The sequence below is a fragment of the Arcicella aquatica genome (genome assembly GCF_034928825.1).
Classification (GTDB): domain Bacteria; phylum Bacteroidota; class Bacteroidia; order Cytophagales; family Spirosomataceae; genus Arcicella; species Arcicella aquatica.
In genome coordinates, this window is record NZ_JAYFUL010000022.1 from 1 (window position 1) to 57,671 (window position 57,671).

51 protein-coding genes (1 of these 51 running past the window's edge) are annotated in these 57,671 nt (G+C 35.3%); 22 read left to right on the forward strand and 29 right to left on the reverse strand.

The window, feature by feature from the left end:
* Positions 1-181 precede the first annotated feature (181 nt).
* The gene (locus VB264_RS13825; protein ID WP_323250281.1) at positions 182-1,555 is read right to left on the reverse strand and encodes an OmpA family protein; all 1,374 of its coding nucleotides are present in this window, start codon (positions 1,553-1,555) and stop codon (positions 182-184) included.
* Between the two features lie 297 nt (positions 1,556-1,852).
* On the opposite strand from VB264_RS13825, the gene hisB reads away from it, so the two are divergent.
* On the forward strand, positions 1,853-2,974 hold the full coding sequence (hisB, locus tag VB264_RS13830; protein WP_323250284.1) for a bifunctional histidinol-phosphatase/imidazoleglycerol-phosphate dehydratase HisB: 1,122 nt from the start codon (positions 1,853-1,855) through the stop codon (positions 2,972-2,974).
* A gap of 318 nt (positions 2,975-3,292) precedes the next feature.
* On the opposite strand, the gene hslU is transcribed toward hisB, so the two are convergent.
* Both hslU and porQ read right to left on the reverse strand, forming a co-directional pair.
* Positions 3,293-4,684, reverse strand: coding sequence for an ATP-dependent protease ATPase subunit HslU (gene hslU / locus VB264_RS13835; protein ID WP_323250286.1), 1,392 nt, complete (start codon positions 4,682-4,684; stop codon positions 3,293-3,295).
* Positions 4,685-4,738: 54 nt separating this feature from the next.
* A complete protein-coding gene (gene porQ, locus VB264_RS13840) occupies positions 4,739-5,773 on the reverse strand; it encodes a type IX secretion system protein PorQ (protein WP_323250288.1) in 1,035 nt (344 codons plus the stop codon).
* 470 nt (positions 5,774-6,243) lie between these two features.
* Here porQ and VB264_RS13845 point away from each other — a divergent pair, with 470 nt between their 5' ends.
* The 3 genes from VB264_RS13845 to VB264_RS13855 all read left to right on the forward strand — a co-directional run bounded on the left by VB264_RS13845 (position 6,244) and on the right by VB264_RS13855 (position 10,488).
* On the forward strand, positions 6,244-7,800 hold the full coding sequence (locus VB264_RS13845) for an acyl-CoA carboxylase subunit beta (RefSeq protein ID WP_323250291.1): 1,557 nt from the start codon (positions 6,244-6,246) through the stop codon (positions 7,798-7,800).
* Positions 7,801-7,932: 132 nt separating this feature from the next.
* Positions 7,933-9,018: a M42 family metallopeptidase gene (locus VB264_RS13850; protein WP_323250293.1), complete on the forward strand. Its 1,086-nt coding sequence runs from the start codon at positions 7,933-7,935 to the stop codon at positions 9,016-9,018.
* 450 nt (positions 9,019-9,468) lie between these two features.
* Positions 9,469-10,488 (forward strand): AraC family transcriptional regulator, encoded by a 1,020-nt coding sequence (locus VB264_RS13855; protein WP_323250295.1) that lies wholly within the window; start codon positions 9,469-9,471, stop codon positions 10,486-10,488.
* A 159-nt stretch (positions 10,489-10,647) separates the two neighbouring features.
* On the opposite strand, the gene VB264_RS13860 is transcribed toward VB264_RS13855, so the two are convergent.
* The 3 genes from VB264_RS13860 to VB264_RS13870 all read right to left on the reverse strand — a co-directional run bounded on the left by VB264_RS13860 (position 10,648) and on the right by VB264_RS13870 (position 13,339).
* The gene (locus tag VB264_RS13860; RefSeq protein ID WP_323250297.1) at positions 10,648-10,998 is read right to left on the reverse strand and encodes a DUF4260 domain-containing protein; all 351 of its coding nucleotides are present in this window, start codon (positions 10,996-10,998) and stop codon (positions 10,648-10,650) included.
* Positions 10,999-11,086: 88 nt separating this feature from the next.
* Positions 11,087-12,043, reverse strand: coding sequence for an NmrA family NAD(P)-binding protein (locus VB264_RS13865; protein ID WP_323250299.1), 957 nt, complete (start codon positions 12,041-12,043; stop codon positions 11,087-11,089).
* A gap of 174 nt (positions 12,044-12,217) precedes the next feature.
* Positions 12,218-13,339 carry a redoxin domain-containing protein gene (locus tag VB264_RS13870; protein ID WP_323250300.1) on the reverse strand — a complete coding sequence of 374 codons (1,122 nt, stop codon included), beginning with the start codon at positions 13,337-13,339 and terminating at the stop codon, positions 12,218-12,220.
* A gap of 148 nt (positions 13,340-13,487) precedes the next feature.
* Between VB264_RS13870 and VB264_RS13875 the strand changes: the two genes are divergently transcribed.
* On the forward strand, positions 13,488-14,270 hold the full coding sequence (locus VB264_RS13875; RefSeq protein WP_323250302.1) for an amidohydrolase: 783 nt from the start codon (positions 13,488-13,490) through the stop codon (positions 14,268-14,270).
* Positions 14,271-14,272: 2 nt separating this feature from the next.
* Complete coding sequence (locus tag VB264_RS13880) at positions 14,273-14,911, forward strand: SGNH/GDSL hydrolase family protein (protein WP_323250304.1); 639 nt, start codon at positions 14,273-14,275, stop codon at positions 14,909-14,911.
* Positions 14,912-15,126: 215 nt separating this feature from the next.
* Here the strand turns inward: VB264_RS13880 and VB264_RS13885 are convergent, their stop codons facing one another.
* The 3 genes from VB264_RS13885 to lysS form a co-directional block, all read right to left on the reverse strand.
* Positions 15,127-16,614 (reverse strand): Do family serine endopeptidase, encoded by a 1,488-nt coding sequence (locus VB264_RS13885; RefSeq protein ID WP_323250306.1) that lies wholly within the window; start codon positions 16,612-16,614, stop codon positions 15,127-15,129.
* A gap of 302 nt (positions 16,615-16,916) precedes the next feature.
* Entirely contained in the window at positions 16,917-17,363 is a 447-nt protein-coding gene (locus VB264_RS13890; protein WP_407654656.1) for an Hsp20/alpha crystallin family protein, read from the reverse strand.
* Positions 17,364-17,798: 435 nt separating this feature from the next.
* Positions 17,799-19,511: a lysine--tRNA ligase gene (lysS, locus tag VB264_RS13895; RefSeq protein WP_323250308.1), complete on the reverse strand. Its 1,713-nt coding sequence runs from the start codon at positions 19,509-19,511 to the stop codon at positions 17,799-17,801.
* A gap of 282 nt (positions 19,512-19,793) precedes the next feature.
* Here lysS and VB264_RS13900 point away from each other — a divergent pair, with 282 nt between their 5' ends.
* Both VB264_RS13900 and VB264_RS13905 read left to right on the forward strand, forming a co-directional pair.
* On the forward strand, positions 19,794-20,192 hold the full coding sequence (locus VB264_RS13900) for a LytR/AlgR family response regulator transcription factor (RefSeq protein ID WP_323250310.1): 399 nt from the start codon (positions 19,794-19,796) through the stop codon (positions 20,190-20,192).
* A 441-nt stretch (positions 20,193-20,633) separates the two neighbouring features.
* Positions 20,634-21,671 carry an aldo/keto reductase gene (locus VB264_RS13905; protein WP_323250313.1) on the forward strand — a complete coding sequence of 346 codons (1,038 nt, stop codon included), beginning with the start codon at positions 20,634-20,636 and terminating at the stop codon, positions 21,669-21,671.
* Between the two features lie 120 nt (positions 21,672-21,791).
* Here the strand turns inward: VB264_RS13905 and VB264_RS13910 are convergent, their stop codons facing one another.
* Genes VB264_RS13910 through VB264_RS13925 form a run of 4 tightly spaced genes read right to left on the reverse strand, consistent with a single transcriptional unit; the run spans position 21,792 to position 24,872 of the window.
* Positions 21,792-22,613 carry a DUF4097 family beta strand repeat-containing protein gene (locus tag VB264_RS13910; RefSeq protein WP_323250315.1) on the reverse strand — a complete coding sequence of 274 codons (822 nt, stop codon included), beginning with the start codon at positions 22,611-22,613 and terminating at the stop codon, positions 21,792-21,794.
* A gap of 30 nt (positions 22,614-22,643) precedes the next feature.
* Positions 22,644-23,504 carry a DUF4097 family beta strand repeat-containing protein gene (locus VB264_RS13915; RefSeq protein WP_323250316.1) on the reverse strand — a complete coding sequence of 287 codons (861 nt, stop codon included), beginning with the start codon at positions 23,502-23,504 and terminating at the stop codon, positions 22,644-22,646.
* 15 nt (positions 23,505-23,519) lie between these two features.
* Positions 23,520-24,335, reverse strand: coding sequence for a HEAT repeat domain-containing protein (locus tag VB264_RS13920; RefSeq protein WP_323250318.1), 816 nt, complete (start codon positions 24,333-24,335; stop codon positions 23,520-23,522).
* Between the two features lie 12 nt (positions 24,336-24,347).
* Entirely contained in the window at positions 24,348-24,872 is a 525-nt protein-coding gene (locus VB264_RS13925) for an RNA polymerase sigma factor (RefSeq protein ID WP_309919630.1), read from the reverse strand.
* Positions 24,873-25,191: 319 nt separating this feature from the next.
* Here VB264_RS13925 and VB264_RS13930 point away from each other — a divergent pair, with 319 nt between their 5' ends.
* From VB264_RS13930 to VB264_RS13940, 3 genes are all read left to right on the forward strand, one after another.
* Positions 25,192-25,746, forward strand: coding sequence for a carboxymuconolactone decarboxylase family protein (locus VB264_RS13930; protein ID WP_323250319.1), 555 nt, complete (start codon positions 25,192-25,194; stop codon positions 25,744-25,746).
* A gap of 61 nt (positions 25,747-25,807) precedes the next feature.
* The gene (locus VB264_RS13935) at positions 25,808-26,227 is read left to right on the forward strand and encodes a nuclear transport factor 2 family protein (protein ID WP_323250321.1); all 420 of its coding nucleotides are present in this window, start codon (positions 25,808-25,810) and stop codon (positions 26,225-26,227) included.
* Positions 26,228-26,296: 69 nt separating this feature from the next.
* The gene (locus tag VB264_RS13940; protein ID WP_323250323.1) at positions 26,297-27,175 is read left to right on the forward strand and encodes a helix-turn-helix domain-containing protein; all 879 of its coding nucleotides are present in this window, start codon (positions 26,297-26,299) and stop codon (positions 27,173-27,175) included.
* Between the two features lie 140 nt (positions 27,176-27,315).
* Here the strand turns inward: VB264_RS13940 and VB264_RS13945 are convergent, their stop codons facing one another.
* The 10 genes from VB264_RS13945 to VB264_RS13990 all read right to left on the reverse strand — a co-directional run bounded on the left by VB264_RS13945 (position 27,316) and on the right by VB264_RS13990 (position 35,341).
* Positions 27,316-28,170: an Rpn family recombination-promoting nuclease/putative transposase gene (locus tag VB264_RS13945; protein WP_323250325.1), complete on the reverse strand. Its 855-nt coding sequence runs from the start codon at positions 28,168-28,170 to the stop codon at positions 27,316-27,318.
* Between the two features lie 362 nt (positions 28,171-28,532).
* Positions 28,533-28,982, reverse strand: a complete 450-nt coding sequence (locus VB264_RS13950; RefSeq protein ID WP_323250327.1) for a nuclear transport factor 2 family protein — start codon at positions 28,980-28,982, stop codon at positions 28,533-28,535.
* 47 nt (positions 28,983-29,029) lie between these two features.
* The gene (locus VB264_RS13955) at positions 29,030-29,467 is read right to left on the reverse strand and encodes a hypothetical protein (protein WP_323250329.1); all 438 of its coding nucleotides are present in this window, start codon (positions 29,465-29,467) and stop codon (positions 29,030-29,032) included.
* 244 nt (positions 29,468-29,711) lie between these two features.
* The gene (locus VB264_RS13960; RefSeq protein ID WP_323250330.1) at positions 29,712-30,830 is read right to left on the reverse strand and encodes a transglutaminase domain-containing protein; all 1,119 of its coding nucleotides are present in this window, start codon (positions 30,828-30,830) and stop codon (positions 29,712-29,714) included.
* 213 nt (positions 30,831-31,043) lie between these two features.
* Entirely contained in the window at positions 31,044-31,592 is a 549-nt protein-coding gene (locus VB264_RS13965; RefSeq protein WP_323250332.1) for a hypothetical protein, read from the reverse strand.
* Between the two features lie 234 nt (positions 31,593-31,826).
* Positions 31,827-32,540 carry a CPCC family cysteine-rich protein gene (locus VB264_RS13970; RefSeq protein WP_323250334.1) on the reverse strand — a complete coding sequence of 238 codons (714 nt, stop codon included), beginning with the start codon at positions 32,538-32,540 and terminating at the stop codon, positions 31,827-31,829.
* 81 nt (positions 32,541-32,621) lie between these two features.
* Positions 32,622-32,936: a DUF3630 family protein gene (locus VB264_RS13975; RefSeq protein ID WP_323250335.1), complete on the reverse strand. Its 315-nt coding sequence runs from the start codon at positions 32,934-32,936 to the stop codon at positions 32,622-32,624.
* A gap of 148 nt (positions 32,937-33,084) precedes the next feature.
* Positions 33,085-34,257 carry a tetratricopeptide repeat protein gene (locus VB264_RS13980; RefSeq protein ID WP_323250337.1) on the reverse strand — a complete coding sequence of 391 codons (1,173 nt, stop codon included), beginning with the start codon at positions 34,255-34,257 and terminating at the stop codon, positions 33,085-33,087.
* 193 nt (positions 34,258-34,450) lie between these two features.
* On the reverse strand, positions 34,451-34,639 hold the full coding sequence (locus VB264_RS13985) for a hypothetical protein (protein WP_309919583.1): 189 nt from the start codon (positions 34,637-34,639) through the stop codon (positions 34,451-34,453).
* Between the two features lie 57 nt (positions 34,640-34,696).
* Complete coding sequence (locus VB264_RS13990) at positions 34,697-35,341, reverse strand: hypothetical protein (protein WP_309919580.1); 645 nt, start codon at positions 35,339-35,341, stop codon at positions 34,697-34,699.
* Positions 35,342-35,671: 330 nt separating this feature from the next.
* Between VB264_RS13990 and VB264_RS13995 the strand changes: the two genes are divergently transcribed.
* Positions 35,672-36,859: a lycopene cyclase family protein gene (locus VB264_RS13995; RefSeq protein WP_323250339.1), complete on the forward strand. Its 1,188-nt coding sequence runs from the start codon at positions 35,672-35,674 to the stop codon at positions 36,857-36,859.
* A gap of 185 nt (positions 36,860-37,044) precedes the next feature.
* Positions 37,045-38,325 (forward strand): methionine adenosyltransferase, encoded by a 1,281-nt coding sequence (metK, locus tag VB264_RS14000; protein ID WP_323250341.1) that lies wholly within the window; start codon positions 37,045-37,047, stop codon positions 38,323-38,325.
* A 191-nt stretch (positions 38,326-38,516) separates the two neighbouring features.
* Here the strand turns inward: metK and hpf are convergent, their stop codons facing one another.
* Positions 38,517-38,867, reverse strand: coding sequence for a ribosome hibernation-promoting factor, HPF/YfiA family (hpf, locus tag VB264_RS14005; RefSeq protein ID WP_309919573.1), 351 nt, complete (start codon positions 38,865-38,867; stop codon positions 38,517-38,519).
* Positions 38,868-39,292: 425 nt separating this feature from the next.
* The gene (locus VB264_RS14010) at positions 39,293-41,026 is read right to left on the reverse strand and encodes a VRR-NUC domain-containing protein (RefSeq protein ID WP_323250344.1); all 1,734 of its coding nucleotides are present in this window, start codon (positions 41,024-41,026) and stop codon (positions 39,293-39,295) included.
* A 47-nt stretch (positions 41,027-41,073) separates the two neighbouring features.
* Here VB264_RS14010 and VB264_RS14015 point away from each other — a divergent pair, with 47 nt between their 5' ends.
* The 5 genes from VB264_RS14015 (at position 41,074) to VB264_RS14035 (ending at position 48,266) form a co-directional block, all read left to right on the forward strand.
* Positions 41,074-42,045, forward strand: coding sequence for a DUF2157 domain-containing protein (locus tag VB264_RS14015; RefSeq protein ID WP_323250346.1), 972 nt, complete (start codon positions 41,074-41,076; stop codon positions 42,043-42,045).
* Positions 42,046-42,050: 5 nt separating this feature from the next.
* Entirely contained in the window at positions 42,051-43,223 is a 1,173-nt protein-coding gene (locus tag VB264_RS14020; protein WP_323250347.1) for a hypothetical protein, read from the forward strand.
* Positions 43,224-43,479: 256 nt separating this feature from the next.
* A complete protein-coding gene (locus tag VB264_RS14025) occupies positions 43,480-44,667 on the forward strand; it encodes a phosphoglycerate kinase (protein ID WP_323250349.1) in 1,188 nt (395 codons plus the stop codon).
* Positions 44,668-44,755: 88 nt separating this feature from the next.
* Entirely contained in the window at positions 44,756-47,251 is a 2,496-nt protein-coding gene (locus VB264_RS14030; protein ID WP_323250351.1) for a bifunctional UDP-N-acetylmuramoyl-tripeptide:D-alanyl-D-alanine ligase/alanine racemase, read from the forward strand.
* Positions 47,252-47,516: 265 nt separating this feature from the next.
* Positions 47,517-48,266, forward strand: coding sequence for a DeoR/GlpR family DNA-binding transcription regulator (locus VB264_RS14035; RefSeq protein ID WP_323250353.1), 750 nt, complete (start codon positions 47,517-47,519; stop codon positions 48,264-48,266).
* Between the two features lie 554 nt (positions 48,267-48,820).
* Here VB264_RS14035 and VB264_RS14040 read toward each other — a convergent pair.
* Positions 48,821-49,285 carry a DUF3592 domain-containing protein gene (locus tag VB264_RS14040; RefSeq protein ID WP_323250355.1) on the reverse strand — a complete coding sequence of 155 codons (465 nt, stop codon included), beginning with the start codon at positions 49,283-49,285 and terminating at the stop codon, positions 48,821-48,823.
* Positions 49,286-49,737: 452 nt separating this feature from the next.
* A complete protein-coding gene (gene corA / locus VB264_RS14045) occupies positions 49,738-50,808 on the reverse strand; it encodes a magnesium/cobalt transporter CorA (RefSeq protein WP_323250357.1) in 1,071 nt (356 codons plus the stop codon).
* Between the two features lie 138 nt (positions 50,809-50,946).
* On the opposite strand from corA, the gene VB264_RS14050 reads away from it, so the two are divergent.
* From VB264_RS14050 to truA, 4 genes are all read left to right on the forward strand, one after another.
* Positions 50,947-52,170, forward strand: a complete 1,224-nt coding sequence (locus VB264_RS14050) for a serine hydrolase domain-containing protein (RefSeq protein ID WP_323250359.1) — start codon at positions 50,947-50,949, stop codon at positions 52,168-52,170.
* Positions 52,171-52,274: 104 nt separating this feature from the next.
* Positions 52,275-52,820 (forward strand): nuclear transport factor 2 family protein, encoded by a 546-nt coding sequence (locus VB264_RS14055; protein WP_323250360.1) that lies wholly within the window; start codon positions 52,275-52,277, stop codon positions 52,818-52,820.
* A gap of 158 nt (positions 52,821-52,978) precedes the next feature.
* Positions 52,979-53,695 (forward strand): YebC/PmpR family DNA-binding transcriptional regulator, encoded by a 717-nt coding sequence (locus VB264_RS14060; RefSeq protein ID WP_323250362.1) that lies wholly within the window; start codon positions 52,979-52,981, stop codon positions 53,693-53,695.
* Positions 53,696-53,773: 78 nt separating this feature from the next.
* Positions 53,774-54,505 (forward strand): tRNA pseudouridine(38-40) synthase TruA, encoded by a 732-nt coding sequence (gene truA, locus VB264_RS14065; RefSeq protein WP_323250364.1) that lies wholly within the window; start codon positions 53,774-53,776, stop codon positions 54,503-54,505.
* Between the two features lie 59 nt (positions 54,506-54,564).
* Here truA and VB264_RS14070 read toward each other — a convergent pair whose 3' ends face one another.
* Entirely contained in the window at positions 54,565-57,069 is a 2,505-nt protein-coding gene (locus VB264_RS14070) for a T9SS type A sorting domain-containing protein (protein ID WP_323250365.1), read from the reverse strand.
* Positions 57,070-57,293: 224 nt separating this feature from the next.
* Positions 57,294-57,671, reverse strand: partial view of a DNA mismatch repair protein MutS gene (gene mutS / locus VB264_RS14075; RefSeq protein WP_323250367.1) — the end only. The gene runs 2,313 nt beyond the window's last position; 378 of the gene's 2,691 nt are visible here — the last part of the coding sequence; its start codon lies beyond the right edge, outside the window; its stop codon occupies positions 57,294-57,296.

Consider the following 57,671-nt stretch of genomic DNA (forward strand, 5'->3'; position numbering starts at 1 on the left):
TTTTTAGCAGAAACAAAATACAGAAAAACCCTGAAAATTGCCAATATTGACACTTTTTCGGGGTTATTTTATTTATAATGTATTGATAATCAAATAATTATATTACTAAAGGGAAGCCAATGATAACCAAAGGGAAATTAAAAAGGCTAACATTTTACAATAATGTTAGCCTTTTTAATGATTATTTCTTTACAACTTTCAATTCTATTCTTCTATTTTTAGCTTTACCCTCTTCGGTAGCATTGCTTGCAATAGGGTTTCTTGAGCCTCTTCCTGCAAAATCAATTCTAGTATCCTTAATACCATTACCAATCAAGATATTTCTAATAGCTACTGCACGTCTGGCTGTTAATCTTATGTTCTGGAGAGAATCACCCGTATTATCCGTAAAAGCTGTTAGCTTAATTTGTACACGTGGATAAGCCAAGATAATTTTGGCTAAATCACTAACAGTTTTGTCAGAACCTGCTGCTAGGGCTGCGGTATTACCTTCAAATCCGATATGATCAAAAGTGAAAATTCTATTGGGAGCAGCAACTGAATCAGATAAGTATCTAGCAAAATTGTAGGTAAAAGAACCATCTGTCAAATCTACTTTTTGACCATTTGGCAAATTCACTCCTATTGTTTTTGTTTCGTTAATGGTATTAGCCGTATCTACTTTAGCAACGGTAGTATCTTTTGATAGGCTATTTGTATCAATGACAGCCCCTGTTACTTCTTCCATATCAGAAGAATCGGTCATCGCAGTAGATGAATTACTAAGGCTTTTCCAGTCGTAAGTGAACGCAAAATATCCTAGTCCAGCGATTACTGCCACGATTAATATAGAAGGCAAAAACCATTTCGGGATTTTCATTGATTCTGAATCCTCACTTTCATAGTTTTTCCCTGAGTAGGTTACTTTCTGTTCTGCCATTGGTTTGGCAGCCACAGGATTATTCACAGAAACAGATTTAATAGGCGCTGCCGGAGCAAACTGTATTGGTTTTATCTCCTGACTCATGAAAACGGCAATACCCAAAGTATCAATCATTTTAGGTTGAAGAGCCTCTGGTGTTTCATCAATCAAATAAGCCTTTTGTTCTAATAAATAATTAGCTAAATGTATTTTATCTAGCCCTTGGCTAATGACCAGCTTCCCTAATTTACCCACAATAATCGGCGCAACGCCAGCCATTATCAACGTAGCAGATGAATTTCTGATACTAGCGTATTGTGAAATCAAGGTAGCGACCGAGCTTTTTTTATCAGGCAAAAGCAAGCTAATTACGCTACTACCCTGTTCAAAAAGTGGGGCAAAACTTTCTTTATCTTTTAAATAGTCACCTAATCTATCATTAATACTTCCATCGTGTTTGCCACGTTGAATAACGTTCATCAAAGTAGTAGCACCTGCTTCATTAGAGACTCTCTTCATCAAACCTCCAATCAATGTAGGGATTAGTCCATCAATAGCCACTTTTACTTTCGCCTCTGTTTCCCCTGTTATATTAGCAATTTTTAATGGAATATCTCCTGCAAACAGCTCTTTAAGTTCTCCAAATAAATTCATACTCTTATTTTTATAATTCTTTTAATGTCGATTCAAAATTACAACCTTATTATTTAAAAAACACTCAAAATATTTTCAATGGCAAATCTTTCCTAAGAATTTCCACTCAATTTTTACAATTTATTCCCTCCCTAAATCTTACTACTTTTGCTTAAAAATAGATTTTTATACAAAAATCAGGCATCCAAAACAATAAACATCAAGCAAATTTGAAAAAAGTGATAAAACTCTAGGATTGTCGTACTAATTTTGTGATTCCCATTTCAAATTCATGATTTTGGAATCATATTATATTTTATGAAAAAAATATTGTTTATTGACCGTGATGGTACTATTATCGTTGAACCTCCAACAGATTTCCAAGTAGATTCTCTAGAAAAATTAGCGTTTCTTCCCAAAGCAATTTCTAATCTTCGCAAAATAGCCGAAGAGGCAGATTTTGAATTGGTAATGGTAACAAATCAGGACGGTTTAGGAACAGACTCTTTTCCAGAAAATACCTTTTGGCCTGCTCACAACAAAATGATGGAAACATTGACTAATGAAAATATTCATTTCGTTGATGTTCACATTGACCATACCTTTGAACACGAAAATGCGCCAACACGTAAGCCAAGAACGGGAATGTTGCAAAAATATTTTGATGAAACCGTTTATGATTTAAAAAATTCTTTCGTTTTAGGAGACAGACTCACTGATGTTCAATTAGCCATCAATTTAGGAGCTAAGGCAATTTATTTAGGCGATGCCCAACCAGAAGATAAAACATTGGAAGAGGCTATCGCTATTACGTCAAAAGATTGGGACGAAATTTATCAGTTTATACGTTTACCAGAGCGTATTGGTAGCATAGAACGTATTACGAAAGAAACACAAATTTGGGTAACTGTCAATTTAGATGGAAAAGGTAAATCAAATATTGATACTGGTTTAGGCTTTTTCGACCACATGTTAGACCAATTAGCGAGACATTCGGGTGCAGATTTGACCATCAAAGTAAATGGCGATTTACATATCGATGAACACCATACGATTGAAGACACAGCTTTAGCTTTGGGCGAGGCTTATTTAAAAGCATTGGGTGATAAAAAAGGAATTACCCGCTACGGATTTTACTTATTGCCGATGGACGAAGCCTTGGTACATGCAGCGATTGACTTCTCAGGAAGAAACTGGATGGTTTGGGATGCTAAATTCTCGCGTGAGAAAATCGGGGAAATGCCTACAGAAATGTTCTTCCATTTCTTCAAATCGTTTACAGATACTGCCAAATGTAATTTGAACATCAAAGCCGAAGCTGATAATGAGCATCATAAAATAGAAGCTATTTTTAAAGCTTTTGCAAAGGCTATCAAAATGGCAACGAAGCGTGAAATCAAAGATTTAGATATTCTCCCTTCAACAAAAGGCGTATTGTAAACCTTATTTTACGTGTTTAGTAGCTAAATTAAACAAAGAATTAATCCCGAATAATCTATATTTGGTAATTCTTAGTTACCTTTGTAAGCAAGAAAAAATCGAATATTTGAACCTTCAAAATCATATAAAAATGTCTGGAACATTATTAACTTGGGCTTTCTTTATCGCACTCATGGGTGCTTCTACTGTTGTAGCTATCAAATTACAAAAAGTTTATAACGAAAGAGGTAAGTAATTAGCCCCAATTTTCTAAAGGTATTGTACCAAAAAGAGCTTCTTGAAATTTTCAAGAAGCTCTTTTTTATGGACATTGATATTTTATAAAATATATTGACTCAAATCTCTGTTTTTTACCATTCCTCCCAAGCGTTCTATTACTAGGTCTTTCCCAATCACTATTTTTTCATTAGGAACTATCACATCGGGTATATCAAACATAATATCGTTTAATAAATGTGACATTACCGTTTGTAAACGCCTTGCTCCGATATTTTCAACTTCTGAATTTACGGCAAAAGCTATTCTCGCAATCTCTGCTAAGGCTTCATCATCAAACGATAATTCTACTCCCTCTGATTGTAATAAAGAAATGTACTGCTTCGTCAAAGCACTTTTAGGTTCTTTTAAAATTCTATAAAAGTCTTCTTCCTTCAAACTCTGTAATTCTACTCTGATAGGGAATCTACCTTGTAACTCAGGAATCAAATCACTCGGCTTTGAAACATGAAAAGCCCCAGCTGCAATAAACAGCACGTGGTCAGTATTAATGACACCATACTTAGTATTCACCGTAGAACCTTCCACAATAGGTAACATATCTCTTTGTACGCCTTCGCGACTTACGTCGGGACCACCTCCGCCACTTCTCGACGAGGCTATTTTATCTATTTCATCAATGAAGATAATCCCTAAGTTCTCAGCTTTTCTGATAGCCTCCTCCTTTACTTCATCCATATCAATCAGTTTTGCGGATTCTTCTTCCAAAAGTACCTTTCGCGCATCAGCGATAGTCATCTTACGCTTTTTCTCTTTTTTGGGTAACATTCCTCCAATCATTTCAGAAATATTCATCATCGACATTTCATCAATTGGTCCACCCATCACTCCAATGTTGGGCGTATTTACACTGCGAACAGCAATATCAATCTTTCGGTTTTCAAGTTCTCCTCTTCTTAATTTTTCACGGAATAACTCTCTGGTTCTTTGGTTCAACTCTTCATCACTTTCAGGTACTTCATTATCAAACCCAACCCTGTCTTGCTTTTTCTTTTTACCTGTTTTGCCCATTGATGGCACCAATGCTTCTACAATAATCTCTTCTACAATTTCAGAGGCTTTATCTTTTACTTCTTCTTTTTTGGCGGTTTGTACTAGGTGAATAGACGATTCAACTAAATCTCTGACCATTGATTCTACATCACGCCCTACATACCCTACTTCTGTAAACTTTGACGCCTCTACTTTTGTGAACGGAGCGTCAGCCAACTTGGCTAATCTACGTGCTATCTCAGTTTTTCCGACACCAGTAGAGCCAATCATTAGGATATTATTGGGTGTAATTTCTTTTTGCATATCTTCTGGAGCATTCATCCGTCTCCAGCGATTTCGAAGTGCAATTGCTACATTTTTCTTGGCATCTTTTTGCCCAATGATGTATTTGTCGAGTTCTGCGACAATTTGTTTAGGAGTTAATGATTCTAAATTTGCCATCTTTTAAACGTTCCACGAATTGGGGATTTAACCAACGTGTAGAACGGTGAATTTTTATTTTATTATTCTGTTTAAGTCACAAACTAAACCAAAACTATTCAAATTTCCTGCGGTATTATAGCCTGAATACCCATAGGAAAAATCCAAGAGTTTGGTGTGTATTAAGAAACCCAAGGAGAACCCAGAAAAGCCACTGATATTCTGTTGACTCAACTCGGCAGCCCTTAAATGATTATACCCTATTAAAGCATGAAAATTTTTATTTAGCAAAATTTCTGTGCCAATGACAAAATGCCTTGCAATTTTATCTGCTATACCTACTTTATTCTCAATGACATTACCATTAAAGTCTTTTTTAATAATAGTTTTATCTAAATATGCAATATCGTATTGATATAAGTGATGAGCCGTAAATGAAAAACGGACTGGCATATATTTAGGTTTAAAACTAATACCTGCTTGTACATCAAAAGGTATATTGCTATTATCAAACGGAGTATAGGCTTTTAATAATGCTCCTATATTTTTTGCACTTATCCCAAGCGTCAATGCTTGGGTAGGATGCTTAAATATAGCACCAAAATCTAACAATAAAGCTACCGCTGAATAACTTTCTATGACAGATGATACATATTTTATACTTCCCCCGAAGGTAATATTGCCTTGAGTCCTAGCACTGGATAATGTAAGTGCTACATCATTAGCGGTAAATTGTCCAAGAATATTTCCAGCAGCATCTGTTAATTGAAAATTGCCATAATTAACCGACTGAACACCTAAAGCAACAATGTTTTTCTTGAAACTTCGACCATAAGCAGCCGTGGTATAATTGATGCCTGCAAAATAAGGAATATAATTTACAGCTAAAAGATTATGCAAAGTAGTATCTAAAAGAGCAGGATTTTGGAAAAGTACATTTATATCTTTATTGGTATAAGAAACATTCATCCCACCCAAAGCTAACGTGACAGGATTGCTGGGAATATTCAAAAAACTGAAGCTTTGATTACCTCCAATCTGAGAAAAACCTTGTCGGGCAATTTGTAGAAAAAATAGTATGAAAAATTTCCAAATGTAATTTTTATTCATGCTTCATTTAATATTTTTTGTCTTTTAATCATAATATTGAAGCTGTTTAAACTTTCCCTTTCGGGTTAAACTAAGTCTTTTAGCATAGCTTGTTCCAAAATTTTCTCAACGTAGCGATGCTATGCTTCCCAAATTTTAAAAAAATCAATTCAAAAATACAATACTTTCACCTCAGAAACGGAACGTTTAAACAGCTTCATTGTTTAACCAAACTACAACCTTATATTGAGTGATATAAAACAATTTTGATAAAAACGAACCAAGATAAGCATTCAATCTAGTATAAGACTATTTATTTATATTTATTATTGTGTAATTTATCAGAATATCGCTAGAGTTTTCATTAAAATACACAAAAAAAATAAAATTATACAAAATCAAGAAACTATATTGTTTTTGCAGGCAATTGCTATTTGAAAGTATATCTTTGATAAGAATTCTAATAAAACAATAGAACAAAATCATTCAAAATGAATACAGGGGGCAATCAAGTAAAATTTGATGAATTAGCAAAGAAAAATACTGAAGCTTTATTGGGTGGAGGTGAAAAACGAATTGAGGTTCAACACAAAAAAGGAAAGCTGACAGCACGCGAAAGGGTAATGTTGCTATTGGATGAAGGTAGTTTTGAAGAGATTGGCAAATTCGTAATGCATCGCTGTAAAGATTTTGGGTTAGATAAAGAATATTACTTGGGAGATGGCGTAATTACGGGCTATGGCACCGTAAATGGGCGTTTGGTCTATGTATTTGCTCAAGATTTTACCATCTTTGGCGGAGCGTTATCCGAAACACATGCGGAAAAAATCTGCAAGATTATGGATTTAGCCATGAAAAATGGTGCTCCTATTATTGGTCTGAATGATTCTGGTGGTGCTAGGATTCAGGAAGGGGTTACTTCTTTGGCAGGGTATGCGGATATTTTTTATAAAAATACCTTGGCTTCGGGCGTAATTCCACAGATTTCAGCCATTATGGGACCATGTGCAGGTGGAGCCGTGTATTCGCCAGCGATAACCGACTTTATTTTAATGGTTGAAAACACCTCTTATATGTTTGTAACAGGCCCAAATGTGGTAAGGACTGTTACCCATGAAGTAATTACTTCTGAAGAATTGGGCGGCGCTTCTACGCATTCTACCAAATCGGGCGTCACACATTTTTCTTGTGCCAACGAAGTGGTCTGTATCAATAACATCAAAAAAATATTATCGTATGTTCCTCAGAACTGCGAAGATAAAGCGCCTTCCCTACCCTATGAAATAGGCAATGAAGAACGAAAAGGCTTGGACGCTATCATTCCAGAAAACCCACATCAGCCTTATGATATCAAGGAAGTAATTGAGCATATTACTGATACCGACTCATTCTTTGAAGTACATAAAAACTATGCTGAAAATATTGTCGTAGGCTTTGCTCGTTTGGCAGGCAGAAGCATTGGTATCGTAGCCAACCAGCCTATCGTAATGGCAGGAGTACTAGACATTCAGGCAAGTCAGAAAGCTGCCAGATTTGTTCGTTTTTGCGATTGTTTCAATATTCCATTATTGGTGTTAGAAGATGTACCCGGGTTTATGCCTGGCACTAACCAAGAATGGGGCGGCATCATCTCTCATGGAGCAAAACTATTGTATGCTTTCTGTGAAGCTACCGTACCAAGAATTACGGTAATTACGCGCAAAGCCTATGGAGGGGCTTATGATGTAATGAATTCCAAACACATTGGTGCTGATATGAACTATGCTTGGCCAACAGCCGAAATTGCGGTGATGGGTGCAAAAGGTGCGGCGGAGATTATTTTTAAAAGAGAAATATCAGAAGCAGAAAACCCAGTTGAGAAATTACAAGAAAAAGTAGAGGATTATACCGAGAAATTTGCTAATCCTTATCGAGCGGCACATCGTGGCTATATTGATGAAGTAATTCAGCCTTCAGAAACGCGTCAGAAATTAATACGTGCTTTTAAAATGTTGGAAAATAAAGTAGCTAATTTACCAAGGAAGAAACATGGGAATATTCCTTTGTAGCTGTGAGCTTTGAGCTTCTTTTTTGCAGGATATTTAACTAAAAATTGATTTTTATCCCCAAAGGCTTTAAAAACCTTTGGGGTTTTGTATTTTTGTAAAAATGACATTTCGAAATATATCAATACTTTAATTATGACTGAAAACGCAAAAACATTTCTCTACGAATACCTTAACAATGCTTCACCAACTGGTTTTGAAGCATCGGGACAACAAATTTGGTTAGACTATATCAAACCTTATATCGACGAAACTATTATTGATGTGTATGGTACAGCTGTTGGCGTGATTAAACCAAACAATGCATCGTTGGCAAAATCTTATAAAGTAGTTATCGAAGCACATGCTGACGAAATTTCTTGGTTTGTAAACTATATCGACGATAATGGTTATATTTTTGTAAGAAGAAATGGTGGTTCTGATGCCGTGATTGCTCCGTCTATGCGTTGTAATTTACACACGAAGAAAGGTATTGTAAAAGGCGTATTTGGCTATCCTGCTATTCACGTGCGTGATTTATCAAAAGACAAAGCACCAACTGTTAATGATATTTTTATTGATTTGGGTGCTGCCAACAAAAAGGAAGTGGAAGAAATGGGTGTTCATGTTGGAACGGTGGTAACTTTTGAAGATGGTTTAACTGAATTGAACAATCGTTATTTCGTAGGGCGTGCATTAGATAACCGCATGGGTGGCTTTATGATTGCGGAGGTAGCGCGTATGCTCAAGGAAAACAAGGTTGAATTACCTTTTACCCTGTATGTAGTCAATGCTGTACAAGAAGAAATCGGTTTACGTGGTGCTGAAATGATTGTAAGACGTTTGAAGCCAGACGTAGCAATTGTTACAGACGTTACCCATGACACACAGTCGCCGATGTATAATAAAAAAGAACAAGGTGATTTAAAATGTGGTGCTGGCCCAGTAATTTGTTATGGTCCTGCTGTACAAAATAACCTACGTGATTTTATTATTGACGTAGCTGAATCTAAAGAAATCAAAATCCAGCGTCAGGCGGTTTCTCGTTCTACTGGTACGGATACCGATTCATTTGCTTATGCAACTGAGGGAGTAGCTTCTGCGTTGATTTCTTTACCATTGAAATACATGCACACGACTGTTGAAACCGTTGCGAAAGACGATGTACAAGCAGTAATTAATTTGATTTACGAATCTTTATTGGCTTTGACTGGCAACGAAGATTGGCGTTATTTGAAGTAGTTTATTAGCTGTAAGCTTTGAGCATTGAGCTGTGAGCTTTTTTTAGGCTAAAAAATAAATCTCATTGCTCATATTAGCTGTCAGCTATGAGCTGTGAGCTGTGAGCTTTTTTTAGGCTAAAAATAAATCTCATTGCTCATATTAGCTGTCAGTTATGAGCAGTGAGCTATGAGCTTTTTTAGGCTAAAAAATAAATCTCATTGCTCATATTAGCTGTCAGCTATGAGCATTGAGCTGTGAGCTTTTTTTTAGGCTAAAAAATTAAATCTCATAGCTCATATTAGCTGTAGGCTATGAGCTTTTTTTAGGCTAAAAAATTAAATCTCATTGCTCATATTAGCTGTCAGCTATGAGCTTTTTTAGGCTAAAAAATTAAATCTCATAGCTCATTGCTCACAGCTCATAGCTCACTACTCATAGCTCATAGCTCACTAATCACAGCTTAACAATATGTCCAACACACTTTCTGTTTCTTCTTTTAACCTAATTCTCTATTCAGCCCAACAAAGAGGTGCTGAATATAATGTGCTGTGCGAAAAAGTAGGATTGACAGCCGATATGCTTCAAGACCCTGACGCTCGTTTACCTATCAGAAAAGTGCAAGAATTATGGAAAGAAGCCGTGGAAATGACGGGTGATGAACATTTAGCATTGCATATTGGGGAATCAATCAATACTGTTGCCGTAGGGATTTTAGCTTACGTAATGATGCACTGCCCTACTCTAGGCAAAGCCTTAGAAAAACTTTGCCAATATCAAGACATCGTTTGTGATGGTTCAAAAACTGAGTTTTATATAAAAGACGATTTGGCTTATGTAACTTTAACACAGTTAAGCGAGGATATGCTTTATCCGCAATATGCTTTTGAATCTGAATTATCTATTTATAATGAAGCCGTAAAAGGTATGCTTGGTAGAGCATTACCCCTTCATGCAGTGCATTTTAATTATCCTGCTTATTCACCACATTTAAGTGAGTACCAACGCATTTTTAAGACTGAGCAGGTACTCTTTGAAAGTGATATTACAGGAATCGTTTTTGATAAAAAGTACTTAGACTATCCTATTCTGAATGCCAATCCAAATCTTTTCCCCTTGTTTGATAAACACGCACAAAGTATTCTGAGTAGCCTTAAACAAGATAATTCTATCAAAGAAAAGGTTAAGAAAGAGATTTTGGACGGACTAAAAGGGGAAGAGCCATCGTTATTTAATATTTCTAGGAATCTGGGCATTGGGTTACGTTCACTACAAATGAAACTCAAAGAAGAAGGAGTCACTTTTCAGCAACTCCTTGATGACATTCGTAAGAACTTGGCTGTTCAACATCTACAAGAAACACATTTAAGCACGACAGACATTGCTTATTTACTAGGATATTCTGAACCAAGTGTGTTCTTTCGTTCCTTCAAAAAGTGGACAGGATATACTCCAAACGTGTATCGCAAAAACCCTAAAATGGTAGCGTGAGTAATTGAGTGAGTGAGTGAGTTAGTGATTTCATTTAAAACCGTGGCGGTAAACCGCTCACAAACCTATTCTATTACTTTTGACTCATTCCTTGGAGTTTTAGTAAGTGTTCCCTCTTTAAAAGCTCATTACTCATCACTCATAGCTCACTGCTAACAGCTACTTCCCTATCTTTCCCAAATGCGTATTCCCAAAACTATCTTCATATTTTAAGCCATAGCCCATCATTCTATCAAAGGCTGAGTGTGCAAATAGAATTGTTCCCACTAATAAAATGATTTGGTTTTGTAGATAGAAACCTAGCACTAACATACTAATGCCTAAGGCTTTATGATGAACAAAATTATATAGCCAAGCACCCACTTTAGTATTAACTAAATAACCTAACATCCCTAAATCTGGTGTAAGTAGCAATGCTGGAAAGTACCACCAAGCAAACTCCAATCGACTGAAAATTAGTATTCCCAACACAAATTCAGCCATTTCTTCAAGTCTTAATATCGTTTTCATAATGTTTTATGTATTTAATATCTGTTTGTTTAAAAGGTAAAATGTTAAACTAAAAAAAATCTCACTATTCAAGGCTTTCCGCTCACAGCTACTTCCCAAGCTCATTCTCCTTAAACCAATCCAACGTTTCAGTAATGGCTTCTTGCAAAGGGGTTTCTTTAAAAGTTGGAAAAATACTTCTCACTTTACTGTCGTCCAGTATTACAGTTCCCTCAAAAAGGTAAAGCATCTCTTTTACTTCTTTCATTACTGGCATAAAAATTCCTAATACTGTAAATAACCATTTGGGATAAACCGTTATCTTTTCTGGAGCATCAGCTGACCTTGAAATTTGGTTTAGAAAACCTTTCATGGTTGGATGTACTTGTCCGCCATAATTATAATTTTCATAAGGTTGCTTAACACCTCTTTGCATCAATCTTACTATCATTTCGGCAGCATCTTTGGTGAAAACCATCTGATGTGGAATATCAACACGAACAGAATAAGGAAGAGCGTTACCATTAATGGCATTTATAAAAATAGGCTTTATACCCGCATTCAATACATTAGGTCCCCAAAAATCTGGCAAACACACATCTAATACTTTACATTTCCCAGTATGGGCGGCATCTTTCAACATCTTCTTTAACTCAACACGCAAAGCTCCTTTTCGGGTGCAAGGATGCTCGGGAGAATCTTCTTTAATTAATGGGGTTTTACCATAATTGTAAACATTCCCAGGAAAAACTATCATTGCTTGATTGAGACTGGCAGCTTCAATAATCTTTGCAGTCACCACATCCATGTTGCCAAACCATTGGTCATAAGGATAATTAATCCCGTGAAAAATATACTTTTTGTCGGCGGCAACTTGTTTTAAAAGGTTCAAATCTTGTGCATCACCTTTGATAATTTCTACATTGTCAAAGTCTTTAAAAAGATTTTTTGCCTTGGCTACATCACGAACAATGATGCTTACTGGAATATTTTTGCGAAGTAAATTTTCGGTAAAAGCATAACCAATACTTCCTGTTGACCCTAGAACTAAGATTTCTGATTGCATGTTTTCTGGTTGTTTAATGATGATACAAAGTTGTCTCAATCCATCGAAATCGTCCTTGACCAATCGTGCAAATAACATGACATTTCACGAAAACCTATTAATAAAATAGCGACTAACCTCATGTTTATTAACATCAGATTAGTCGCCATGTATAATACTTAAATAAAAATAAGCCTAATAATATCTTCCTACCGAAGGGTTATCTACAATGATTCTCTTCATTTCCTGAGGATTAATCGTGCCTTGTTTCTGATACACTACCTTTCCATTCGGTTCAATCAGCAAAGTATATGGCAAAGCTCCTTGCCATTTTGGGTCAATAAGTTCTATCAGTTTGTAGGCATCATCTGAATTAAAAATATAATTTTTGTTAGAAGCCTGTAGTCTTTTCAGCGTTGCCAAAGCTTTATCTTTTTTGTCTGGTTTATCTGCCGAGACAGTCACTAATTCAAAATCTCGTTGTCTAAACATTCTATTGATGGTCATAAAATCAGGCAATTCTGCCACACATGGCCCACACCAAGTAGCCCAAACGTTGATTAATCGTAATTTCCCCGAATCATTTTTCAATAAACTCTTGATACCTGCTTCATCGATTGATTCCAACGCTACGGGTTCTTTTGCCCAATCTACTTTTTCTTGCGCCGCCAATTCTCTTTTACCTCCCCATTTTATCGAGCATCCAAAGGTTTTGGTTCTACTCACCGTTACGGGCTTGTCTGCCAATAATTCATCAAGGGCTTTTCTGGTATCGTGATTTTTAGGCATACCCGTTGGCTTTTCAACATCATCAATTCTGCCTGAGTACCTTAATATTCTTTTTTGATCAAAAATAAAGGCATGAGGCGTAGCCACAGGGCCATATTTTTTAGAAGCTACTTCTGTATCACCATCATACAAATACGGAAAATTGAAATAGTGTTCTTTAGCCCTGATTTTCATATCATTGTAGCTATCGCCCAAATCAGTATAACCCATTTCATCCAAACGCACACTTACGGGGTCGTTTGGTGAAATAGCAATTACTTGCACTCCTTTGGCTTGATAATCGGTCACAAGTTTTTTGATGCGCTCTTCATAAGATTGTGCCGTCGGACAGTGATTACAGGTAAATACCACTACTAAAAGTTTGGCTTTGGCAAAAGAATTGAGTGTATACATTTTGCCATCAGTTCCTTTTAAATTAAAATTAGGAGCAGCAGCGCCAATTGCTAAAGTAGGATGTTCTTCGATATTTTTGAAGCCCAATAATGCTATGCAAATCGTTAATAATGAGAGGGAAAGTATTCTTTTCATAGTTTTTATCAATTGTTTTTTTCTATACAAAAGAAAACACTTTTTCGGACTAATGTATCTTGCTTTGGTTGCTTTATTTGATTGAGCCATAGAAAATCACTATTTTTGATAATAGTCACCCACTATTTCCATTTATAAAGATATATTTATGCAAGACCTTTCAGTAACCCTTATTCAAACGAATTTGTATTGGGAAAACACCACTGCTAATTTGGCGATGTTGGAAGAAAAAATTGCGTTGATTGATACGCCTACTGACCTTATTATTTTGCCAGAAATGTTTAATTCTGGCTTTACGATGAATGTGAAAGAGGTTGGGCAGCCCATGAATTTTTTCGTGCAAAAATGGATGAAACAACAAGCAGCACAAAGCAATGCCGTAGTCACGGGTAGTTTTATTGTAAAAGATGGTAATCAGTTTTTCAATAGATTACTTTGGATGCGACCAGATGGTAGTTTTGAGCAATATGACAAACGTCATTTGTTCAGAATGGGGGGCGAACATCATTATTTTACTGGTGGTACAAAAAAGCTGATTGTGGAATTGAAAGGCTGGAAAATCTGTCCGCTTATTTGTTATGATTTACGGTTCCCTGTATGGTCTAGGAATGTAAATCAAGCATATGACTTATTAATCTATGTAGCCAATTGGCCAGCAGTTCGTTCAAAAGTGTGGGATACCCTCCTACAAGCCCGTGCTATTGAAAACCAAGCTTATGTAGTAGGGCTAAACCGTGTAGGCAAAGACGGGATGGAATTAATCTATTCTGGTAATTCGGCAGTGATTGACTTCAAAGGCAACCAGCTTTTTTATGAAGAAAATATTGAAATTGTAACTACACAGGTACTTCATAAAAAGAGTTTAGCTGAATTCAGAGAGCAATTCCCTGCTTATTTAGATGCGGATAGTTTTGACATTAAAACCAATTGATTATGCAGAAAAAATTACTAACTTTTTCATTGTTGTTAAATTTCTTATTTATCATTACGGGTGGCATCTTGGCATACCAATTTAGGCTAAAACTCTATCGATATTTATTCCCCGTGAAATCAAAAAATATTTTATTAATTGGTGATTCTTTGATTGCACAAGAAAACTGGTCGTTGCTCTTAGGTAGAAATGACGTTTACAGCATAGCTTATGGTGGGGCAATCACTTTGCATATTTTAAAAAACTTAACATTGCAAGTACCCCAAATTAAACCAAAAATTTGTGTGATTGAAGGTGGTATAAATGATTTGCTAGCTGGCGTACCCGAACAACGAATTTTTGAGAACTACCAAAAAATGATTAAAATCCTTCAAGAACAGCAAATTAAAATAGTTGTTCAAGCGGTAGTTTATACGTCGATGTCTGATATTAACAAAGAAATCACACTGCTGAATAATAAATTAACGAGGTTTTGCCAAGAAAATCAATTAGTATTTGTAGATGCTAATTCGTATTTAGCTGAAAACAACCAACTAAAAACACAATATTCATTAGATGGCATTCATTTACAATACGACGCTTACCCTATTTGGGCAAAAGAATTAGCAGGGGCATTGGAAACTCTAGAAGACAAACCATAAAAAAAAGAGGCTGTCCAAAAAGTTTTTACGACCAAATATTATTCTGCGAAAGACCTCATCCCCAACCCCTTCTCCTTCAGAGAAGGGGCTTTTTGAGCTCAAAAGCTCCCCTCTCTGAAGGAGAGGGGTTGGGGGTGAGGTTTCAAACCAAAGAATATTTGGTAATGGTTTTCTTTTTGGACAGCCTCTTTTTACTTCTACTATATAAAGAAATATTAAAGTATCATTAGTACGCGTGTACCGTCAACATCAATACCTTCAAGTCTAACTTTACCTTTGCGATTAGCTAAAACATCTGCTACTTCTTTTGCATCTGTAACAGCTTTGTCATCAATTTTAGTGATAATAAAGCCTTTATCTAATCCTTGATAACCTAATCTACCTTCTGGATCAACGTCTGTGATTTTTGCACCGCCACTCACTTTGAATTTAGTCTTTTCGCTATCAGTTAAGTTTGCAAGCTTAGCACCTAGAAAATCGCTTTTTACAATGTTTCCAGCAATTTCACCTTTCACAATGTTTGTATTACCATCTTTGTTTTTCAATACAACATTGAAATCTTTAAGGTCTCCATCACGGTTTACAGTAACTACTACAGTTTCTCCTGGGCGTTTGCGACCTACCAATTCCATCAATTTAGACATTGATTTGGTTTCGATACCGTCTATTTTTACAATTACATCGTTTACTTTTAATCCAGCAGCTTGTGCAGAACTTCCGCCTGCTGTTGGGAAACCACCAACATACACACCATCGCCTACTTTCAAATCTTTTTCCTCAACCAATTTGGCATTCACTTCAGTAATGTTGATACCTAAGTAACCACGTTGCACATTGCCATATTTAATCAAATCAGCCGCTACTTTTTTAACAATCCCTACTGGTACTGCAAAAGAATATCCTGCAAATTGACCTGTACGGCTATAAATAGCAGTGTTGATACCAATCAGCTCACCTTTTAAGTTTACCAAAGCACCACCAGAGTTACCCGGATTTACGGCTGCATCTGTTTGAATAAATGATTCTAATGGATTAACATCTCCGCCACGGTCGATAATGTTTTGGCGTCCTTTTGCTGAAACAATACCCGCTGTAACGGTCGACTCTAAATTGAACGGATTACCTACAGCCAATACCCACTCTCCTACTCTGATAGCATCTGAATCACCAAAAGTCAAGAATGGTAAATTAGTGCTTTTCACTTGAATTACCGCAATATCCGTAGCGGGGTCAGTACTAATAACTTTTGCTTTTAACTCGCGTTTATCATTCAAAATTACCGATACTTCGTCTGCATCTTGTACTACGTGGTTGTTAGTAACAATATAACCGTCTGAACTAATAATTACCCCCGATCCTGACGCTTCTTGAGGTTCTGCTTGCTGACGACGACCGCCTCCGCCAAAGCCTCCGAAGAATTCTTCAAACGGGTCCATCATTTGACGGCTAACGTTACGTGTCATTTTCGTTTTAATGTGTACTACCGCAGGTGTTGCTTTTTCAGCAGCATAAGTAAATTCACCCGGAGCCCCCGCTGGAACAGCTCCAGCATTTGAAACCATTCGTGTGAAAGCAGAAGGCGTATTGGTAAATAAGGCGTCTGATGATGATTTTTCTAAAAAAAGCTTATAGGCTCCAAGCGTAGTAGCACTACTCAATACTCCGGCTATAGCTAGGTTTTTTACATTACTTTTAATTTCCATGGTTTGTGATATTTTGTTAAATTTTACAAAACAATACAAGAATGAATAAATTTTTAATCTTTAATTCACATCTGCTAATTTAACGCTAAAACTTTTTTTAAGGTGCATTCTTTTAAAGCTTTTTAACATATTTTAAGAAAAATACTTATCCGTAAGTAATCAGCGTTGACCGATGAGTTTTTGCCGAACAATAATATAACATTTTGAGCAAAAAGATTCCTTCTCTAACATTTTTTCTCAGAGAAGGAATCAAAAAAATAATCATGAAGCGAATGGCTAAAATCTTAGCGCAAGCTAGTCTATTAAGCTACCGCAATTTCTTTAACCGCAGGTTTTACTTCTTCTTTTTTAGGAAGTGAAATATTCAATATTCCGTCTGCATAAGTAGCTTCTATTTTTTCTCCGTCTACCGACTTAGGCAAATTGAATGTTCTTTGGAACGAAGTGTAATTAAATTCTTGGCGAGTGTATTGCTCAGTTTTTTCTTCATTTGATTGCTCTTTCTTAGTTGAGATAGTCAAACGATTTTCGTGAAGACTTAATTTAAAATCTTCTTTTTTCAAACCCGGAGCAGCTACTTCAATATGAAATACGCCTTCTGCTTCTTTAACATTGACAGCAGGAATGTTATTATAAGCTAAACTATGTTGATGTTTTGAAGGATACATGGTGTCTATGTTTTTTAAAATGTTATTGAAATCTTCATTAAAAAATTGGAATGCTGGGTTATTGAATCTAACAAGTTTCATGGTTTTATGACGTTTAATGTTTTTTGATTAAATGTTAAAAATGTTTTGTCCTTCTTTATAATAGCTGGACATCCCTTTTATCTCAAATCCCATACCACCCATATTTTAATGACATTTTGTCTTGTATTTTTTATTTTAAATAATTTATATATGACGAAATGACCGATTTGTATAAATTAAGGTTGATAAATTGTCATTTATTAGATTATCTGCGTAAAAGATTTTACCCGCAGATTTTGGAGATTTTAAACCGCAGATTTGGAGAGATTTTAAATTATTAAAATCAGCGATATTTTTCTGCGAGAATCAGCAGGAAAATATTACCCGCTGATTTCAGAGATTTTAAACCGCAGATTTTCGGAGATTATTTAATAAATCCGCGGGTAAAAAAAATGGCTACCTCGATGAAGTAGCCGTTTTCTATTTTTCATTTTTCTATTCAAACCATTTAAGCACATCGTCCTTAGTAGGAATTGAAATATCTAGTTTTAACTTTTTACGCATTCCGCCTAAATCGTTAAATACTTTGTTCGGATTAGCCTCTTTCAGTCCTGCGATGGTCATAAAGCCCATTTTTTGAAGTACAGGAATCCATGCTGTTGGTACACCGATTGCTTCGTATTCTGCATCAGTAGAAAGTTCAGCTTTCTTCTCTGGACGCATCTGAGGGAAGAACAATACCTCTTGAATAGTCGTTTGATTAGTCATCAACATCGTCAGACGGTCGATACCAATACCAATACCTGCTGTTGGTGGCATACCATATTCTAATGAACGAAGGAAATCTTCATCCATCGCCATTGCTTCGTCGTCGCCTCTTTCAGCTAGTTTCAATTGTTCCTCAAAACGTTCACGCTGATCAATCGGGTCATTTAATTCTGAATAAGCATTGGCAATTTCTTTACCATTGACAAATAATTCAAAACGCTCTACCAACCCCGGTTTACTACGGTGTTTTTTAGTCAATGGAGACATTTCAACTGGATAGTCGATAATAAACGTTGGCTGAATCAAATTGCCTTCCACTTTCTCTCCGAAAATTTCGTCAATCAATTTACCCGTTCCCATCGAAGCATCCACTTCTATTCCCCAAGAAGTACAGTGATTACGAAGCGTTACTTCGTCCATGCCTTCTACATTAACACCTGTATATTTTTCAATCGCTTCAGCAATCGTCAAACGTGTGAATGGTCCAGCAAATTCTATTTCGTTTTCACCAACTTTTACTTTCGTTTGTCCGTTGGTAGCAATAGCTACTTTCTCAAAAATCTCTTCGGTGATTTCCATCATCCAATTGTAGTCTTTATAGGCTACGTAGAATTCTAAAGACGTAAATTCAGGATTGTGAGTTCTGTCCATTCCTTCATTACGGAACATTTTACCGAACTCATACACGCCATCAAAACCACCTACGATAAGGCGTTTCAAATACAATTCATTGGCAATTCGCATATATAAAGGAATATCCAAAGAATTGTGGTGCGTTTTGAACGGACGAGCAGAAGCCCCCCCATGAATCGGTTGAAGAATTGGTGTTTCAACCTCTAACCAACCTTTTCCATCAAAAATTGTACGCATCGTCGTTACAATTCTTGAACGTTTGATAAATATATTTTTTACTTCTGGATTAACAATCAAATCTACATAACGCTGACGGTAACGCGTTTCTGGGTCGGTTAAACCATCAAACACATTGCCATTTTCATCACGTTTTACTACTGGCAATGGGCGTAAAGATTTATTCAGAATCTTGAATTCGGTAACATGAATAGAAACTTCTCCTGTTTGGGTAGTAAACACATAGCCCTTTACACCGATAATATCACCAATATCTAATAACTTCTTGAAAACTGTATTATAAAGCGTTTTATCTTCCTCTGGACAAAGGTCGTCTCTACGGAAATATAATTGAATACGGCCAGTAGCATCTTGTAATTCTGCGAAAGATGCACTCCCCATAATTCGGAAAGACATTAATCTACCTGCAATCGAGATATTCTTATAATCAATCTTATTGTTCGCATAATTCTGCTGAATATCCTCGGCAGTTACATTGATTTCGTATAGTTCAGCTGGATAAGGGTCGATTCCAAGCTTCATTAAATCTTCGCGCTTTTGTCGGCGAAGTACTTCTTGTTCTGAAAGCATAGTATTTGTAATATGATTCGTGAAAAAACACCAATCTTGTTTTCCTGCAAAATTAAGGATTATTCGTGTGTCTTCAAACCATAAATTTTTCTGATTTTCTTGTTACCATTTTTTAACGCATTTACGACTAAGAAAATGTAGCACAAAAGAGGGGTTTTAAGGAGGGTAAAAATACGCAATTAATCAGATAAAGTGTTTTTACGCTAAAATATTGAAAGCAAAGTCTTTTGTTTTGTACTATGGAAAAATATTCATCACGGTGATTATGTAAACCAAACAACTATGAACTTACCAATCCAAACCAATTTTCTCTTTTCTTCAAAACGATATGGTCGTGAAAAAAGAACAATTATTTTCTTAGAAAGAGGAAAAACAGAAATCTTAATCGATGAAATTGTGATGTGTCAGGGCGAAGGGAATTATACTTTTGTACATTATAAGAATGGTAGTAAAAGACTTTTCTCAAAAACGTTAAAACAATTTTGTGAATTATTTGAGCCTCATGATTTTGTAAGAGTAAGCAGATCATTCTTAATTAATTTAAGATATTTAAAAGCATTTAGTACTACAGGCGAGCCATGTGTAATAATGGAGAATGAACAAAAAATAGACATTGCCAGACGCCGTAAAGTGGCGTTTCAAAATATAATAAGACAGTTTACCATAAAATCAATTGCTTGATTACCAATTGGTCAATGTATGCTCATTAAAGAAAAACTATTTTAGTGGTTAGGTGAATAGGCGACAGCTTCCTGAATGTTTCGGGGAGCTGTTTTGATTTTAGATTTTGGACATGAAGATTTAGGACTTGAAGACTAGAAGACTTTGGACTTTGTCATTAAGTCTTGCACCTTAAATTTAACACCTAATAATCCAAAAATCTAACATCCTTAAGTCTTCAAGTCTAGCGTCTTAAAGTCCAAAGTCTAAAGTCCAGTATCTTAAAATCCAACATCCTAAAGTCCTTAAGTCTATCATCCTAAAGTCCAACATCCTAAAGTCTTAAAGTCCAAAGCCTAACATCTTATTTACTAAAAACGAACCAACTTTTTATTTTTTGGATTTCACTATTAGCTACTCCTTAACGAGTAGCATAAGACAAATCTCTAAAATCAATAAAGAATGGAATACAGACAATTAGGTGCATCAGGCTTAGAAGTGCCTGTGCTAAGTTTTGGAACTGCTACATTTGGTGGTGGAAACGATTTTTTTAAAGCTTGGGGAAGTACTCAGGTAGAAGAAGCTACTCGTTTAGTAGACATTTGTTTAGAGGCTGGGCTCAATTTCTTCGATACTGCCGATGTATATTCTCAAGGACTTTCAGAAGAGATTCTAGGAAAAGCGTTAGCTGGCAAAAGAGATAAATCATTGATTTCAACAAAAGCTACTTTTACTTTTGGCGATGGTCCAAACAATCAGGGTTCATCTCGCTATCGTTTGATTAAACAAGTAGAAGGAAGTTTAAAACGCCTCAATACTGATTATATCGACCTTTATCACATGCACGGCTTTGATGGCAACACACCTATTGAAGAAACCCTCAGGGCATTAGATGATTTAATTCAAAGTGGTAAAATCAGATACATTGCTGCTTCAAATTTTTCAGGATGGCATTTAATGAAATCTCAAGCTATTGCTGATAAATATGGTTGGAATAAATATGTAGCACATCAGGTATATTATTCATTGGCCAATCGTGAATACGAATGGGAATTGATGCCTTTGGGATTAGACCAAAAAGTTGGCGGAATTATTTGGTCACCCTTGGCGGCAGGCAGATTAGGCGGCAAATATCGCAGGAACCAACCTTTGCCACAAGATAGCAGGGTAGCACAAGGCGGTAGCCCCATTCCAGAAGCAGTAATCAACGAAGAAGTATTTTATAATATCATCGATGCCTTGGATGAAGTAGCAGAAGAAACGGGTAAGACCGTAGCACAAGTAGCCATCAACTGGGTATTGCAAAGACCAACAGTATCGAGCATTATTATCGGTGCCAGAAACGAAGCGCAACTCCTTCAAAACATTGATGCGGTAGGTTGGAATTTGACAACAGACCAAGTAAAGAAATTAGATCAAGTCAGCGAAGTACCTACAATTTATCCGTATTGGCATCAAAGACAAAATCTAAAACTGAATCCTTTACCTAAGTTTTATTAGGATTAAAATGACCTCATCCCCCAGCGAGACGCGTAGTCGGGTTGGGGGTGAGGTTAAAAACCTGTAAGCTTAACACAAATGCTAAACCTACAGATGCTTTATAGATAAGTTAAAATAGGTTTATTTAGCTTTTCTTAAATAGATATTTCCGAACATATTTTTCATCATAATTTCTGGACCTCCACCGTTTATTTTTCCATAAATCCAGTCTTCAATTTTAATTTTATACATACCTTTTTCTCTGGCTGTATTTGTTTTTGGCTGGGCTTTATCAATGTCAATATCAAAATCGCTTAGTATTTCACCGTCGTCTGATTTTAGCTTAATATTTGTTTTAATCGTAGCAGGAAAAGTAATATCTACATTTCCATTCAGCGTTGTAAATGCCATAGGTGCTTTAGCATCCACCGATTTGAAACTGGTGATGATATTACCATTAACAGTATTAGCTACGACCGAACCTGAAATGTTAGTAAGTTTTATCGCTCCGTTTACGTTATTCACTTCCATTTCTCCATTAAGGTTTTCTACCGTAATATCTCCATTATTGATGGTATGAAGTTTAAAATTTCCATTTTGTGGTACTTTTAGGGTAAGATTAACCGCTCTTTTCCAAGAATCAGAATGCACTACTACCTTGTTGTTGTTTTCCTCTGCCGTAAGCTCCAATCCATTATCTGCCACGATACGCTTCATGCCTTCGGCGTTAGTCTTGTTTTCTTCCTTTTTAGGATTAGCGGTCTGTGCTTCAATTAAGATTTCTTTACCAGTATAACTAGCTACTTTAATGGAGCCATTGATTAGTTTTACTGTTAACGAATAAGGCTTAGTTGGGTCAGTTAAAGGTACTGTAATTTGGTCTTTTGTTTCTGACTGAGCTACCGCTTTGTTCATCAATATGATTGATAGTAACAAGAAGCTTGTTTTTTTTATTGTGTTCATGTGCTTGTTATATTTTTGTAATAAACATTTTTATGGTTGTTTTTTAATATATACGCTTCCGTTCATGGTTTCAAAGCGATACGCTTTTCCGCCAGAGCCAATTCTGATAGAAGATGTTTTGTTTAGTTTATAAACCGTCCCTTCTCCCTTAGTCTCCTTGTTTTTCACTACCTGTGTTGGTAATACTTCTGTATTAGAAAAATCTGTATAGAAATGTCCATTCATGCTTTTAAACTGTAAGTCTGCCGAAAGGTCATTGAGATAGGTAACCCTAATGTCACCGTTTAAGGTATAATATGATGATGGTTCTGGTGGATTGCTTACATAGTTTATCGTGATATTACCATTAATAGTATGTAAGTTGCTTTGTCCTTTGGCATTGGCTACAGAAATCTCGCCATTGATATTACGTAAATGCAATGCTCCTGCAACGTCTTTTACCTCCACATATCCATTGTTGATGGTCGAAATATGTAAGTTCATGTTATAGGGTACTTTTACACTATACGATACATTATAATGATACGCTACACGTTTGTCATTTCTTCGCTCGTTATTACGGTTAGGGCGAGAATCAAACGGTTGAGCCACATATGCAATAATACTATCTCCTTTTTGTTCAAATGCCAATTGGAATTCTTTCTTACCAGTTTCTACATCATCCTCATCTCGGGCTGAAATATTTTTATCAACTTCTATCACTACTTTATCGCCAGCATAGCCTTCTACTTTTACAAAACCATTGATATTATAAATGGCTAAAATGTTGGTGGTTGTCTTGGATACCTCAAATTCTTTATGGAGATGTTCATCAAATTTCTGTGCATTTGTTGACGATTGGGCACAAGAGAGTACCACTCCTATTAGTAAGGAGAATAATGTTTTTTTCATGATGTAAAGGTTTATTTAAATGAGTTGATTAATACTTTGTTTTATTTTATCCTTGACCATCTCGTTGAGATTGTCTTGTTTAAGCAATTTTTGAAGCGGTTTAATTGATTTTTTTTCTTGCAACTTCACCATTACATCAGCAATGGCTGATTGTACCAACGGAGAATCTTGTTTAGTAATACTTTGTACCAAACCTTCACGCACCCTAGCATTATTTGACAACTTGGTAAGGGCTTCTAAGGTCATCAAGCGAACATTTACATTCTCATCGTTGTTCAGTGTCATCAACAAGGCATCTACTACCTGTGTATTTACTTCGGTAATTTCTTCTGAATAACTAACGGCACGCATTCTTTCAGAGGCTGAAGGATTTTCCAATAAGGACATCATCATCATTTTCTTCATTTCTTGAACTTCAGACGACAAAGCTGTTATTTCCTGATTTGAAGCCTCTCTGACATTCAAATGATTGATAAAATAACCCATACTAAGCCCAAAAAGGATTAACATAAAACTATATGACAATTGAAGGGCAGGTTGAATCGTCCAAAGTTGTTTGAACTTCGCTAATATACTCGTCAACGGATTATTCTTTTCAGCAACGGTTTCTTTATAATCTTCCAACATCGCATAAAAATCTGTGCGCATATTCGCAGAAGGCACAGGCTTAGGAATCTCGCCCATCATTGCCCATAATTTTTGAGACTGTTCAAACTCTTTCTGGCAATCCGGACATTCAGCTAAATGTTCTTCTAACGCTATACGCTCAACATCGTTGATAGGATTATTCAACAAATAAGTAAGTCGCTCTTTATCATATTCACATTTCATAAGACTTGCCTTTTATACATTAATTTTAAAATAAATACTTTTTAATTGACCCATCGCACGATGCACCCTTACTTTAATTGCCCCTTCGGTTGTATCCAATATTTTGGCAATCTCCTGATAACTCAATTCCTGATACCTACTCAAAATCAATAATTCACGGTTTTCTGTACTTAAACTACCAAGGGCTTTTTCTAGCATATTCAATTCTTCTTCTTTCTCAAATTGTTCATCAGCCAGTGTACTCCCTCCTATTCTTTCCTCAAAATCTTTTATATCGTATTGAGCCTTGTTTCTGATATTCTTTTTAGCATGGTCGTTCAAGACATTACGAGCCAAATGATACATCCAAGTTCTAAACTCACCATCGCCCACAAACGCATTTCTATATTTAAGCATCCGATAAAAAACATTCTGAGTCATATCCTCGCTGGCTTCTTTCTGATTAGTCATGTGAAAAAGAAAGCCATACAGTGAACGATGATACCGTTCAAAGAGCAGACCCATCTTGTCGAGGTCTCCAGCTTTTACTTTTAGCATGAGTGCGTTGTCAGAAAGATTATCCAAGTAATTAAATAGATTTTGTGTTATTTGTACTGGTAACCGCAGTAATAATGAAAGGTTACAGAAATAATTGAAAAAACTTTAATATTTTCTTCAATATCTCCTTTGCTTCTGTTGTTTTTAGCACTTTAATTACCAATAAATCCAAAACTATCATAAAAGTATCGTTTTATAAGTAATTAATCACTGGAAAAATCGTCCATCATGTTGCGTACTTTCTCCATGTTTCAAGTCTCAATATCCTCGCAACTTTGTATTGTCAATAAGGACAAAAACATTTAAACATATTCATACAATGGCACGTTTAACAGCAATTAATCCAGCAGAAGCTACAGGTAAAACAAAAGAACTTTTCAATGCAGTGCAAAGTAAATTAGGCGTTGTTCCTAACATGATGAGAACAATGGGCAACTCTCCAGCTTTTTTAGAAAGCTATTTAAACCTAAGCGGAGCATTAAGTGGTGGAACATTAGGAACTAAAACTGGCGAATTAATCGCATTGGCTGTATCAGAAAGCAACTCATGTGATTATTGTTTGTCAGCACATACTTATATCGGTACAAACTTAGTCAAAATCAAACCTGAGGTGATTGAAGCAGCAAGATTAGGTAATTCAGCCGATGAAAAAACTGATGGTGTATTAAAACTTGCAAAAGCTTTGGTAAGTAAAAAAGGATTATTATCAGATGCTGATGTGGATGCCGCTAAAAAAGCTGGACTTACAGAAGGTGAAATTGGCGAAGTGGTTGGGCATGTAGCATTAAATATACTGACTAACTATTTTAACAATACAGCACAAACTGAGATTGATTTTCCAGTAGTAAATGCTTATCAACTTGAAACTGTTTAATTTAAAAATTGGATAAAGGTAGTTGAGCATTAGAACAACTACCTTTAATGTTAACAACAAAATGGAAAATAAAAGATATCCCCTGCCGCCTTTTACGATGGAAACGGCTTTACAAAAAGTTCAAGCGGCTGAAGATGCTTGGAATACCAAAGACCCTGAAAAGGTTTGCTTAGCTTACACCATCGATACAGAATGGCGAAATCGCACTGATTTTATCAATGGCAGGGAAGAAGTAAAAGCTTTTTTGACTCGTAAGTGGGAACGAGAGTTAGGGTATAAACTCAAAAAAGAATTGTGGGGATTTAGAGAAAACAGAATGGCTGTCCGTTTTGAATATGAATGGCACGACCATTCGGGGCAATGGTTCAGAAGTTATGGTAATGAACTTTGGGAGTTTGACGAAAATGGATTAATGCAAAAACGATTTGCGAGTATCAACGATTTAGCCATTTCAGCAACCGAACGTAAATTAATTTATTGATATACTATTACCTTTACCTTGAAACTGTGTTTTTCAAACCATACTATTCATTCGTTTACTCAATAGAAAATGTCAACTCAATCGGTTTTTACGCTTGTCAATCCACTAACTGGGCATCTTGCTTTTAAAATTTTTTCCTTTGAAGACAATCGATATTTCGACCATTTACAGCGGAATAATTATTATACCTTAATTTGGATAAAACAGGGTAATGGCAAATTAAAGTCTGATTTCTCGGAATATGACTTTTCAGAAAATACACTCTTTGCGTTTTCACTCTATCAACCTTTTATGCTTTCATCCAACAATATCAGTGGTGTAGCTATTCAATTTCATCCCGATTTTTTCTGTATTCATAAACACCATAGCGAAATAGCCTGCAATGGTGTTTTGTTCAATAATGTATATGAACCACCCTTTACGAGGGTTGATGAAGTTTCAGCGATGGCTTTTGATATGTTATTTGAGCAAATGGCCACTGAAATGCAAAACCAAGCTTTGGCACAATATGAGTTATTGGTTTCGTATCTGAAAATATATTTAATCAAAGCATCACGTCTTAAAAAAGAGCAAAATCCTATTTTATCAACCTCCATTACCGAAACTAAAGAGCCTTTTATCCTTCAAAGTTTGAAAGATTCAATAGAAAATAACTTTAAAGTAAAACATTCTCCTAGCGATTATGCAGAACATCTAAACATCTCTGCCAAAGCATTAGCCAAAATCACCAAGACCCATTTCAACAAAACGTTGACTGATTTAATAGCCGAAAGAATAGTCATTGAAGCCAAAAGAGAATTGTATTTAACGAATAAAACAGTCAAAGAAATAGCCTTTGAATTAGGCTATGACGATGAATATTATTTCAGTAGATTTTTCAAAAACAATGCTGATGTTTCTCCACAACTGTTTAGGGAAACCGTTGGTTTTGGAAGGAGTATGAATTAGATATACATTCCCAACTTTTCAATAAACAGTCTTCAAGCAATGTGCTAAAGGTTTTTTATGAATACCATCACATTGCTTTGTTGCTTATTTATAAAGCCATTTTTTGATAAGTTTTGTGTAATGAGGCAGTAGGGTAAGTTTTATTCATCAAAAAATTGTTGTTGAATATCCTTAACAAACTCCTCTGAAACCCTTGCAAGTGAAGCACATTGTTCAATAGTTAATCCCATCTTTAGTCCAGATTTAATAGTCTCAATCTTTTCTTCCTCTTTTGCTTGCTTTATTTTCTTTCCCTCATTTTTGACTGCTAAAGCATTTGCCGAAATTGTCATTTCGTAAGCTAATTTTTGTTCTGCTGTCATATTACGAATATCAACTTCTGAAATAGCTTTTTTAAGCCAATCTTCATTCCAAAAGGTTGGGAATTGCGATATTTCTGTTACTTTATGTAAATTTTTCATTGTGTAAATCAGTTTTTCCAAATCTGTTTCTACTTGATTGACTTTTTTGTCAAACTTATCAAGTTCTACGGTAATAAACGTCATCTGGTCATCAATAATTTCATTTTGGGTATTCCTAAGAACAGCAATATTATGATAATCAGCAATTTGTGGAAATATGCTATTGGCTAATAAACCAATACAATATATTTTAGGTAAATTCTCAAATCTGTATTCCCCTTTCTTTACTAATGTATTGAAGCGATGTAAAGCATAAAATTTCATGCGTTGGATAAACTCTGGGTATTCACTCAGTTGCATTTCTACGATAAAGTGATTTTCATTATCATCAACACAAGCAATGTCGTAAATTCCACTACGACTGTCAATAGTAATAGCAGAAATGTCATTTTTAACAAATTCAATTGATTTGATAGCTACAGACGAATTAATCAAAGCCTTCAATGCTATTTTTAAAAATGTGGTATCAACCTCATTTCCAAAAGTTGCCTTAAAGCCATAATCTGAAAGGATTGAAATAAATCTGTCGTTCATATTATAAATTTCCATTAGGCAAAGCTACTTAAATTTCATATATCACAAATAACTATTTGACTGCTATTTCTTGCCCTTGGTGTTATTAGGATATTAGGACACAAGAACGCTTACTAGAGTATCTATATTATCAAGTCGTTCGTTTACGTTTATAACTCATAAAATTAGAATTAGTAATCTTCAAGTAATGTCTTAAAAGTTATTTTTACGATTATTCCAGTCCACCATCTTAGATGCCGACAAACTGAAATATTTCAATTCTTTCCGCCAGCTTGGTATCCTTTATAAATTCCTTTAAAATCCTAATTATTTATGTTGCTGATAGTTCTATAATTAACTCATCTGTCAAATGTCTTTCGGAATTAATGCTGTTTTATGTCTTTATACTGCCAAAGAACATTGATAATTTTCCAACTACCATTAAGTTTGACAATGTGCATATAGTCAATCCATTCGTCTGCAATTAATTTTACAGAGGCAGTACGTTCAGAAACATCAAGTAGAAAAATCTCTTTTTTAGGGGACGCAGGAAATTTGTCGCCATTCTTATTATAACTCTCTGCAAGCAAAACCATAGATTCTGTTGTCGTTTCTCTTACATAATCTTTCCCTGTTGCCTTGTCTTTCCAAAAAGTACGTTTAACCATTCTAGGATGTAATGCCTTGTCCATTTGCGTAGGATTTGGCTTATGCTGAGATTCTATATAATCAAGAGCAGCTTGTCTGATTGCTAAAGTATCTTGTTTAGTTTGTCCAAAAACCAAGGGGCTAGTCAGAAATAACAGGAGGCATAAAAGAATATTTTTTTTCATTTTATCTGTTTTGTTGATATTCATATTGTAGTTATTAGCATTTGTAATTATTCCCATTCCCATTTATCGTCAATGCTGTATTTAATTCTCAAATAGTCTGCAAGTTCTTTCAGCCTTACAGTTATGTCGTCAATGTTTGATATTTTATCTTTTGGTAAAATGTAAGATTGTCCACCTTTTAATCTAACTAAAATTATCGTAGGAATTTCACATATCTCTTCAAGTTCTATCGTCAAAATTTTACTTTCATTACCATTCTGTTTCGCTAAGATATAGTGGTTGTTAAATTCTAACGTTGTAATTCTGTCTAGTCTGTCGCTTAAGTTCTCTTTAATGAAACTTTTGTAGTGGTTAATATAATGTCGCTTTTCCCAAATTGGATAAATGAAAAAACAAAAAACTCCGAAAATGACAAAAATAATACCTAAGAAAAACTTGCTGTCCAAAAACAATAAAAGTCCGAGTACTAAATATATTATAGGCACTATTACTTTGTTTCTTTGTCGCTTCTTTCTAATTCGTTCTGACTTTGATGCAAGATAAAGTTGGATGTACCAGGAAGTCCTTTTCGTCAATTTTATAATCTATCGTCATTGTATTATGGTGTAAAATGTTTGTATTAATTAAGAATTGAGAAATTGGTGCGTTGCTAATGTAGATGTTGTTTGTCTTAGCTAGCACATGACAAATACCGACAATATCAAGAATGCTTAAAGATTTTTTTTTCGTCTAATTAGGCTTTGCATAAAAATCATTAATTGAGTTTGTGTATTCACAATAATCAATTTTTGAATTCCATACCAACATGAAAGTAGGATTTTCTGTAGCTAAAGGGACAAGCATTAAACTTCGTTTGTTATTTACTCTGTTACGCTCTGTAATTACATCTTCACGTTGGTCAAAAGAACAATCAAAATAATAAAGGTATGGTTGAACAAAATTAATGTAGGACATTTTATCAACTTTACCCAAACTTTTAAATTCCAGTTTATCAATATTTGTTCTAATAGCATTTTGAAATTCTACCGCATTCAAAGGAACATTATTAAGAAAAGGCATGGCATTAAATTGAGCATCAACAAAAACCCATTTTTGTAATTCATCAACAAAAACTTCCGTGGCAACGTGTCCTCCACCTCGCATTGATGTTGATATATCACTGGTTTTAAGATATATAACTCTTGACTTAAAGCCTGAAACCTTTAATTGTGATGCCAAGACATATCCATAAGCAAAACAAGGAAACCTTCCTCCTTCTTTTACTTCATCTAAAATTGAGATAGCATCATTTTTTTTAGGACTTACATCTCCTCTATGTTCCCATTGGCTACGAGTCCAATTTAAGATAGTCAAAACTTTATCAATTTGCGTTTTTGAATTTTTGAAAGGAATCGGATATTTTGTACGCAAAGAATCAAGATACCCCTTTTCATTTTCGTTGGTATATAAAATTTTATATTTAGGATTGCTTTCTGTTGAAGCATAATTTAACGTTGGAATAAAAATCTTCTGTCTTCTTACTGTTGTCAAGGCATAAGATTCATTGTTTAAATGAACATAGAAACGTTTGGTTTCATCATGATTAATTTCAAATTTGATACTATCAATGTCTGTCTTGAACTTGAACAAAATTTTAGTTTTTTCTGAAAGGTAAGTTTTAATGAGAAGGGTATCGTCTGCAATTTTAGGGGAAACTGTCCAATTACTATTTTCAACATTGTTTACATAATATTTGATTTTGGCATTATTTGCTTCTATGACAGGAAGACCTTTATAAGTTTTTTGACTATAAGCCAATATTGAAGAGGACGATATTAAAATTGTGAGTACTAGGTTTTGTAGTTTCATATTATGTTTAGTTATGTGTTAAAATTTCTGACAACTGTTTGGGACTCTCAATTAGCGTCGTATTTTACCTTATTCACCAATTAGCCTTAGGTGTTCTCTTATGTTTGTGAAAAAATATAATTTTGATAATTGGTGCGTTGCTCACGCAAGTGTTGTTGGTGAACAAACACTAACAACGGCGGGAATTAACAAGTGTAACACAGTCTATGATACTTATTTTAGTCTATTGTTAACTTCTTTTTCTAAATCGTCAAAGTTTGTTATCTCCATAGGAACTACTATAATGTGTTCACCATTAAAAGCATTTGAATTTATCGCTTTAACCCACAAATCTCCATTCTTTTTTTCGATAGATTTAATGTTATAAAAGTCAATTTTAGAATAATAAATATCACTGGTAATGTTCTTTGCTTTTTTCATTGCAAATCTGTGTAAAAAGTTGAGTCGTGGGTCGTTTTCTAAATCTATTACCTTTGTTATTGAATTTTCATCAATTATAATTTTAAGATTTTCTGCTACCAAATTTGTCAGTTTTTTATTGTTTAAGTAATTTAATCCAATAATTATAGTTGTAAACAATAAAGGAAGAAGCATTGTATAAATTAATTCTGCTGATACATCTTTTTGGCGTATCATTGAAAACATTAGAACACACATTGTTGTCACTATAGTAATTGCTAATATTTTAATTTTAAATACTCTATTGTTACTTCGTTTTGTGAATTCAGAGATTTTTGAATTGTCAATTTTATAAGTTTTCATTATTGTTTTTATTGTAATTTAAAATGTTTGATTTTATGCTTTGAGTTATATGACGAAGCATAATTTATCAATATTATAAGGTTGATTTATAATGATTAAAGAAAAACTTAATCAAAACGATAACACTCAAAGAAAACCAACTTGTATCAAAAAAATTAAAATGAGGTCAAGTTTTCACAAATTTGTCAAATCAAAGAGATTAAATAGTCATAGATGTTATCAGCTATTGATTTTTCAATCATATGGTTTCCAATTCTTGTCTTTGGGTTCTTCTATATTTGGTGGTCTTACGTTTCTTTTCATATTTATATCACAAGCACCAAATTTCATAAAATTCTTTTGTGCCTGTTTTAATGACGTTGGGTTTGCTCCACTTTCATAATTTGGGTCATCAAATTGTATTGCGTCATCCTCCCAAAAACAAACTGGGCAAATATAGTAAGCCCCATTAGGCTCTTCTGTAAATGTTTTATGTCCACAGCAAGGACAAGTAAACTTAGCATTAATTGTTAAGATTAGTAACGCTTTATCCAATCCAATAAGCGGTTTTGTTGTAACCCAACGTTCTTTTATATTATCAGGCAAAGCATTTATAGAAAGGTCATCATCAATAATAACATAATTCTGATTTGCACCTTTAGTTTTAATCCATTCTTCAATTTCAGACCCTCTGTCCAGCAATTGACTTATTTCAGTCTTATCATTTAGTTTTGAAATTGTTTCAAAATTCAAGCCTCTTGTGCTAAAAATTTCTTTCCATTTAGCTTCATCATAGTTTATCCGATGTGTAGTAGTCAAGACAATAGAAGCATTAGTTACCTTGTAAAGTATTGATAAATTTTTTAGCGCATTTTCATTAAGTCGCATAAAGCCGTCAGAAAGAAATTCTGGTTGTCTCCAAGAAGGTGTGGTTTCTAAGACTCCATCTATATCTAAAAGTATTATCATGCTGTTCCTTTCAGTCTTTATAATAGTGTATATCGTTTCGTTTCTAGTATGGTTGTAGTGGATGATGCTGTGATAGTCTATCTAGTCAAGATTAAGAAGTTTTTGAAAAAGTAGTGTCCCTATTTCTTCCACAGCGTTATTGTCTGCAAGTGTCGACTCTTTAAAAGCTAAAGGGCAAATAGATATTCCTAGATAAATATTATACAACAAAACTAATTTGCTTCCTTTAAAATCAAAATCCCAATAGATTATGTCAATGTGATTCAGCTTGTTAGTAAATGTTATATTAAAATTGGTTTCTAGGATGTGAGCAACTTTGTAAAATTTATCGAATCCACAATCATCATCAATGATTGCTTCTGTCCAACCTTTGTCTATTTCTAATTTGGGTTTCATTGTCTTTTATATTTTTCATTGAACTTAAGCCTTTATTTGTGTTTTTCGCTAACTAGGCATGCGTCAGCAAAGCACCAGTTATTTTTATAGTATTTATATTTATATTATTAAACACTGAATTGTTTGGTTGCTCACGCAAAAAAACTTTTCAGATATGTTCTTTAGTATCGGCAATTAGTTTGTCAATCATATAAGTGGAGTTGTCAAGTTCTTTTGCTTTTTGAAACAATTCCAATGCTTGGAAATATTCTCCTTTATCAAGATAGTAAATACCTAGGCTACGATAATTATATGAATTATTCTCGTCAAGTTTAAATGAATAATTTATATCTTCTAATCCTTCTTTTATTTTTCCAATTTTAATTTTTGAAAGTCCTCTGTTGCTGTATGAATAGGCATATTTCTCATCTATTTCAATCGATTTGTCAAATAACAGAATTGCTTCTTCAAATCTATTTAACAAATTAAAAGTAAATGCTTTATTATCTAAGGAATACTTATTATCAGGGTTTAATAGTAAAGACTTTTCATAAAACTCCAATGCTTTATCATACTGGTCAAGTTTAGAATATGAAAACCCTACGTTAAAATAATCGTTTGAATCCATTTTATCATAAATCATAAACTTTTCTGCAAGTTCATTTACTTGTTTGTAATTTTTTAATTGGAGAAAAGTGGCAATCGTCAACTTGTAAATATGTTCGTCATTCAAGCCATTTTTTAATATGTAGTTAAGCAAAATCGAAGCAACCTCATCAAATTTTTGTTGGTTATATAATGCAATTGCTTGCCTATACTCCTTTAACAACCATTTATAATTAAACAATTGCTTTAATTGATAGCCATCATTGTAGATGAAACTACCATCATATAGTTTTATCGGAGTTGTACGTGGTATAAGGTTAATTATTAAATCAAGGATTGATGACCCGAAAAAGATTACTAGAATGAATTTGATTGAACCATGAAGGTCATAAACAAAAGTGAAGTAACAAGCAATTATTGCGATAAAAATTGAAGCTAGAGGGCCTGTCAGTGTATAGATAATTTGCTTGTCGATTGTAATTCCATTTGCAGGGGGAACACACAGTCCAAATCTCCATAACAGTGGATTATAACTTAACCAAATCTCCAAAAGACCTATTTTGAAGTGAAAACTTTTTTCTTTGTTACCATACGAACCAATAAATATAGATGTCTTTTCTCTAGTCATTAGGATAGCAGGAATGGCATGTCCTAATTCATGAAATAAAACTGTAAATGGTGTTATAATAAGAACAATTAAAATTAAAAAGGGTACTATGATTGAAAAAAAACCCATTACTTAAGATATAAAATTTATTAATTTGCTCTGTTCATTTATTGCAATACATTGAAGTTGCTCCTTAGCCACAGAGTTTTTGACTGGCTTATAAATATGCTAAAGTTTTGTCATACTTTTAACATTTACAATTAATTATTCTGAACCTAAGATAATTATTTATTTTGAAGTTTGCTCTAACTGATGGCATGACTCAAACCTCATCCCAAAACAACATCCCAATTTTCAAGTTAATACCATCCAGCCTTTGTTGGTGTTTGTCCACCAACAAGTCATGCGTCAGCAATTTGCCAATTATTTTTACAATATTATATAATAAGTTGATTGGTTGCTGACGCAAAATTCGTGGGAGAAAAACGCCAACGAAGGCGGAAGGTGTCATACCATTCTTTTCTGCTATAAATATTCCATCCTTTCAGGATTGATTCCTCTTCTGAAATTATTTTGCAATAGAACCAACAAATAGTACTGGTTCTATTGCTTCAACACCGATGGTAGTTTCAACCATCAATGTCCACCATTTTTCAAATCCTATATCCTCGTCTTTTTTTCCATTATTTAAGTCTACCATACCTTTCCAAGCATTACAGTATAAAATGAAATTGTTCATAAATAACAATCTATATTTTAATGGTGTTGTTTCAGCAAAATGAAGCCTAATTCCTTTTTCTTTTGACAATGATAAAATAACTTGTTCGTCATCAGTTGTCAAAAAGGCAAAAGCCATAAAATTATCAGGAAGTGATACTCTCATGTTGTTTTCATCCACTACTTTCAACGTTTTCAAAATGTCTGCTGTAATAAACGACCAATAATGTTTGGTCAATGAATATAAAACTGTCCATTTCTCAAGCATTGGCGATGATGCAAAAAGTTTGTCTTCCTCGCAAGGAAGCCACATAGCAAACTCAACATTTTTTAGTTCATTCCATTCTATAGGTTTTTGAATTGAATGCTGAAATTTGAGAATTATTTCCCCTATAGAACCATTTAATTTACTTTCTGAATCAATTTTATTTTCTGAATCAGTCTCTTGCGTACTTTCTTTTGTCGGCTTACCAAAAAGTTTTTTAAAAATGCTCATTGTCGTTGTTTAAGGTTGTCTCTAACTTACCTATTTTATGCGAAAAGGGTATTCTCTTTCATATATTATTTAAAACTTATTTTCATGAACCTAAGATAATTATTTATTTTGAAGTTTGCTCTAACTGATGGCATGACTTTGAGTCATGCCATCAGTATTTACTCAGTATATGCTTTAGCCTTCGTTGGAGAAAACCGCCAACAAGAGTAAAAACCCTTACCCTAAAAATCTCAAAGCTGAAAGCTCAAAGCTCACAACTACCTAAATTTCCAAAACAACATCCCAATTTTCAAGTTAATATCATTAAATTAGTGTTTATTCTACTACATAATGAATCAAACTCTTCCAAATACTTATCAATATATCATTGCTGGGGGTGGCATGGCTGGACTTTCGTTGGCTTTTTATTTGAATAAAAGCTTACTGAAAAATGAGTCTATCCTTATCATCGACCGTGATGTAAAACAGGCTAATGACCATACTTGGTGTTTTTGGGAAAAAGAAGTTAGCCCTTTTGAGGATATTATCTATAGAAAATGGAATGGGCTTTGGTTCTACGGCAAGGAAGATTTTGCCAGATTTATGGATATTGAAGAGTACACCTACAAAATGCTTCGGGGTGAAGATTTTTACCAATATATTATTCCACTCCTCAAACAAAACCCTAACATTAGTTTTTTGCAGGCTGATATTGAAAAAATTAATGGAACTACTACCTCAGCAGAGGTTCTGACCAACAAAGGTACATTTATAGCCAATGGTTTTGTGTTTGATAGCATTACGGTGTCTAGCTTCAATAAACCCAATTACCATAATATGCTCCAACATTTTAAGGGTTGGATCATTGAAACTGCTCAACCGAGCTTTGAACCCCAAAAACCTACGCTTTTTGATTTTAGAATAGCACAGCAAAACGAATGTAGGTTCGTATATGTTTTGCCACATTCCACAACCAAAGCATTGGTTGAATTTACGGTTTTTTCAGATAACCTCCTCGACGAGGCTTCGTATAACAATGCCTTAAAACAATATATTCAGGAGGTTTTGAAGATTGATGATTACCGAATCACTGAAATAGAGTCGGGCGTTATTCCCATGTCTGACGAGCCACAAGTAATTTCTCCGTCCCCAAAAGTTATCAGAATTGGTACGGCCGGTGGGTATGTTAAAGCCTCAACGGGCTATAGTTTTCAGCGTAGCCAACGATTTTTACAAAAATTAGTCTCGGATTTAGCCTTAGCCCATACTACAAATAAGCCGATAGTATTTCAAGGCAATTTCAATACAAATCGCTGGAAGGCGTTGTTGGATAGTATCCTCCTCAATGTGATGCTGCACAAGAGAATGCCTGCTGATATGATATTCACTAAGTTATTTCAATCTAATCGTCCAGCGGATGTATTAAAGTTTCTGGATGAAGATAGTACTATCTGGCAAGACATCCTCTTGATGCAAAGTGTGCCTACTCTACCATTTATCATGGGTGCAAAAAGTGTAGTATCGGCAAAACTCTATTAAATTATAGTAGTATTAGTCCTAATATTTTATGGTAATATTCGTTTTTATAGTCAATATCCTTAAATATAGACTTATTTAAAGATAATTTATCTATAAATACAGCATTCAATAAGCCAAATTGTCAAATAAAAATATTAGTGATAAATTTGTGCTTTGATTGATTCACAAATTATAAAATATTCATAATGGCATATCTTTTCACCTCTGAGTCGGTATCGGAAGGACACCCAGATAAAATTGCTGACCAAATCTCAGACGCCCTCATTGATAATTTCATGGCGTTTGATCCTTCTTCAAAAGTAGCGTGCGAGACCCTTGTAACCACAGGTTTAGTAGTGTTAGCAGGAGAAGTAAAAACTAATACTTATTTAGATGTTCAAACCATTGCCCGTGATGTAATCCGTAAAATCGGATATACAAAATCTGAATATATGTTCGAGGCAAATTCTTGTGGTATCATCTCTGCTATCCATGATCAATCTGCTGATATCAACCAAGGGGTTGATAGAGTAACGGCTGATGATTTTGAATCAAAAGCAAATGCGCAAGGTGCTGGTGACCAAGGAATGATGTTTGGTTATGCAACCAAAGAAACCGACAACTATATGCCTTTGGCGTTAGATTTGGCTCACCAAATCTTGAAGGAAATGTCAGCGATTCGTAACAGCGAACCTGAATTGATTGATTACCTTCGTCCAGATGCAAAATCACAAGTAACCATTGAATATTCTGACGATAACGTTCCTCAAAGAATTGATACTATTGTTGTTTCAACACAACACGATGAATTCTCTGATGATGAATCAATGTTAGCCAAAATCAAAGCTGATATTATCAATATTGTTATTCCAAGAGTAAAAGATAAATGTAAGCCTGAATTACAAGGTTTATTTGATGGCGACATCACTTACCACATCAACCCTACTGGTAAATTTGTAATCGGTGGTCCTCACGGAGATACAGGTTTGACAGGCCGTAAAATCATCGTAGATACTTACGGTGGAAAAGGTGCTCACGGTGGTGGTGCATTCTCGGGTAAAGATCCTTCTAAAGTTGACCGTTCGGCGGCTTATGCTACGCGTCACGTAGCTAAAAACCTAGTGGCTGCTGGTTTGGCTGACGAAGTGTTGGTACAAGTTTCTTATGCTATCGGGGTGGCTCAGCCTTGTGGTCTTTTTGTCAATACTTATGGTACTAGCAAAGTAGGTTTAACAGACGGAGAAATCGCTCGTCAAGTTGAAGAAATCTTTGATATGCGTCCTTATGCTATCGAACAACGTTTGAAATTGCGTAACCCTATCTATTCAGAAACGGCTGCGTATGGCCACATGGGACGTACTAACGAAATCGTGAAGAAGTCTTTCAAAGGGCCAGATGGCGTTGTTTTTGAGAAAGAGGTGGAACTTTTCACTTGGGAGAAATTAGACTACGTAGATGCTGTAAAAGCTAAATTTGGCTTAGCATAGTTTAGATATTATCTATCAAAAAAAAAGGCATCAATCGATGCCTTTTTTTTTGATACTATATAACCATTTTTTTTTAATATTATCTAATACATCACAAGCAACATTTCCTTTATTTATACTCTATTTTTAGAAAATAAAAAAGGGAACTTCTTGCGAAGCTCCCCTTAAAGCAAATTGCACTTACTAAAATATTAACTTTCCATTGCCATCGACATCAATACGTTTCTTGTCGGATTAGCTTTATCTTGTATTCGTTCTTTAAATCTTTTAAGTTGGATTTTGAGTGCTTCAATGGCAATGTCCATTGCTTCTTCAAATGTCTTACCCTGTTCTTTTACAAAAAGCGTCCCGCCGGGTAAATTAATTTTAACTTCCAACATTTTACTTCTGACCTTCTTTGTATCCCCTTTATCTACTTTTAGAAATACTTCACCTCCAGTAATTCGGTCATAAAAGGTATCCAGTTTATTTAATTTTGACTGGATAAACTCCAATAGCTTGATGTCAGCATCGAAGTGAATTGAATGCACTTGTAATTTCATACGCACTCGGTGTTTAAGTTAAACAAATTTTAAAAGAAAGCCCTCAATCAAAGCCTTTTGCTCATTGGAGCAGTTCTCTGTTTTACCTTAATGTTTCCCATTCGAATTTCACTTACGCTACACCGCTATTTTATTGCAATCAAACAAATAAATATAATTCAACAAAAATGGGAATAAGAAACATTAAAGTCAAAACAAAGAACTCTCCGTTTTAGTCAAATAAACCCAACCGACTAAGATAGGGTTTATAACTTATCTTGAGCTTTTTCTTAAATGAATTTCGACATTAAATTTCAATTATCCAAATGTTAAATACACATTCTTTGAATAATCAAAGTTATTGAATCCTACTATATAGTTACAGGATAATTATATTAGAAAAGTGCAAAATTTGGCTTTTAATCGGGTAAAAAACCCTTTGAAATCTACAAAAACTCGTCCAAATTAGGCTTTTCCCAGGCTACTCTCAGCACTTTCGAGTGCACATTGATCTTTTCAAAAAAGCGTTGCCAATACAGTTGCTGATTAGACAAACTATCGGTTGGAGACTTCACTTCTATAAAACAATATTCGCCATCGTCCCACATGAATAAGTCTGGAAAACCCCGAATGTTTTCTCTTAAGTTCCTCGCCATTTCTAGCATAATTGCACTAACTTGTTCAGACGAAAGTTTTTCTAAAACGGTCTGAATCAATGGGAAAAGTCCTCCGTACCAATCTACCAAAGGATTAGTAATGCCGTATTTTTCAAAGAAAATATTGTAAATATAAATCGACGTAGCATCTATATCTTCCAACATTTGAAGGCGCTCTTCTATCTTCTCTTTCCTCTTTTCAAAAAAAGTAGGCTTGAATAAATCAGACGGCGAACGCTGTAAGGGGTGATGGATAGACAAGGTTTCGGTATCAAAAATAATGTCCCAAAATAATAATCCGAAGAGACTCCTCCAAAGATGGTTTTCGGTAAAAGTTGCTTTTTTATATTGTCTTTCGTAATAATCTATCACGCCCATCTCCACTTGTCTTTTCCAAACCAAATCAATCGTGATTGACTCTGACCCGTGCAAATGCTGGGTAATGGCTTTCTTTGATTTCTTTTTTTGCAACTGTGCCTCTAAACGATTCAAATAATCTTCTGCAAAAAAGTGTTCATCTGCATTCTGAGGTTCTGCTAAAATTACCTCGCAAAGGGCTTTGGCTTCTTCCTTATTTTTAAGTTTGTCTAAAATCCGTACTTGTCTTTCTCGGGAAGGCGACTGCTCCGTCAAGCGGAAAACTATCAGCGCTTCATCCAAGGCTTTAATCTTTTCTAAGTATGCCCCTACTTTCAATGTAAAGCGTTCAAAGGTAGGAATGGCTATTTCCGACAGTTCTTTTCCATGTGTTTCGGCCCAATCCATAAACCAATTATAAATTTCAAGGTAATCTACTTTGGTTTCTTGCATCACATAAAAATCTTCCCTCGCCAAGCTCACTTTTAGCTTATCTTCCACCTCCTGTCGGGTCTGAAAATAAGCCACCATTTTATCTTCGTCATACTTCTCATAATTCTGATAACCCAAATCGCGGGTTACGAACTCTGACATATCGCCGTGGCGCGTTCCAAAAAAGAGAAACTTTAATAGTTGTACCTCCTCTTCAAAGCATACTTTCACGACAGAGTGCTCGATGGCATGAATTTTTGAGAAATCTTTTTCATCTAATAAAAACAGTATTTCTTCCCAATCTCCCACCTCTAAAAGCCAATCAAGCACTTCTTCTTTTTTTAAAGATGATTTGCCCTTGGTGGGTAGGTTGAGCATCTTGGCTAAAAAAATCAGCTCGGTTTTATTAAAAATATCTAGTACTTCATACGCATATTGAAGATGCTTTATTCCAAGTGGTTCTACAAAATTCTTAATAATCAAACTGTTCAGTACCGCTGGAATATTTTCAATTTCAGCATATTTCAGCTTTTCAACCCTAAAAAAAGAACCTGTTCTATTTACAAAGCGTATGTACAAACATTGCTCGTCTTCTGTTAATGCATCAAATTGAGACAAGAATTGCTGTTCACTTTCGTTCAGAATATGTTGGTACTTTTTCTGGACAAAAGTCAATAAATATTGAAAGTATTCTAAGTAATATTTTGGAGGAAGTTCTATTCGTTCGGGAGCCATCAAATATTTTTTTCGTAATTTACAAAGATAAATAATCCTATTTAGGTATGACAAACCAAAAAGTCCTTGAAATATTTCTAGAGAAAGCTATTATTTCTGCACAGACAGGGCAACATATTACTGATTTTGAAGATAGCAAACCATTTTCCCTACATTACGAATTAAAACTAATATTATATGTTGGTATATTTTTATTCAGTAGTGGCTTGGGGATAGTTATCTATCAAAATCTGGATTCTATTGGGCATACCGCTATCGTTGTCTTTATTAGTGTGTTGGTCTTGTTATGTTTTGGGTTTTCGTTTTGGAAAAGAAAAGCCTTTAGTTGGCAAGCAGTAGAACAAGACAATCCTTTTGCCGACTTTGTTTTGGTATTAGGTTGCTTGTGTTTTCTAACGTTAGAAAGCTACCTACAATATCAATACAATTTGTTCGGAGAAAAATATGGGCTAATCACTTTTATCCCTGCTGTCGTTTTCTTTTTGGCGGCTTATGTGTTTGACCATCGAGGAGTGCTTTCTATGGCTATTACTGCCTTTGCTTCGTGGGTAGGTGTTTCTATTTCGCCTTTATCGGTATTCTCTAAAAATGATTTCTCTGCCCCTTATTTTATTTTCACTTCAATTGGTCTAGGGCTTTTTTATGTGGTAATTGGCTTGCTTGCAGAGTATAAGCAATTTAAAAAACATTTTTCATTTACTTATCTTTTGTTAGGGAGCAATTTGGCTTTAGTAGCAGGCACTGCAGGTATTTTTGAAGAACACATCAAGTACATTTATTGCTTGATAGTATTAGCAATAAGCGCGGGTTTGTGCTATTATGCTAAAATAAAACAGTCTTATGTATTTCTATTGACGGGAGTTGTCTTTGCCTACATCGCCCTAACCGATGTTATTTTTGATACTTTCCCTGATGACTTTCTGAGGGGTTGGTTTACAGCATTTTACTTTATTGCCTCTGGCATTGGGGTTATATACTTGTTGTTCAACCTCAAGAAAATTCTTAAAACCTCAAATTAAACCTTATGAAAGCATATCAACAACAATGGATTGATTATAGCTACCTACAAGCCAAAGCTCAAAATTGGTTTGAAAAAGGCTTGCTCACTGAACAGCAAAACAATGACATCAAAAAACAGTTTGTCCTCGATTATTATCAGCCCAACGTCTTTATCAAAATAGCCTTATTCCTTTTTACAGCGTTGTGCTGTATTTTTGCTTGTTCTTTATTTTTATTACTTTTTTCAGCTTCCTCTCTAGATAGTATCTTAAAAGGTGTCACTACTTTATCTTTATTCTTTGCAGTACTAAGTGTACTTCTATTAGAGTTTTTAATTAAAGAAAAAAAGGTTTTTCAGGCGGGTATCGACAACGCTTTAATCTATTTTTCAATTGGTTCTTGTTGTACTTTCTTATATTATCAGTTAGAGTCTTCTCATTTACCTGCTTGGCTAGAATGTTTTTTCTTTCTACCCTTCTTCGTTATCGCCTATATCCGCTATGCCGATGCTTTGGTAGCCTGTGGAATTTATTTTTTGTTAATCATCACGCTAGTTGATTTTTGTCTTGAATTTACTATCGGCAAAACTCTTTTGCCTTTCGTAATGCTGTTTTTTTCACTGGGTATGAATCGATTGGTTATGAAACTTAGTCTGCGAAAAGATTACCTTTATTATGAGACATCATTGGATATTTTAAAAACCTTATCCATTGCATCGTTCTATCTCAGTGTTAATTATTTTATCGTTCGCGAGGGTAACGCCATGATTAATAAAGTCTTTACAAGTGTAGCCCCTCAAATTGGACTTGCTCCTCTTTTCTATTTCTTTACTACTGTTATTCCATTCGTGTATGTGTATATAGGTCTAAAAAAACGTGACCGCACCTTCCTGATGTTAGGGTTGCTAACTTTGGCTTTTTCCTTTTTCACTTATCGACATTATTTCGGGGTAATTCCTACGGAGATTGCTTTGTTAATTTGTGGAGGGCTGATGATTGGTGGGGCATCTTTAGCCATCAACTTTTTAAAGCAACCTAAATATGGCTTCACTTATGCTCCTGACAACAACCTCGAAGGATTTAATTTAGATACTATTCTATTGGCTGAAGTAGTAAATAGTAAAATAAATACACATGATAAGCCTTTCAAATTTGGCGGAGGAAGCAGTGGCGGAGGTGGCGCAGGAAGCGAATATTGACATAGCAATATTAAATATAATCATTCAATGATTATCTAAGAAAAAATACTCAAATTATTGACTTTTTTCGTGAATGATGATGAAAAATGTATATTTGTTTTCTGAATTCGGTTTTGTTAGTAAAACCTTTAGACCGAATTTTACAAAAACATCCAAAAGGTCTTCTTTCTTGATAAAAGAGAGAAATATTTTGAAATACTTAATATTATCAAAATATTATTTTGCCATTAATAAAAAATACATAATTTAATTATCCATGAAAACTGTCGATTCTTACAATTTTGCTGGCAAACGTGCCTTAGTCCGAGTAGATTTTAACGTACCTTTAAACGAGCGTTTTGAGATTACTGATGATACTCGTATCAAAGCTACAATTCCTACAATCACTAAAATTTTGAATGATGGTGGTTCGGTGATTTTGATGTCTCACTTAGGTCGCCCGAAAGATGGCCCTACAGATAAATACTCATTAAAACACCTTGTAACCCCTCTTTCAGTAGTATTTGGTCGCCCAGTGAAATTTGCAGATGATTGTATCGGTCAATCTGCTATTGACTTGGCTGCTAGTTTACAAAGCGGAGAAATTTTATTGTTAGAAAACCTTCGTTTTTACAAAGAAGAAGAAAAAGGAAATGTAGAGTTTGCTGAAAAATTATCTAAGCTAGGTGATGTTTGGGTAAATGATGCTTTCGGGACAGCTCACCGTGCACATGCTTCAACAGCAGTAATTGGTCAGTTTTTTGAAGACAGAATTTGTGGTTATGTAATGCAGGCTGAAATCGAGAATGCTCAAAGAGTATTAGAAAACTCAGAGCGTCCATTTACAGCCATTATGGGTGGTTCTAAGGTTTCTGATAAAATCTTAATTATCGAGCGTCTTTTAGATAAAGTTGATAATTTGATTATTGGTGGTGGTATGACATACACTTTTGTGTTGGCTGAAGGTGGCAAAATCGGAAATTCAATTTCTGAACCAGATAAAGTAGAGCTAGCAAAAGAAATTTTGATTAAAGCGAAAGAAAAAGGTGTTAACGTATATATGCCTGTAGATAACTTGTGTGCTGATAAGTTCTCTAACGATGCTGAACGCCAAGTGGTTGCTTCTGGTGCTATTCCAGACGGCTGGCAAGGGTTGGACATTGGTCCAGAAACGGCTGAAATTTTCAAGAAAGTAATTGAAGCTTCAAAAACAGTATTATGGAATGGTCCGATGGGCGTATTTGAATTCCCTAATTTTGCGGCTGGAACAAATGCTATCGCTGATTCAGTAGTGAAAGCTACAGAAGAAAACGGTGCTTTCTCATTAATCGGTGGTGGTGACTCTGCTTCAGCAGTAAACAACGCTGGTTATGGTGACAGGGTTTCTTATGTTTCAACAGGTGGAGGTGCGTTGTTAGAATACATGGAAGGTAAAGTATTACCGGGTGTTGCTGCATTGCAATAACTGATAAAAATCTGCATTATTTGAAGGCGATACAATTTTTGTATCGCCTTTTTGTATTTATCTTTGAGTCAATTATAATATAACAATCGTGGAATTTAAAGCATTACCCATCAATACTACAGCACAATATCTTTTGAATGATAGTCGCCAGTTGTCATCCCCACAGCGGTCTATCTTCTTTGCTATTAAAGGTTTACATCACGACGGACACCTGTTTTTAGATGATTTATACCGAAAAGGCGTACGCGAGTTTGTGGTAGAAACCGATGCCCTCAGCCCTGCTATTCTACGGGAATTAAAGAAATTTACGGATGCCAAAATATGGCAAGTGGAAGATAGCATCACTGCCATGCAAGAGGTGGCTCAGCGTCACCGCGAGCAATTTAATTTACCTGTTATTGGCATCACTGGTAGCAATGGCAAAACCATCGTTAAAGAATGGTTAGCACAATTATTGAGCAACCGTTTTAAAATTGTAAAAAGCCCCAAAAGTTATAATTCTCAGATTGGTGTGCCGCTTTCGGTATGGCAAATCAACGAAAGTCATAACTTAGGTATCTTTGAAGTGGGTATTTCCAAGGTGGAGGAAATGGAAAAGCTAGAGAAGGTAGTAAAACCTTCCATTGGCATTTTCACGAATATTGGCACTGCACACAACGAGTTTTTTAGCAGTAATTCACAGAAGATTAAGGAAAAAATCAAGCTTTTCAAGCATGCTAGTACTTTGATATATTGTGCCGATTATGTAGCGATTGATGAGATTATTAAAACGGATTTCATGGTTGAAAACCCTGATTGCAAAATCATCAATTGGTCAAGAATGGCTAGTACTGGCGCGCGTGTGTCTTGGGAAATATATAATGAAAACACGAAAGTCTTTTTAGACTTAACCGCTATTTCGCCTAATACTGAAAGATTCAGCACCACGCTTGATATTCCTTTCACTGATGAAGCCTCTATCGAAAACGCTATCCATTGCATCCTCACGCTTTGGTATTTGGGGTATAGCACCTCTGATATTCAGGCAAGGCTACAAATCCTTCGTCCTGTTTCGATGCGCTTAGAAATGAAGCAAGGAACGAATGCTAATTATTTGATAGATGATACTTATAACAATGATTTAGCAGGCTTGACAATCGCACTGAATTTTTTGAGCCAGCAAAAACAAAAACAGAAAAAAGTACTTATCCTGAGTGATTTATTGGAGACTGGTGTCCCTGAAAAAGAACTTTATAAACAGATAGCCCATTTAGTAAAAGAAAGGCATTTAGAACAGTTTATTGGTATCGGCGATGTGATATCCCGCAATAAAAATCATTTTATGGCTAGTTCGGTCAAAACTGATACAAATATTCAGTTTTATAAAAACACGAAGGATTTTCTGGAGAGCCAAGCCATCAAATCATTACATAACTCCACCATTCTGATTAAGGGTGCAAGGAAATATGGCTTTGAACAGATTGTGAATAGACTTGTTCAAAAAACACATGGAACTATCCTTGAAATCAATCTGGATGCTATTACCAATAATTTGAATTATTATCGTGATAAAGTTGGGCAACAGATTAAGATGATGGTAATGGTAAAAGCATTTGCCTATGGCTCTGGTAGCACAGAGGTAGCCAATTTGCTTCAATTTCATGGCGTTGATTACCTAGCCGTTGCCTATACGGATGAAGGGGTTTCTCTCAGACAAAACGGCGTTTATCTACCGATTATGGTGATGAACCCCTCTCCTAACGATTTTGAGCAATTGGTGGCTTATTCTCTTGAGCCTGAAATATATAGTTTGAGAATCCTCCACGAGTTTTCTGAATACATTGATAGCCGTAATTTAAGCTCGAAAATTCACCTTAAAATTGATACAGGGATGCATCGGTTGGGCTTTGAAAAAGAGGCTTTGCCCGAATTACTGAAAAGTTTGCAGTCGAACCCCAACTTATGGGTGTCAACTATTTTCAGTCATTTAGCAGCGGCTGACGATGCTGATTTGGATGATTTTACAAGACAGCAAGTCAAAACGTTTACCGAAATGGCGAATGAAATCTCGGAAGCCTTGGGCTATATTCCCTCACGCCATTTAGCTAATTCCGCTGGCATTGCCCGTTTCCCCGAAGCGCGGCTGGATATGGTAAGGCTTGGTATCGGGCTGTATGGTGTAGCTGCCAAACCCGAAGACCAAGTAAATTTGCAGACGGTGGGTACTTTAAAAACGGTAATTTCGCAAATTAAGCACATAAAGTCTTCGGAGACTGTCGGTTATGGCAGAAAAGGCGAATTGAAAAGGGATACCAAAATTGCTACCATAGCAATTGGATACGCTGATGGTTTTGATAGAGGATATGGCAGGGGTGTTGGCGAGGTGTTGGTAAATGGACATAGATGCAAAGTAGTCGGAAATGTATGCATGGATATGACGATGGTGGATATTACCGATGTACCAAATGTGCAGGAAGGAGACGAAGTGATTATTTTTAATAAAGAACTGACTATTACCGAATTATCTCAAAAAATAAATACTATTCCTTACGAAGTATTAACCAGTGTAAGCGAAAGAGTAAAACGTGTTTTCTATCAGTTATAGGCTATAAAAAAAGTGCAAGAAATAATTCTTGCACTTTTAACCTTCAACCTTTTAAAACATAATTCAATCAAAATCAATTTGGCGTAAAATGCTTTCGATTGACTGTCTAATTTGTTTGATATAAAAATGGTTATAATATTTCTTTAAAAAATGGCTAATGTTTGTAATACAAATTTATGCAAACTTTTCATATAAAAACAAATATATTTGCAAAAAATTGCAAAAAATTTCAAGATTAAAATATCCACCCTCCTAATTTGGTATCATGTTAAAAGAAGAACGTCAACAAATAATTTTAGATAAGCTAAGTACAGACAAAAAGGTAACTTTAGTTGATTTAGGACAAATCCTAAATGTATCTTACGACAGCGTTCGTCGTGACATTATCGAACTCGAAGACAGAGGGCTTCTAAAGAAAGTACATGGGGGTGCTATCGCTAATTCATACTTATCTATCAAGGCAAGTAAAGGACTGGGGATTGTCAATACAGAATTTGTAACGATTGCTAAAAAAGCGATGAAATTGATTGAAAACCACAAAATCATTTTGATGGACGGAGGAACAACCAATTTCTACATTGCCGAGCAACTCCCTAAAAACATGGAGATTACCGTTGTAACCAACAATCCTCATTTGGCTACAGCCTTAGCAGAGCATCCTAAGGTTGAGATAATTTTGTTAGGTGGTTCTTTTTATAAACGTTATCAAATAACCCTTGGCTCAAAGACATTTCAGGATTTAGAGCACATCCATGCTGATATATATTTCATGGGTACAAACAGCATCAATCCAGAATTAGGCTTGGCTATTCGTCACTATGAAGAATCGTTATTAAAACAAAAAATGATGAGTATTTCAAGGAAAATCGTTACTTGTGTGATAGAGGAAAAAATTAACAGAGAAGAGAATTATAAGGTATGTGATTTTACGGCTCTTGACTATTTAATCACGAGTTTATCGCCTACCGATAATTTACTATCTGGCTTTAGGAATAAAAATGTTGAGATATTGTAACTTTTGTTTGCAAAAGGTTGCAGATTTAGTAGCACGAGTTTTCAACTCGTGAATAAATAATATACGAGTTGAAAACTCGTGCTACAAAAAACATGAGTCATCCCGAATTTCCCCTAAAATTTTGCGTTTTAGAGACAATTTGAGAGGTTTTCTACTTATTATTGTCTAGTCCTTACTTTTCTTTCCTTGATGAAAGAAAAGTAACAAAAGAAAATCAAGAATTCCTAAACTCGCTCCGCTCAAACAGTAGGAATTCGGTGTTCATCAATCATAAACATGAGTCATCCCGAATTTTAAAATCATAAAAAAGCGGTCGAAATTAGTTTTTCGACCGCTTTTTTATGATTGATGTGCAACGAATTCCTACTGTTTGAGCGGAGCGAGTTTAGGAATTCTTGATTTTTTTACGGTCCGCCGTTGCGGTTACTTTTTGTATCAAGACAAAAAGTAAGGACGAGAATAAATCCCAAAACTTCTAAACCTTGCTATTTTACTGGAAAATTCGGGATGACTCATGTTTCTCTTTAACTTACGAGTTGAAAACTCGTGCTACACTAAAACATTAATAATGCGCTAGTACATAATAAAACGATTCCTAAAATCAAGAATACTGATGGATTCAAACCTGGGATACTTCTTTCTCCTAAAGCCGAATCATAAGGATTCTCTGGATTATATCTTACCTGCATCGTTTGTCCCACTTGACTAAGCATAGACATTCCTTTGTCGGCTTCAATTTTGAATTGTCTTCCGTTTACGATAAATGATACAACAGGGAAGAAAATTGGGCTTTGACCTAATTTATCACTTCGTTCATAACGTTTGCTTACTTCTACTACTTCGCCGTTTGTCAATACTGAATGTTGAAGCCATTCACGACGTTTTCTGCTTAAATAAATACCTAAAAATATTAATGCCCCAGCTACGATTATAAATCCAGCCATTACTAATGGTGGTACTCCTTCATAAGTGCCGTGTGGGCCTGATATAAGTAAAATTGAATTAAATGCGCTTTCCATATTCACAAAATTTTAATGATTCTTTGACCGATAGAAGTATAAATCTTAATACTTCTATACAAATTTCATACAAAACTCATTAAAAACCAAGCTGTTACCTTTATAGAGGATTCTACTCAGAAGATTTGTGAAAGGCTTATTTTTGTAAATTTTTATTTTTTTTATTTAACGATTTACTTTTTGAAAGCTGTTTTTCTAAAAAGTCCATTTTTAAAGCTTCAAGTACTTATTTTTTAAACGGACTTCTCTAAAAAAAATATTTTATTGAATTTTAAAGTTTTTTTATTGTACTTTTTCTTGCAAAGGTTTGTTTTATAACCTCAATTTTTCAAAAAATACTCTTTTTATAAAGAAGGCATTTAAAAAACATATAAATCAACCAAATAGGTGCTTTATTTCATAAAAACAGGTTTAAAATCAGCCATGTAAATGCAAAAAAAATATTTTTATGTTTACAGCCAGTTTTTCCGTTTAAACCATATCAACATCACAATTACCAATATGACCATTACAATCCACACCACATAATACCCATATCGCCAATGCAATTCGGGCATATTGTCGAAATTCATTCCATATATCCCTGCGATAAAAGTAAGGGGCATAAATATCACAGAAATCACTGTCAGCACTTTCATGACGTTATTCATCTTATTACTTACCTGCGAAAGGTATAAATCCATCAATGATGCACCCAAATCTCGGTAAGAATCTACTGTTTCAATTACCTGCATCACATGGTCTAATACATCCCTTAAATACAGACTAGTATTGGCGGTGATTAACGGAGCTTCTTCTCTGATAAGGCTTGCCAACATTTCACGAAGTGGGAAGATAGTTTTTCTCATTATCGTAAGCTCTCGTTTCATACTATAGAGTTCATTCAATGCTTTTGGATTAGGATTTTTGATAATTTCTTCCTCTAACTGTTCCATATTCTCAGAAAATTTATCCAGCACCGTAAAGTAATTATCCACGACCAAGTCTATCAACGCATACAGCAAATAATCAGCCCCATTTTTACGGGTTTTACCCGCAGATGCTTTTATTCGGGTAAGAATTGGTTCAAAAATATCACGGGAGCGTTCTTCCTGAAAGGATATTACATACCCCTCACCCATCACAAAACTCAGATGCTCTATTTCAGCTTCACGAGTATAGGGGTTATACTCAATCATCTTTAAGGTCACAAAAAGCTGGTCTTCGTTATAATATTCAAACTTGGGCTTTTGGTGAGTATTCAAAATATCTTCTAGTACCAAGGGGTGTAAATTAAACATATCGCCAATGTTCGCTATTACGGCAGGTTCATGAATGCCATCTACGTTCATCCAATAGGTTTTATCCTCAGCAAGCTCGACACTAAAGTTGCCAAGATCAGGGACTTCGCTAATTTCATACTTATCGAAGTTGTAGCTAGTCCACCATATTTTAGTTTCAAAACTTACTTCCTTCCCTACATAAGTAAGCGTTCCAGGGGATGTTCCTAAGTTTTTATTTTGAATAATATATCTTTTTGGCATCAGAATCGTTTGATTTAAAATAGTAAAATTGAATTCAATTTAGAGAAGAGATTGGCAATTTTCAAATTCCAGCAGTAAATTGCTTGATTAATCGACCACTCGATAGAAAATATAATCCTTAATCATATCGTGATAATATTGAAATACACAAAACACATTTTTGTAAGTTGTTTTATCTCAGGCATCGTTTTATTAGCTTGCTCACATCAATCCAAGCAATTAGCTAAAAAAACCTCCACTGACGTTTCCATCAGAAATGATAGCATTGCGAAGCTATTCGACCCACAAATAGCTGTCAAAAAAGCGAGTAAGCTAGATACTTTTTTCAAAAAATTGCATAAACTGAATGGATTCAATGGAGCCGTGTTGGTTTCTCAATACGGAAAAATTATTTACAAAAAAGCCTTTGGCTATGCCAATTTTTCAAGCAAAGATACCAATACTACCCAAACGCAATTTCAGTTAGCTTCGGTATCAAAACAATTTACGGCAGTTGCTATCATGCAATTACACGAAAAAGGATTGATTGATTATGATGACCCCGTTTATAAATACATTCCGAATTTCCCTTACGACCCAAGTATTACCATTAAAAGCTTGTTGTCGCATAGTTCGGGCATTCCCAATTATGTGTATTGTTTAGACAAAATTGTCAATAAAAAAGTACCCTTGACAAATAATCAGGTAGTCGATTTGTTTGCTCGTTATAAGCCCGGTATCAATTATTACCCTAATACGAGATTCAATTACAACAATTCAAACTACGCTTTGTTAGCTTATATTGTCGAGAAGCTCTCGGGGATGAACTTTAGGGAATATGCCAAAAGAAATTTATTTGCACCTGCGGGTATGTCAAGAAGTTTTGTGTATGACCCTAGCAAGCCCGAATTGAACGCTACAGCCGCCATTGGTTATACCCCTCGTCGCAGAGGTTTCTGGCCAGTACCATTCGACCACCTAGATGGCGTAGTGGGCGACAAAGGAGTATATTCTACCGTGGAAGACTTGTATAAGTGGGACATGGCTTTGAACAGCGAGAAATTAGTAAAAATGAGTACCTTGAACGAAGCATTCTTGCCTGTGCATACTTTTAAAAACTTATTGACCAAAAACTACGGCTATGGCTGGCGCCTTCAACTATTGGATGATGGCACTTGGCTGACCTTCCATACGGGTTGGTGGCATGGATTTAAAAATTATTATATGCACAATAATAGAGACAATTCATCCATCATTATTCTACAGAATGTTTCAAACAGGGCCTTGGGTAGAATAAAAGTAGCGCAATCTATTTTATATCCAGATAAAGCATGGTATTTTATGAGTGGAGAAAACATGCCTGGCGAATTAGAAATAGAATAATTTGGTAAGAATTACTCAATAATAAAGTATTAAAAAAGTCGTTAAATCATAAAAAAAAAGCTAATTTTAGAGGGACAAAAACCTTTATGAAAATTACAAGAAACATGAGAATCTCAAAGTTACTCCTCCATTCCTTTTGCTTGTTGTTATGTCTTTCATTTTCTGTAAAAGCACAGAGTGAAGACGATGCTATCAAAACGTGTGTAAATAATTATTTGGATGGTGTTTTAAAAGGTGATGCTGCTCGCTTGAACCTTGCTTTTCACCCAACGGCTATGCTCAGGACTGTAAATACCAATACAGGTGCTTTGCAAGATATTCCTGTAGCTAAATTTATTGCTACGACTCCTGCGGGAGGGATAGAAACAAAAGGCGGTTCGACAAAACTAGTTGGATATTCATACATTGGGGTATCTGCTTTAGCAACGGTTGAATTGCGTTTCGGTGATTTTAAATATGTTGACTTATTGAGTATGCTAAAATTTGGCAACGATTGGAAAATTGTTAGCCGTGTTTTCAGCCGTACAGATTTGGATACGCAAGTAAAAGGAACTGCCGCTTCGGCAAGCCCAGTAGCTACTACGAACAAACCAGCCGTAAAAAAATCATCTTCTGCCAATGTAAAACCAAAAGCAGATGATGGTTGGTAAGCCAACAATGATATAATTCTTGAGAAGCCCGTGAAATTCATGGGCTTTTTTTATACAATCGAGAAAGCTAAAACAAACTCACCTTTGCGTAAAAACCTAATAATTCCTAACTTTGCAAACTCAAAAAGAAAAGGTAGCAATCACAATTAAAAATAGAAATGGGAAGAGCATTTGAATTTCGTAAAGCAAGAAAATTTAAGCGATGGGGACAAATGGCAAAAACATTTACCAAAATCGGTAAAGATATTGTCATTGCAGTAAAATCGGGTGGACCAGACCCTCATTCAAATTCACGTTTACGGGCCATTATCCAGAATGCCAAGGCAGTAAATATGCCGAAAGACAATGTGGAGCGTGCTATCAAAAAAGCATCATCTAAAGAGCAAGAAGACTATAAAGAGATTGTGTATGAAGGATATGCGGCGCATGGTGTTGCTGTGTTGGTAGAATGTACTACGGATAATACCAATCGTTCTATTGCCAATATCAGAAGTCATTTTACAAAATGTGGAGGTAGCGTAGGTACAACAGGGATGTTAGATTTTATTTTCGAACGTAAATCTGTTTTCAAAATTGCTAAAACGGCTGAAATAGACGTTGAAGAATTAGAATTAGAACTAATTGATTACGGTGCTGACGAGATTTTCTTGGATTTAGAAACCAATCAAGTAAACATCTATGGCGAATTCACTGCCTTTGGAGCTATCCAAAAATTCTTAGAAGAAAAAGGTTTTGAATTATTAGGTGCTGATTTTGAAAGAATTCCGAATGATACCAAAGAACTAAGCGAAGAACAAATGGCCGATGTTGAAAAACTAATCGAACGTTTGGAAGAAGATGACGATGTTCAGAACGTGTATCACAATATGAAATAGACTTTCTTCATACATTCATTGAAAAGCCAGAATTTTCTGGCTTTTTTCTTTCATACAATCATTACCTTTTAAAAGCAGATGCGATATTTTATAGAATGCTCATATAAAGGCACAAATTATTGTGGTTGGCAAGCACAGGAAAACTCCCGTACGATTCAGGGAGAGATAGAAAAAGTACTGTCTATTTTATTAAGAAAACCGATTGAAATTATAGGAAGTAGCAGAACTGATACGGGCGTTCATGCCAAGCACCAAACTGCCCATTTTGATTTGGAAGAAGCCATTCCTAATCCAGCAAATATTGTTTACAGAATGAACAAAATGCTTCCTTTTGATATTTCAATCTTAAACATTTTTCAAGTAGCAGACGACTATCATTCCAGATTCGAGGCAAGTTCACGTAAATACGAATATCATATCTCCAGAAAGAAAAGTCCGTTTTTGATAGACTTATGTTATCAATTCACACCTGAATTGAATATTGACGCCATGAACGAGGCTTGCAAGTACTTTTTTCAATACATAGACTTTGAATGCTTTAGCAAATTACACTCACAAGTATTTACTTTCAACTGTACCATCATGGAAGCAAGGTGGGAAGAAAGAGACAACGGCATATTGGTATTTCATATTAAATCAAACCGATTCCTCAGAGGAATGGTAAGGGCTATTGTGGGAACGCTGATTGAAGTAGGAATGGGCAAAATCAGTATTGAGGCCTTTGAGAAAATCATTCAGTCTAAAAATCGCCAAAAGGCTGGTGGTGCTGCCCCTCCGCAAGGACTATTTTTGATGGAAGTTAATTATTAATCAGGCTTCAATAAAAGTTAGGTATTCAAGAATATTTTTATCCTTGAATACCTCAAAAATTACTCAAGGATAAGTTTTTTAGAGATGCTTATATCCGCATTATTAAAAATGACAATATAATTTCCCTTTCCTAAATGGCTTAAATCAATTTGATGAATATCGCTCTGTTTGATTGGCTGTTCTACTAATTTTACGCCTCTAAAATCAACGATTGAAATTTGCCCATTTACCGATTTCGGAAAGTCAATTATCAGAAGTCCTTTATTCGGATTAGGATATAATTTTAAACCCCAATTTTGCTCCTCCTCAATCCCCAAAACTGATTGTGTAGTAACTGTCAACGCAGCAGCATACAGCGATTCGGTTTTATCTCCAAAAGCCTTTAAACGATAATAATAATTCGTTTTTTCCGTGAGTGGCATATCCGAAAAATCAGTTCTTGTAGCATCCAATTTGGCTAACTCTACGTAATTCCCTGATTCAGTTACTTTTCTTTCTAACACATAACTGGTCGCATTGGGAATACTCTTCCATGTAATTTTAGCATTACTGTAGGCTATTGATTCAGCTTGTAACACAGGCGTCGCTAATAGTGCTGGAGTTTTACTTTCAACAATCGTGTACAACGATTCTGTCAGATTTCCGATGGCTTTAATCCTGTACGCATAGGCGGTATTAGGTGTTAAATCTTTATCAACTAACGTCAACTGATTAGCAGGTTGGGTACTCAATAGTTTAAAATCTTCTGAACCTACTCTTCTTTCAATCTGATAAGCAGTTGATAGGGTAACAGCTTGCCATGAAAGGCTCAGGGAATTGTTATAAACAACGGTCACAGCCAATACAGGCGTGGCTAAATAAGCAAGCGTTTTAGCTTCTGCATTCGCATACAATGATTCCCAATAATTACCCACTGCCTTTATGCGATAGGTATAAAGCTCTCCTCCTTTCAAAGATTTGTCTTCATAAACTAACGTATTGGCATTCAATTGAGCTACCTCTTGAAAAGCAGTTGACGCCGTTTTTCTTTCAATAATATAGCCATTAATTCCTGTGATAGCCTCCCATTGTAATTTGATGGTTTCAAAATTAGTGGCCACAGCACTTAGCTTAGTAGTAGGAACTTCCTCTAGTTTGAATTCATAAAAAGAAAGTGCTCTAAGCCCTTTTTTATTCGTAATGTATGGACCAGTATATGGATAGTCGGGACTGGTGGGTTCTATAAAGGAAGGTAAATAAGAGATTTTAGTAGCCGAGCTACTCGTATTTAATGTTAAGATTACTTTATTCCCGACGGTCGTACCGCTCACTACATTGCCCGCGACGCCATCCAAATAGAAGAAATCTTTCATCAAAAGATTCCTTGTTTTCTCGTTCCAAGTAAGCTCCTGTCCCACTGGAAAAGTGATTGTTATTTCACTTTTATCGGCTTGAGAAAAGTACGCCTTTCGGACATTAGGAGCATCTATATTATCCGTATTTGATACATTATAAAAATCACGACCAGCCAACCAGCCCAATTCAGTAGCATTTTGGGTATAGCCCTCTGTAGTATAATGCAGCCCATCAAAGCCCGCAGTGCCTACAGAAGCAACCACCTGTAGATTTTGATATTTATCCGCTAAAGCTCTTTGCGTTTCCCGCACTTTGGGGGCTTCGCCCACAGCGGGATTAATGATGTCTATTTGATAGACGTAGAGTTGTTTAATAGAGGGTAAATCTAGTTTCAGGTTCTTATAAAATATATCGAAGTAACCTCCAAAATCAGATCCTTCTCCATACGCTTCCGTTTCGCCTTGTCTGTAAATCAGTGCTTTGACGTATTTATCTACCCCTGCTTTTTGCAAACGATATAACATTCTGCCATACCCATTGGTCAAATCTGCGGGGTTGGATGCCGTGCGATTAGCATGTTGACGGGCAGAAGACCAGTGAAAACCTGCATTAATCAAGCAAGTAGGGATACCAAAATTATCTAATATGTATTTCTGGAATTGATAGCCAAGCGTTCCTACATTTTTGAAATATACTTCTTGGTTTGATAACGCCCATAACGTATCGGCTGGATTATAATCTTCAATATTATACGTTCCCGTTATTTTACCAAAGGTTCTACAAAATTCATTGGTCTTGGCCTCGGAAAAAAATGCGGTAGAGTTTGATTGTCCCGTAAGTACATAGACATCGCCAGCGACTACATTTTCTCTAGTAACTAAATCCAAGGAATCTGTTCCTTTTACAGCAAATATTTTAAAGTCGTATTCCGCTTTTTCGGCTTTGATGACTACAGGCGTAAAGGCAAAAGTACCAAGGCTATTTTTATAGCTAATGGGTGCTCTTTGATAGGCAATTAATTGCTTGTTGCGATATACTTTGAGAGAAAAATATGACCATCCTTCGATTTCTATTTTTCCAGAAATAGGGACAGAGGCTTCGTTCTTTTCATTTCTTGGATAAAGCTGATAGCTTTGAGGGAGGTTATCAAAAACAGTAGCGTAGAAACGCTGAGAAAACCCAACATTAGCACACAAGACTATTATAAATAGGATAAAAGCTTTTTTCATAAATATTATATCATTGATTTAGACAACTACACGATAACATAATCTTGTGTATTGAACTATAAATTTATAAACATAATCTTATAGTTCAATATTATGACTATTGTTAACAGCAAACTCTTATCACTAGGGAGGGACTTAAGTCCCTCCCTAGTGATAAGAGTTTGACTTTGTTGCTGTTCTCAAATCGTATTCTGTGTGCCACACACCACGGTTTTCAACTGAACTTATTCAATAGCTTTCTTCACCTCATTCAATTTCAAAAGTGCTTCGATTGGCGACATCGCATTGATGTCAAGGTGTTTTAATAGCTTTTCGATTTTCTCAAATTTAGGATTAGCTTCGCCTCCAAAAATATTCATTTGGAAATTCTGTTTAGGCATTTCCCGAATTGTCTGGCGGTGCTGTTCTTTTGAGCGATTTTTTTCTAGTTCAACCAAAATCTCACTCGCCCGATACACCACTGGCTGTGGAATACCTGCCAACTGTGCCACATGAATCCCAAAACTATGTTCTGAACCGCCTTCTTTTAGCTTCCTCATAAAAATCACCTTGCCGTTGATTTCCTTTACTGAAACATTAAAGTTTTTAATGCGAGGAAAATC

Coding starts and splice junctions, on each gene's coding strand:
- VB264_RS13900 (WP_323250310.1), top strand. CDS start 19,794: ATGAACTTACCAATCCAAACCAATTTTCTCTTTTCTTCAAAACGATAT.
- VB264_RS13975 (WP_323250335.1), bottom strand. CDS start 32,936: ATGAAACCCAAATTAGAAATAGACAAAGGTTGGACAGAAGCAATCATT.
- VB264_RS13850 (WP_323250293.1), top strand. CDS start 7,933: ATGACTGAAAACGCAAAAACATTTCTCTACGAATACCTTAACAATGCT.
- VB264_RS13940 (WP_323250323.1), top strand. CDS start 26,297: ATGTCAACTCAATCGGTTTTTACGCTTGTCAATCCACTAACTGGGCAT.
- VB264_RS13970 (WP_323250334.1), bottom strand. CDS start 32,540: ATGATAATACTTTTAGATATAGATGGAGTCTTAGAAACCACACCTTCT.
- VB264_RS14070 (WP_323250365.1), bottom strand. CDS start 57,069: ATGAAAAAAGCTTTTATCCTATTTATAATAGTCTTGTGTGCTAATGTT.
- VB264_RS13980 (WP_323250337.1), bottom strand. CDS start 34,257: ATGGGTTTTTTTTCAATCATAGTACCCTTTTTAATTTTAATTGTTCTT.
- VB264_RS14010 (WP_323250344.1), bottom strand. CDS start 41,026: ATGGCTCCCGAACGAATAGAACTTCCTCCAAAATATTACTTAGAATAC.
- hslU (WP_323250286.1), bottom strand. CDS start 4,684: ATGGCAAATTTAGAATCATTAACTCCTAAACAAATTGTCGCAGAACTC.
- VB264_RS14040 (WP_323250355.1), bottom strand. CDS start 49,285: ATGGAAAGCGCATTTAATTCAATTTTACTTATATCAGGCCCACACGGC.
- VB264_RS13880 (WP_323250304.1), top strand. CDS start 14,273: ATGCAGAAAAAATTACTAACTTTTTCATTGTTGTTAAATTTCTTATTT.
- VB264_RS13930 (WP_323250319.1), top strand. CDS start 25,192: ATGGCACGTTTAACAGCAATTAATCCAGCAGAAGCTACAGGTAAAACA.
- VB264_RS13870 (WP_323250300.1), bottom strand. CDS start 13,339: ATGAAAAGAATACTTTCCCTCTCATTATTAACGATTTGCATAGCATTA.
- metK (WP_323250341.1), top strand. CDS start 37,045: ATGGCATATCTTTTCACCTCTGAGTCGGTATCGGAAGGACACCCAGAT.
- VB264_RS13825 (WP_323250281.1), bottom strand. CDS start 1,555: ATGAATTTATTTGGAGAACTTAAAGAGCTGTTTGCAGGAGATATTCCA.
- lysS (WP_323250308.1), bottom strand. CDS start 19,511: ATGCTTTCAGAACAAGAAGTACTTCGCCGACAAAAGCGCGAAGATTTA.
- corA (WP_323250357.1), bottom strand. CDS start 50,808: ATGCCAAAAAGATATATTATTCAAAATAAAAACTTAGGAACATCCCCT.
- VB264_RS14015 (WP_323250346.1), top strand. CDS start 41,074: ATGACAAACCAAAAAGTCCTTGAAATATTTCTAGAGAAAGCTATTATT.
- VB264_RS14025 (WP_323250349.1), top strand. CDS start 43,480: ATGAAAACTGTCGATTCTTACAATTTTGCTGGCAAACGTGCCTTAGTC.
- VB264_RS14035 (WP_323250353.1), top strand. CDS start 47,517: ATGTTAAAAGAAGAACGTCAACAAATAATTTTAGATAAGCTAAGTACA.
- VB264_RS13960 (WP_323250330.1), bottom strand. CDS start 30,830: ATGAAACTACAAAACCTAGTACTCACAATTTTAATATCGTCCTCTTCA.
- VB264_RS13965 (WP_323250332.1), bottom strand. CDS start 31,592: ATGAAAACTTATAAAATTGACAATTCAAAAATCTCTGAATTCACAAAA.
- VB264_RS13915 (WP_323250316.1), bottom strand. CDS start 23,504: ATGAAAAAAACATTATTCTCCTTACTAATAGGAGTGGTACTCTCTTGT.
- VB264_RS13860 (WP_323250297.1), bottom strand. CDS start 10,998: ATGAAAACGATATTAAGACTTGAAGAAATGGCTGAATTTGTGTTGGGA.
- VB264_RS14055 (WP_323250360.1), top strand. CDS start 52,275: ATGAGAATCTCAAAGTTACTCCTCCATTCCTTTTGCTTGTTGTTATGT.
- VB264_RS14060 (WP_323250362.1), top strand. CDS start 52,979: ATGGGAAGAGCATTTGAATTTCGTAAAGCAAGAAAATTTAAGCGATGG.
- VB264_RS13865 (WP_323250299.1), bottom strand. CDS start 12,043: ATGCAATCAGAAATCTTAGTTCTAGGGTCAACAGGAAGTATTGGTTAT.
- VB264_RS13950 (WP_323250327.1), bottom strand. CDS start 28,982: ATGAAAAAAAATATTCTTTTATGCCTCCTGTTATTTCTGACTAGCCCC.
- hpf (WP_309919573.1), bottom strand. CDS start 38,867: ATGAAATTACAAGTGCATTCAATTCACTTCGATGCTGACATCAAGCTA.
- VB264_RS13935 (WP_323250321.1), top strand. CDS start 25,808: ATGGAAAATAAAAGATATCCCCTGCCGCCTTTTACGATGGAAACGGCT.
- VB264_RS13985 (WP_309919583.1), bottom strand. CDS start 34,639: ATGACACCTTCCGCCTTCGTTGGCGTTTTTCTCCCACGAATTTTGCGT.
- VB264_RS13995 (WP_323250339.1), top strand. CDS start 35,672: ATGAATCAAACTCTTCCAAATACTTATCAATATATCATTGCTGGGGGT.
- truA (WP_323250364.1), top strand. CDS start 53,774: ATGCGATATTTTATAGAATGCTCATATAAAGGCACAAATTATTGTGGT.
- VB264_RS13890 (WP_407654656.1), bottom strand. CDS start 17,363: ATGAAACTTGTTAGATTCAATAACCCAGCATTCCAATTTTTTAATGAA.
- VB264_RS13885 (WP_323250306.1), bottom strand. CDS start 16,614: ATGGAAATTAAAAGTAATGTAAAAAACCTAGCTATAGCCGGAGTATTG.
- VB264_RS13990 (WP_309919580.1), bottom strand. CDS start 35,341: ATGAGCATTTTTAAAAAACTTTTTGGTAAGCCGACAAAAGAAAGTACG.
- VB264_RS13910 (WP_323250315.1), bottom strand. CDS start 22,613: ATGAACACAATAAAAAAAACAAGCTTCTTGTTACTATCAATCATATTG.
- VB264_RS13875 (WP_323250302.1), top strand. CDS start 13,488: ATGCAAGACCTTTCAGTAACCCTTATTCAAACGAATTTGTATTGGGAA.
- VB264_RS13905 (WP_323250313.1), top strand. CDS start 20,634: ATGGAATACAGACAATTAGGTGCATCAGGCTTAGAAGTGCCTGTGCTA.
- VB264_RS13920 (WP_323250318.1), bottom strand. CDS start 24,335: ATGAAATGTGAATATGATAAAGAGCGACTTACTTATTTGTTGAATAAT.
- porQ (WP_323250288.1), bottom strand. CDS start 5,773: ATGAATAAAAATTACATTTGGAAATTTTTCATACTATTTTTTCTACAA.
- VB264_RS13855 (WP_323250295.1), top strand. CDS start 9,469: ATGTCCAACACACTTTCTGTTTCTTCTTTTAACCTAATTCTCTATTCA.
- hisB (WP_323250284.1), top strand. CDS start 1,853: ATGAAAAAAATATTGTTTATTGACCGTGATGGTACTATTATCGTTGAA.
- VB264_RS13945 (WP_323250325.1), bottom strand. CDS start 28,170: ATGAACGACAGATTTATTTCAATCCTTTCAGATTATGGCTTTAAGGCA.
- VB264_RS14020 (WP_323250347.1), top strand. CDS start 42,051: ATGAAAGCATATCAACAACAATGGATTGATTATAGCTACCTACAAGCC.
- VB264_RS13845 (WP_323250291.1), top strand. CDS start 6,244: ATGAATACAGGGGGCAATCAAGTAAAATTTGATGAATTAGCAAAGAAA.
- VB264_RS13925 (WP_309919630.1), bottom strand. CDS start 24,872: ATGCTAAAAGTAAAAGCTGGAGACCTCGACAAGATGGGTCTGCTCTTT.